Genomic DNA, 56,433 nt, shown 5'->3' with positions numbered 1-56,433 from the left:
GGGCGATGACGATGCCGAGCACGATCGCGACGGCCTGGGACAGCACGGCCAGCACGACGGTGTTGAGCAGGCCGGTCGCCATCACCTTGTAGAAGACGAAGTCCGGGACCTGGTTCCACGCGATCTGCGCGTTGCCGAGGGCAATCCCCAGCAGGACGAGCAGGGCGACGATGATCGCGGCGGCGACCCACCGGCCCCAGTGGCGGAGCCGGACGATCGGGAGCGGCTCAGGACCCGCCATTGATGGCCGCCTTTTCGATGGCGCCCTGCTCGACGCCCCAGGCCTGCAGGATCTTGCCGTAGGTGCCGTCGGCGATCAGGGCCTGCAGGGCCTTCTGCACGGAGTCGCGCAGCGCGGTGTTGGCCTTGTTGACACCGATGCCGTACGGGCCGCCGTCGATCGGCTCCCCGGGGACGACCTCGAAGAACTTGCCGTCCCCCGCGGTGCGCGAGATGTAGACGGCGCTGGGCAGGTCGTTGAGGATCGCCTGGACGCGGCCCGTGCGCAGCTGGTTCTGGTTCTGGTTGTCGCTGTCGGTCGCGGTGACGGTGATCGCGGGCTTGCCGGCCTGCGTGCACTTGGTGCTCTGCCCGGCGGCGAACTTCTGGTGGCTGGTGCCCTGCACGACGGCGACGTTCTTGCCGCACAGGGTGTCCGGGCCGGTGATGCCGTCCGGGTTGCCCTTGCGGATCATGATCGTGATGCCCGAGGTGAAGTAGTCGACGAAGTCGATCTGCGCCTGGCGGGCCTTGGTGTCGTTCATGCCGGCCATGGTCAGGTCGATGCGGCCGGACTGGAGGCTCGTGATCAGCGAGCCGAACGCCATGTCCTGGTGGGTGACGGCGACGCCGAGCTTGGCGGCGATCGCCTTGGCCAGGTCGACCTCGTAGCCGATCGGGGTCTTGCCGTCGGCGGCGTAGAAGTTGTTGGGCGCGGACTGCAGGTTCGAGGCCAGGTGCAGGCCGGCCTGCTTGACGGTGTCCGGCAGGGCGGCGTTGAGCTGGGCGTCCTTCTGCACGGCCTGGACGATCGCGGCGGTGTCCGGGATGCCGGACGCGGGCGCCCCGGCGGCCTGCGACGTCCCGCCCGCGCCGTCCGGACCGCCACCACAAGCCGTCACCAGCGCGGCGAGGCTCGCGAGCAGCACCGCCTGTACGGCACGAGAACGGGACATAACGGACCTCCACTGTTCGGCTGGCCGGAACGCTACAACTCACTGTTGAAGAGGTCAACCAGCCGTTGAAATCTTGTCTTGGTGCTAACTTCGCGGACATGAGCCTGCGGATCGGCATCCTGGGGGCGGCTCGCATCGCACCCACGGCCATGGTCAAGCCCGCCGCGTCGAACTCCTCGGTTTCGGTCACCGCCGTCGCGGCGCGGTCCCTCGAGCGGGCGCAAGCGTTTGCGACCAAGCACGGCATCGGCGCTGCTTACGGGTCCTACGAGGAGTTGCTGGCGGATCCGGAGATCGACGCCGTCTACAACCCGCTGCCGAACGGCCTGCACGGCCGCTGGACGCGGGCGGCGCTGGCGGCGGGCAAGCACGTCCTGTGCGAGAAGCCGTTCACGGCGAACGCGGCGGAGGCCCGGGAGATCGCTTCACTGGCGGAGACGACGGATCGCGTGGTGATGGAGGCGTTCCACTACCGCTACCACCCGCTGGCGCTGCGGGTGGAGGAGATCGTGGCGTCGGGCGAGCTGGGTGAGTTGCAGCGCGTCGAAACGGCGTTGTGCTTTCCGCTGCCGAAGTTCTCGGATATCCGTTACGACTACGACTTGGCGGGCGGGGCCACGATGGACGCGGGCTGCTACGCGGTCCACATGGCACGCGTCTTCGGTGGCGAGACGCCGTCGGTGGTTTCGGCCTCGGCGAAGCTGCAGTCGCCGCGGGTGGACCGCGCGATGACGGCGGAACTGCGGTTCCCCTCGGGCCACACCGGGCGCATCCAGTGCTCGATGTGGTCGTCTTCGCTGCTCAAGATCAGCGCGAAGGTGACGGGGTCTCGCGGGTCGCTGTCGGTGCTCAACCCGTTGGCCCCGCAGGCGTACCACCGGGTTTCGGTCCGCATCGGCGAGTCACACCGCACGGAGAAGTTCCCCCGCCGGGCGTCGTACGAGTACCAGCTGGACGCGTTCGCGGCGGCAGTCCTGCGGGGCGAACCGGTGAAGACCTCGGCGGCCGACGCGGTCGAGACGATGACCGTGATCGACGAGATCTACCGGGCCGCGGGACTGCCGCCGCGCGAGCCGAGCTAAGCGGCCACGTAGTTGCCGCTCAGGATCAGCAGCACCTGGATCGTGATGCCGGTCCCGTAGTAGTCCGTCGAGTCCGGGGACCACGACGAGATCGTCGTCCACAGCTTGTCCAGCCAGGCCTGGCTGCCCGGGTCCGTCATCGCCGCCACCGCGAACGGCGCCGTGAAGCACGGGTGCTGACCGCTTTCGGTCTTCGAACCCGACAGCGAATAGCCGCTCTGGATCTTGGCCGGGTCCCCACCCGTCGCCGACTTGATCCAGGTGTTCATCTTGCGGACCTGCGCGACCGCCGCACTCCCGGAAAACGAGATCGCGTCCGCGCCGAGGCGCCACGGGTCGCGGCAGGCGTTCCAGCTGTACTTGCCGTCGTACGGGCCTTCGAGGAAGTTCGACGGCGCCGGCTTCGGCGTCGAGTTGGTGCCGACCACGAAGTCCGGCAACAGCCCGGTGTTCGGCGCGTACGAAGACTGCAGCTGGCTGACCGCCGTCTCCGAACGGGTGCGGACCGTAGTCCAGAAGCTGTCGCCGGTCGCCGTGGCGAACGCGCGCAGGTGGCCCGGCATCCAGTCCGACGAACGCGAGCTGTTCTTGTACTCCGCGTCGTTGCCCCAGTCGCCGAGGAGCGTGAACTTCGTGGTGCCGTTGACCTCGCTCTTCTTGATCGCGTTGATGATCCGGACGGCTTCGGCCTTGTAGTCGACCGAGCCGCCGCTGCCCCACTTCTTGTCCGCGATCAGCAGGCCGTAGGCGATTTCGAGGTCGCCGTCGGTGGCGGAATCGCTGCCGTTGACGCTCCGGCAGTTCGAGTCCTGCTCGGCCGCGTGCAGGTCCTTGTTGTTGACCGACGGGTGCGCCTTGACGAACTTCAGGATCCCGTCGACGATCGAGCGCGCCTGCGGGTCCTTGTCCGCCATCATCGCCGAGATGGTCATGCCGTACCCCTCGCCCTCGGCGACGAAGGAGTGGTCGGCGTCCTTGGACAGCACGGCGTAGGTGCCGGTGCCGCACTTGGTCGTCAGGAAGTTCTTCTTCCAGAAGTCGTAGTACTTCTGCAGCGCGGCATCCTGCGTGGCCTGCGAGACGGACGGCCGCAGCGTTCCCGGCACGTACGGCGTGCCGGCCGCGGACGCAACCGCCGGCACGCTCACCAGCCCCGCGGCGAGCGCGGCCGAAACCACCGCGGCCCGGACGACTCTCATCATGGCTCCTCCGTAACGACATCGTTGGCTGCGGCGAAGGTGATCGAAGCCTGACAGAAGCTTCAAGACCAGGTCAAGAGGGTTAGGAAACTTTCCTTACTATTACCGTGCGTGGGTCCGCGCACGCCCCGCCCACCCGGACGGACTAGCGTGGACGCCATGAAGATCGACCTCGACGGCCGCGGGCCGGAGTTCCGCACGTTCTGGACCGAGCGCCACTTGGCCACGCTGACCACGGTCCGCCCGGACGGCACCCCGCACGTCGTCGCGGTCGGCGTCACCGTCGACTTCGAAGCCGGCCTCGCCCGCGTGATCACCTTCGCCCCGTCGGTCAAGGCCCGGCTCGTGCGCGCCGCGGGCCCGGACGGGATCCCGGTCGCGGTCTGCCAGCTGGACGGCCCGCGCTGGTCCACTTTGGAGGGACGCGCGGTGCTGCGCGAAGACCCGGAATCGGTGCGGGACGCGGAAAACCGGTACGCCGCCCGCTACCGGCAGCCCAAGCCGAACCCGCAGCGGGTCGTCATCGAGATCGCGGTGACCCGGGTGCTCGGCAACGCCTAGTGCGTTGACCACGAAGGTCGACCGGGCAGGATCCGATGGGGACTTCATTGGCGAGCTGACGAGAGGCCGGCGAGCACAGCACTTGAGTTCGCCCGAATGGACATTCACCCATTCAGTCGCTCGTGCGCGACTGGGATGATGAACCGTTCCACGCGCACGACCACCCCGTCGGTCGACGGCCACGAGCCCGAGCCGGTCCACGGGAGCAAGCGCGAGCACCCTCTGCACACCCTCCAGACCGCAGCGGGCAACGCGGCGGTCGCCCGGCTGGTCGCCTCGGTGCAGCGCGACGACATGGACGACCCGCACCTGGGCCCCAATGCCTTCGGCCGGCCCGACCCGGTCGATCCGCGCCGGGCGGGCGGGAGCGCGATCAAGCCCGACGACATCACCGACGCCGAAGATTGGATCATCGAGCACGAGTCGGGCTGGCAGCCGAGAGCGAAGGCCCCGACCACCAGCGCGTTCGGCCTGGGGCAGTTGCTCAAGAGCAACCGCGTGAAGTACCTGGGCGCCAAGGCCGACTCAACCGACCCGGCTGACCAGATCCGGGCGTTCCGCGCCTACGTGCGCGACGTCTACAAGACCGCCGAGCGCGCCAAGCAGTTCTGGATGGCGACCCAGGCCAAGGACCCGAGCCTGGCCCCGGAGGACCTGCGTGCCCGCGCCGGGAACTGGATCAAGAAAAAGTTCGTCGGCTACTGACCCCTGCCGCTCACACGAGGCGAAGGGACCTGGGAAATCATCGCAGGCTCGGCAAAACCACCTGCCGGCCCGACCAGCCGACGCGCAACTGCGCTGTGGCCGCACCATGCCGGGGAGCGGCGCCGACCACATTCGTGGCAGGGCCGTCGAAGCCCGGCCCCGTCAGCGCCCGGCCGCGCGGGAGTGCACCAGCCGGGTGTACTCCGCGAGCAGCTCGGTCAGCTCGCCGTGCTCGCCGGCCGATGCCAGTTGCTGGTGGCCCACCAGCATCGCCATCCCGAGTGACGTCAGGGTCCGGGCCAGTGCCCGGTCGCCGACGATGCCTTCGACCGCCTTGCCGACCGTCCGCAGCCGGGCGTCGTCGACGCGCTTCTGCGCCGCGCGCACGGTTTCGTCGTTCTTCGCCCACGCGCGGATCGCGGCCTCGGCCTCGTGGGGCAGCCCGATGGTGAGGTCCATCAGCGCGGCGAAGTCGGCCGCCGGGCCGCCGGTGCCGAAGCCGCCCTCGCGCAGGATGCGGACCTGGCGGTTCTCCCAGTGCTCCAGCAGCTGTGCCACGAACCCCGGCCAGCCACCGAAGTGGTGGTAGAACGACCCGCTCGTGACCCCGAGGCCGCGGCACAGCACGCCGACGTTCAGCTCGGTGAACCCGTGCTCCGCCAGCACCTTCAGCGCGGCCTCGAAGTACCCGCGGCGCGTCACCGGCGGCATCAGACGTTCCGGTCCCGGTCCCGCCAGTAAGGCTCGCGCAGCGAACGCTTGAGGATCTTGCCGGTGGCGTTGCGCGGCAACGCCTCTACGACGTCGATACTGCGCGGGCACTTGTAGTGGGCCAGCCGCTCGCGGCAGAACTCCACGATCTTGTCGGCGTCGAGCTGGTCGCCGGCGACGACGGCCTTGACCTGCTCGCCCCACTTCTCGTCCGGGATACCGATCACGGCCACCTCCGCGACGCCGGGGAATTCCGCCACGACGCGCTCGACTTCGGGCGAGTAGACGTTCTCACCGCCGGTGATGATCATGTCCTTGACGCGGTCCTCGAGGAACAGGAACCCACCGTCGTCGAGGCGCCCGACGTCGCCGGTGCGGACCCAGCCGTCCACGATGGTCTCCGCGGTCGCCTCCGGCTTGCCGAGGTAGCCCGCCATCCGCTGCTCGGTGCGCACCCACACTTCCCCGATTTCGGCGTCCTCCGCGGTGACCGGGTCGACGATCCGGAGGTCCACTCCGGACAGTGCGGTGCCCGCCGAGGCCAGCCGCTCCGGGTGCGTGGCGTCCCGGTGCGCCTCCGGGTCGAGGGCGGTGACCGCGCCGGACAGCTCGGTCATGCCGTAGACCTGGGCGAACTTGACGTCCGGCCAGGCGGCGAGCACCGTGCGCAGCAGCGGGAGCGGCATCGGCGAAGCGCCGTAGCAGAGGTACTTCAGCTTGGAGAACGCCTGGAGCGCGGCCTCGCCGGCCTGCGCGATCCCGGCCACGACGGCGGGCACCAGGAAGGCGTGCGTGATCCCGGCCCGCAGCGCCGCGAACAGCGACGCCGCGTCCGGCTCGCGCGTCAGGTAGGACGGTTCCCCGTAGAGGAAGCCGGAAACCGCGTAGCAGCTGCCACCGACGTGGAACAGCGGCATCGCGACCAGGTTGACGTCACCCCGGCCGATCGGGAACGCGGTCCCGGCGGCGAGGCCGTGCGCGAGGACACTGCGGTGGGTGAGCACCGCGCCCTTCGGGAAACCGGTGGTGCCGCTGGTGTACATGACCAGCACGCCGTCGTCGGTGTCGATGCCGGTGCCGACGTGAGGCGCGGCGGAGGTCAGGAAGGCCTCGTACTCGTCGGCGTCCCCGCCGACGACGATCACGCGCTCCACCGCGGGCAGCCGGTCCCGGATCGCGTCAAACGCAGGCCGCAGTTCGGCGCCGACGAAGACCACCTTCGCGCCCGCGTCCTTGAGCACGTACGCGAGCTCCTCGCCGGAAAGGCGCCAGTTCACCACGGCGTTGGCCGCGCCGATCCCGGCCGCCGCGAAGGTCGTCTCCAGGCAGGCGGGATGGTTCTTGTCGACGAACGCGACCCGGTCGCCCCGGGTGACACCGGCGGCCGCGAGAGCCCCGGACAGCCGCCGGACCCGCTCGTCGATCTCCGCCCAGGTCCACACCGAGTCGCCGAAGATCAGCGCGGTGCCGTCCGGGCGCTGCGCCGCCCAGTGCGCCAGGAGCTCGCCGAACAACCGGACCCGGGGGCGGACGTCTTCGGGCATGGGGAGTTCCCTTCGGCCGGCACTGGACCATAGACCGGTCTATGGTGCGCCGCGCCGCTGCGGGCGTCAACACCGGACAACCGGTCGCCAACCGGCCCGCCGGTCGGTGTCTTCGTGACGCCGTCAGCCGTCGAAGCTGCGCCGGGCGGCTTCGATGTCCTCGATGAACCGCTGGGTCCAGCCGCACATGCTGTCGACCGTCGCGCGCAGGCCCTGGCCGGGCTCGGTGAGCGTGTATTCGACGCGCGGCGGGACGGTGGGGTGCACCTTCCGCACGAGCAGCCCGTTGCGCTCCAGCATGCGCAGGTTCTGCGTCAGCATCTTGTGGCTGATGCCCTCGACCTCGTTGCGCAGCTCGCTGAACCGCAGCGTGCGCTCGCCGAGGGTCTCGATGATGAGGAACGCCCACTTGTTGGCGACGTCCGAGAAGATCTCGCGCGCCAGGGAATCCGCGCGGGAAAGGTCCGTGTCCTGCTTGGTCACCATCTGGTTCCCCCGTCACCGAAAAGTGCCTTCTTCCGCATGGTCCAACACTCTCCTATGGTTCCTGGGTAACCACAAGAGAGCACGGAGGAAAAGATGACCGTCACCATGGTGAACCCGCCGGAACTGCCCGAGATCGACGTCTACCACCAGGTCGCCGTCGCCGAGGGGACGAAGCTCGTCTTCGTCGCCGGGCAGGTCGCCTGGGAGACCGAACGCGACCTCGCCGCCCAGGTCGAGCAGGCCTACGTCAACGTCGCCGCCGCACTGGCCGCGGCCGGCGGAACGTTCGACGACGTGGCGAAGCTGACCGTCTACGCCGTCGACTGGACACCGGACAAGATGCCCGCCCTGCTCGACGGCATCGCCCGCGGGAGCGCCAAGATCGGGACCACGGCGAAGCCGCCCGCCACGCTCATCGGCGTCGCGGCGCTGGACGTCCCGGAGCACCTGGTCGAGGTCGAGGTGACCGCCGTCCTCTAGGCGAACAGCGAAAGCAGCCCTTCAGTCGACCGCACCACCACGTGCGCCGCCGCGCGTTCCGCGTGCGGGCGGTCCGGGCGTTCGGCCTCGTGCCGCCAGCGCCGCAACGCGTCCAGCCCGGCGTCGTAGATCTCGTCCGGATCGGCGTCCGGCTCCAGTGCGAGGCGGTCCGCGGGGGTCGTACCCTGGGCGCCCAGCAACCGGACGGCCTCCTCCGCGGGTTCGCCGGACAGCGCCGTCCGGCCGCCGCGGATGTCGGCGATCAGGCGCAGCTCGCGGAAGTCGTGGGCCGCCGCCGCGAATCGCTCCACGCGGGACACCAGGCGGTCCCCGCCCGGACGGGGGTGCGCCGCCAGCAGGGCCTCCAGCCGGATGATCGCCGTCCGCGCCCGCAGTGCCTCGGCCCGCGCCACGAAACACCCGGCCAGCGTGTCCCGCAGTTCGCCCAACCCACTGCGGCGCACCAGTTCCGCCGAGAGCTTGACGCGGTCGTCGCAGCCGGTGCGGATCAGCGTGAGCGCCAGCCGGACGCCGAACATCCCGAACCGCACCACCAGGGACCGCCGCGTCTCGACCGGGATCGGGCCCGGGAACGCCGGATCGGTGAACGAATCCACCGACAGGACATGCCGTTCCAGCTCCTCGCGCGGCACCGCGGCGAACGCCGCCAGGAGGTCGAACTCGTCGTCGCGCAACGACCGGCCGCCGTAGGCGAGCTGCCCGGCGACGGCGATCACGCCCAGGAAACCCGTGCACAGCGGGTCTTCCCGCCACGCGCGGCGCGCCAGCTGCTTCGCGGTGAGCAGCGCGTCGATCCGGCCGGCGCCGACCTCGTCGGCGCGCGAGAGCACCAGCACCGAGTTCACCGCGCTCTGCCGCGCGAACGCCGAGCCGGCCGGCGGGTGGGCCGCCGCGAGCTCGTCCGGCTCGAGGTGGCGGACCAGCCGGACCGTCGCGTCCGGGACGTCGTCGGCCGGGCCGGGGTCGTCGAGCAGCACGAGGTCGCGCAGCGCGCGCGTCGGATATTCGCCCAGCGCGGCGGCGAGCGTCGTCTTCCCCGACGAAGGCGCCCCGGTGAACGCGACGCGCAGCGGCTGCTCCAGGCGGTTGAGGCAGTCGTGCAGCAGCGCCGAAGCCCGCGGGTCGTCCCGGTAGAGCCCGGCCGCGGCGTGCAGCAGGTCGCGGACGTCCTGGGTCACGCCGAAAGCTCCCGCCGCTGCTGCCGTCCGGCGATCGTGCCGAGTTCGCCGGCGCGCTGGTGCAGCGCCGCGAGCCGGTCGATTTCCCGGCGGATGTGCCCGGTCCGCCGCTCCCGCTCGGCGGTGCCGGCCAGGATCGTCTCCCGCTCGTGCGTCAGCTCGTCGGCGAGTTCTTCGGCCAGCCCGGTGAAGTGGTCGCGCAGCCGCCGCTGGACGACGCGGATGGCGTCGCGGCATTCCTTGCTGAAGCGCAGGAAGACGTCGTCGACGTGCCGCTGCGCCGCCTGCTTGGCCACGGCTTGCCGCCGCTGCAGCCGCATCCCGCCTTCGTCCTTGATCGTCTTGGCGGCGAAGGCCGCGCCGGCCCCGATCGAGATCGGGTTGATCAGCGGCAGCCCGGCGAGGCTGGTGACCAGGCCGAACATCAGCACGCCGCCGTACGACCCGCGCAGCCCGGTGAAGGCCTGCTGGCCGATCTTGAACTTCTCGATCTTCGGCCGCCCGACGTCGTCGAGGTACTCCAGACCGGAGCCGTCGAGCCGCAGGTCCGGCAGCGCGCGGTCGTACTGGGCGCCGAAGCACGCCGCGACCGCCTGGGCGATCCACTCCGCCCGGTCGGCCAGCCACGTGTAGTTGACGTCGACGGCTTCGGCCAGCGCGTTGTCCAGCCAGGGCGCGAATTCGTCCCACACCTTCGCCGGGTCGCCTTCGTCGAAGGTCCGGTCGATGGTGTTGACGATCTTGCGGGTCCGCTCGCGCAGGTCGTACTCGGCGTCGGAGAGCAGGTCGGTGATCTCGTCGGAGAGCAGGTTCTGCCACCGGGTGTTCTGCCGGCGCAGGTCGTCGGCGCGGCGCTGGGCCCGCTGCAGCAGCGCGGCCTGGCCGAGCCCGGCGTCCTGCGCGACCGCGTCGACGCGGTCGCGCAGGGATTCCACCAGTTCGGCGGCGGCGGCGCGCACGCCGACGGCGGCGAGCAGCGCGCGGGACTGCTCGGGCGGCCGCGCGGCCTGCTCGGCGATCCAGCCCAGCAGCTCGGGGAAACCCGAGCGGGCATTGAGTTCCGCGTCGCCGGCCTTCGCGGCGGCTTGGCGCACGACGGCCGAAACGGGCAGGACGGGCGCGTCGACCCCGGCCTCGCCGAGCATGGCGCGGTCGCGTTCGGCGACCGCCCGCCAGCCGGGGCAGGCGTCGATCTTCGTGAGCGCCAGCACGACGTGCGGGCACCAGGTGCGCACGTGCCGGGCAAGCGCGAGTTCCGCCGCACTGAGCGGGGCGGTCGCATCGGAGACGAGGATCACCGCGTCGGCTTCGGCGAGCAAGTCGAGCGCCGCGGCCGTGCGCGGTGACCGCGGGTCACCGACCGGCGGGGTGTCGACCAGGACGAGGCCGGCCGAGAGGAGTTCGCGTGGCACGCCGACCTCGACGCGGCTGAGCGTGCCGGCGGGCCGGGCGCCGAGCTCGCCGGTGAGCCGTTCGACCGCGACGGGGATCCGTTCGCGGGACCGGCCGACCAGGGTCGCGGCGGGTTCGGGTGCGTAGGCGATTTCCGTGGGGACGGCGGGGGTCGCGGCGTCACCGACCGCGCACACCGGCGCGTTCAGCACGGCGTTGAGCAGGTAACCCTTGCCCTGTTTGGGAAAGCCGAGCACGCCGAGCCGGATCTGCCCGGTGGGGGCGTCCCGGCGTCTGCGCAGGCGCTCGGCGAGATCGGCGCGGCCGTGCGTGCGGCACGCGTCCAGCGTCTCGTTGAGCACTTCGAGCCAAGCCGGTGCGGTCACGATGGTCGAGTGTCCCCGGTTCACTCCCCGTACGCACACCGGGTGCCCGTCCCGCGGCTGCACCCAGACCGCGGGACGGGCACCGGTGACCGGTTCGGGGATCAGTGCCCGAGGTGGATGTCGTTGCCGGAGGCGATGTCGCCGAGGTGCAGGTTGCCCAGGGCGTTGTGGCTGACGTCGGCGACGTCGGACACCACGTCGTGGACGGCCGTGCCGTTGCCCGAGGCGAGGTCGCCGACGTGGCCGACCGCGTTGTGGTCGACGTTGATGCCGGTGGCCGAGGTCACGGTGCTGGTGACGTCACCGAGGCCGTGGACGGCGCCGGTGACATCGGCGGTGACGTGCTTGACGTCGACGTCGCCCGCACCCTTGAGGATGCCGGAGAAGTCGCCGATGTGGCTGGTCAGGCCGCTCACCGCGTGGCCGGCGCCGAGGCTGCCGGTCACGTCGCCGACGGTGCCGGCCAGGTCGCCGACGTGGCCGTTGACCTCGTGGATCTCCGCGTTGGAGGTGGCGAGGACCTGCTGGACCTCGCCGACGCCCGCCGCCGCGGCGTAGGCCACGTTGCCGGTCACGCCCGACTCCGGCTCGGTCAGGTACGCCGGGGCCGCGGTCAGGTTGGCCAGCGCCTGCGAGTCCAGGCCGTGGGCCAGGTCGCCACCGAGGATGGCGCCGGTGGCGTTGCCGGCCAGCGCGGTCACGTTGGCGGCGTTGGTGACGTCGTTCACGCCCGGCAGCGAGCCGAGGCTGCCGACGGCGGGCAGCTCGCCCACGACCGGGAGCTCGCCGACGCCCAGGTCGCCGACGCCCGGCAGGCCCGAGGTGGCCGGCAGGCCGAGGCCCGCGGTGAGGGCGGTGAGCTGGTCGATCGCGCCCTGGACGCCCGGGGCGTCGGTGCCGACCGGCGACAGGTCGCCGACGACGGGGAGGCCGCCCACGGCCGGGAGGCTGTCGACCGGCACGTAGTCGAGCACCAGCGGGATGACCTCGTGCACGTCGGCGGCGCTCACGTCGCCGAGACCGGCGGCGGCGAGGACGCCCTGCGGGTCCGTCCCGAAGGCCGCCAGCGCGGTCGGGTCGTTGAGCAGGTTCAGGGCGAAGTCGTGCAGGGTCTGCACGGAGTCCATGGGTTTCTCCAGATCCGGTGGTTCGGGGGACGGCACGGGCCGCAGGGACCGGTGCTCCGACATCAAGGTAGGGAGACCGTCCCCCAGCGCACATCGGGGATTACTCCGAGTCGCAGTCCGGTCAGCCGATAGGGGATCGATATGTCATCGTTAGGGAGTTAGGGGCTCATTGGAGACGCGCTCAGTTGGGTTAAATCCCTCCAGACCCTTGCCCGACTAACCCGTTTGGGTGAGGATGCCCCAAGCCCTAGGGGGATTCGCCGCCCCCGATCGGACCCACGACGTGAGGAGTGAAGCGCCGTTGCCGTACGTCCTCGGGATCGATGTGGCCCAAGGCCGGACCCACGCCGCTACCTGTCGCCGGCAAGGCCCCGGCTGGGGCGAACCCGAACCCCTCTGGCTGGGCGAACGCTCCCCCGCCGCGGCGTCCGCGCTGTTCCTCGACGACGAGGGGTACCTGCTCACCGGCGACGCCGCCGCGCAGGCGGGTGCCCAGGTCCCGTCCCGGCTGCTCACCGGCTTCCACCGGCGGATCGGCGACGACGTGCCGATGCTCGTCGAAGGGGAGCCGTTCCCGCCCGAGACGCTCACCACCGTGCTCGTCGAAGGGATCGCCGAGCACGCCGCGAACCTGTTCGGCGGCCCCCCGCAGCACCTGGTGCTGACCCACCCCGGCGACTGGGGCGGCTACCGCCGTGACGTGCTGCGCCGGGCGCTGGCCGACGCCGGGTTCACCGCGGTGACGCTGGTCCCCGGCTCGATCGCGGCGCTCGGCGCGCACCTGCCCGTGCCCGGCCCCGGCGCCCAGGTGGCCGGGGTGTGCGAATACGGCACCGACGGCGTGAACGTGACGCTGGCGACGGCGAGCGGCGCGAGCGGCTGGCAGCTCGGCCATGGCGCGGAAGGCGTGGCCCCGGCGGCCGCGCTGAGCACGCTGTTCGCGCTCGCCGGAGCGGCCTCGACGTCCCCGAAGGGTCTCGCCGGCGTGGTGTTCTGCGGTGACGTCCCGCCGCACGCGCTGCCGGCCCGGCCGCCGTGCCCGGTGTTCGCGGGACCGGTTCCGCCGGCGACCACCGCGCTCGGCGCGGCGGCCCTCGCGGCCCTGCGCGCCGACCACCGGGGGACCCCGCAGGAACCTCCCGCCGTCGAAACCACTTTGCTCCCCAAGGTGGACACGCTCGGTGAGCTCGGCGAGCGGCCGCCCCGGCCGCCGGTCGAGATCACGCCGTTCGAACTGCCCGAGCGCACCGGCCCGATGAACCTGTTCCGCCGCCGGCGTCCCCTCGCCGCCGCGGTCCTGGTGCTCGCCGCGGCCGTTTCGGCCGTCGTGATCACCGTCACCGCCCGCGAAGCCACCGCCGGCCCCGCCGCCGGTACCCCCGTCCCCACCCATTGCGCTCCCTCCGGTGAAGGTCACTGTTGAACACACTGCTCACGCAGGTCCCCCCGCCGCACACGGTTCCCGTGCACCCGGCGGCGCGGCAACTGCTCGACCGCGTCACCGCCGAGCCGGACGCGCCGCTGCGGCTCGCCGTCGTCGCCCCCGGCGGCTACGGCAAGAGCGTGCTGCTCGCCGCGCTCGACCGCCGGTACCGGGCGGCCGGCGTCGACGCCGTGCTGGTCGACGACGCCGACCGGCTCGGCCCCGACCAGCTCGAGGACCTGCTCGCCGGCGCGGACGGCCCGATCGTCGTCGCGCACCGGCCGGCCGCGGTGGCGTCCGGCTGGACGCTGCTGCAGCTCGGCCCGCTCGGCGTCGAAGACGTGGCGCGGCTGATGTCCGCGGTGACCGGTTCGCCCGCCGACCCGGCGGCCGCGGCCGAGCTGCACGCCCGCAGCGGCGGGGTGCCGCGGCTGGCCGAGCGCGCGCTGCTCGGGCGGCTGGAGGAGTTCCGGCCCGAGCTCGACGAGCTCGACGACGACGTGCTCCGCTACCTGATCGCGGCCGAAGCCGGCGCCGGACGCAACCTCGACCTGCTGTGCGCCCTGCTCGACCGCAGCCCAGATCAGCTGCCCGCCATCGTCGAGGGCGCCCGCGCGACCGGCCTGCTCGCCCCCGACGACACGCTGCTCCCGCTGGCCGCGGCCGCCGTCCGCGACTTCGGGCCGCCCGCGCGCCGGCTGACGACGGTGCAGCGGCTGGTCGAACTGCAGCTGGCGAACGGCCTCCCGGTGCTCGACCTGGCCCGGTCCCTGCTCGGCACGGGCAGTTCCGGCGCGTCCGCGGCGGCCGCGTTCGCCGCGGCGGCGGCCGAAGCGCTGCCGTCCGACGCGCGGCTGGCGACGCGGCTGTTCGAAGCCGCCGCCGAAGCGGGCGACCGCTCTGCCGCCGTCACGGCGGGCTGGGCGCGCGCGGCCGCGTTGTCCGGCGACCTCGACACCGCGCTGCGGCTCGGCGACGGGATGCTCGGCGCCGCCGACGCGGAAACCCGCGCGGTGGGCGCGGAGATCGCGGCCACCGTGCTGGCCCACCGCGGCGAGCTGGCCCGCAGCGCCGAGCTGTACCACTGGGCGGGCCGCGCCGACGCGTTCTCGGCGACGGCCCTGGTGGGGACCGGTGACATCGAAGGGGCCCGGCGCCTGCTCGACTCCCCCGCCCCGGGCGTCGCGCCGACGCTGTTCGCCGGCGCGGCCACCCGGATGGCTCGCGGCATCGTGGATTCGGTGTCCGGCTGCGCGACGGAGACGTTGTCGACCCTGCTCGGCGCGGCCACGATGCTGGAGCCGGCCCTGGGCGGCATGCTGCTGCCGGACAGCCCCGCCGCGCTGGCCGCGCTCGTCGCCTTGCACACCGGCGAACTGGCGCTGGCCGAGTCGGTGCTGACCCGGGCGCTGGACGGCGGAGCCGGCGGCGACCTCCTGGCCGTGCGGCACCGGTTGCTGCTGGGCTGGGTCGCGATGACGGCGGGCGACCTGGCGACGGCCGCGGAACACCGTGACGCCGTCGCGGGCCTTTCCTTGGAGGCGCGCGACGAGCTGTTCTTCGCGACGCTGGAGCTCGGCCTGGCCCGGCGGGCCAGCGACCTCGTCGGGCTGCAGCGGTCGTGGAACCGGGCGTACCAGGCGTCGATGCGGCAGCAGACGGACCTGTTCACGTTGCTGCCGCTGGGCGAGCTGGCGATCGCCGCGGCCCGCACCGGCGCGTTCGCCAAGCTTTCCGGCCAGTTCGAACGCGCCCACGGCCTGCTGGCCCGCCTCGGCGAACCTCCACTGTGGACAGTATCGCTGGTCTGGCACGAGCTGCACGCGGCGATCACGCTGGAGGACGCGGACGCGGTCAAGGCCCACTTGGCGACGTTGACCACGCACGCCCACTGCGGCCGCCACCCCCGCGCCCTGGCCACGGCAGCCCAGGGCTGGCTGGCGGTCCTGGGCGGAACATTCGACCCGCAAACGATCACCGCGGCGGCGGCCGAGCTGCACGACCTGGGCCTGCGCTGGGACGCGGCAAGGCTCGCGGGCCAGGCGGCGATCAGGACATCGGACCGCAAGGCGATGGTCCAGCTCCTGGAGGCGGCCCGCCAGTTCCAGGGCACGGCGGCCCGCCGCGACCCGGGGGCTCCCTCGGAACCGGCGGCGGGAACGGGCCTGGCGGCGCTGAGCGAGCGCGAGCTGGAGGTGGCCCGCCTGGTCGTGGAGGGGCTGACGTACAAGCAGGCGGGCAGCAAGCTGTTCATTTCGGGCAAGACGGTGGAGCACCACATGGCCCGCATCCGCGGGAAGCTCGGGGCGGCGGACCGGCGGGAGCTGCTGGCGACGCTGCGAGAGCTGCTTTCCCGCCCGGACGCGAGTTAGCCGGCCTCAGCGCAGCCCCCACCCTCTCCGAGGGGCCGTCCCAGGTCCAGTCCATCGGTGGGGTACGACGAAAAGCCGGGAAAGACGGTGGCCGGGCCTCGTTGTCCACAGTGCGGCCGGCTTGTGGACAACGAGGCCCGGCCAGCTCAGGCAGCCGCCGTTGTGGTGGTGAATGTCGCCGCCGGGCCGGTTCCCGTTGCCGAGACCGCCGCGACCGTGAACGTGTAGGCCGTTGCCGGGCCGAGGCCGTCGATCACCCTGGTCATGCCCTTGACCGTCGGCTGGGTGACCAGGGCGTCGCGGCCCTGTACCGGGATCGTGCGGCCGTCGGACACCGTGATCACGTACCCCAGGACCGGGGTGTCGCCCGCCGCGGCCGGGGGGTTCCAGCGGATCGAAGCCGCCGTTGCGCTCGGCAATGCCCGTGCGCTCGTCGGGACTCCTGGCAGCGCAACGGGTTTCAGGCCGGGGGTGACCGGAGCCGACGGCAGCGACGGCTCGCTCGTGCCGAACGCGTTGCGCGCCGCGACTGTCACCGTGTACGGCGTCCCGTCCGTCAACCCCGGTACTTCGGCGTACGCGCGCTTCGCGAAGTCGGCCGCGGTGATCGTGGCCGACTGCGTGCGCCCGCCGCCCGATGCGGTCACCACGTAGGCCGTGACCGGTGCGTTGTTGAAGGCGAACGTCGGGTTCCAAGTCGCGTACAGCTTCCCCGCGACGGCGAACGTGCCGACCCGTGACGGCGCTTCGGCCGGCCCGCACCCGCCGACCGGTCGGGTGAGCAGCTTGCGGTAGGCCGGTTCCAGGCCCGCGTTCGCGACGATCGCGGGCGGTGCGTCCGCCGGGCGGGCGAGGATCTGGTTGCCGCGGGTGATCGCGCCCTTGTCGACCTTGTCGCGGTCGCCCTGCTCCCAGTAGTTGCCCTCGATCAGCGTCGGGTCGTTGTTGCCGAGGTCGTCGCGGTAGTCGACGTGCACCGTGCCGACGTTGAAGTACGCCGCGCCGTACAGGACGTTGCCGCGGATCGTCTCGTAGGTGTTGCCGTTGTCGGTGTAGACGCTCTTGCCGAGCCCCCACTGGCCGTGGATGACGTTGCCGGTGACCTTCTCGCCGTCGTCCAGGGAGGTGCCGGTGATGCCCTGGGTGTAGACGCCGCCGCCGTCGTCGAGCATCTGCATGTAGTCGAAGATCAGGTTGTCCGAGACGGTGTTGTCGTGCGACAGGTTCGGCGTCGCGGGCCGCTTGATCTTGTCCGGCCAGCCGCCCCAGCCCACCGAGATCGCCGAGTAGCCGACGTGGTCGATCTGGTTGTGCGAGATGGTGTTCTGCACGGTGTAGCCGTTGACGATCGGCACACCGCCGTGGAATTCGCGCGGCAGGCCGTAGAGGTGGTTGTCGGTGACCTGGACGTCCCGCACGACGTCCGCGTCGGTGTCCGTGACGGGTTTGTCGACGCCGCCGACCTGCACGCCGTTGCCGGAGATGTCGGTGAAGACGTCGCCGCGCACCTGGGATTCCTTGGTGCCCTCGATGAGATCGAGCCCGGCCCCGCCGAGGTGGGCGAACACGCTGTCGGCGAATTCGACGCGCCGGCCGTGCGAGACGGAGACGTTGGCGGGTTCCCGCGTCCACGAGGCGTACGGGCAGGTGCCGCCGGCCACGAACTGGCAGAGGCCCTGGACGGCCCAGCCGTTGGCACCCGTGATCGTGTATCCCGCCTGGATTTCCGAGAATCCTTCAGATGACGAAGGCGTCAGCCAGGTGGCGTAGGAGTAGCGCAAGCCGCGGAAGGCGATGTCGTGGATCGGCGCGGCGGCGGTGCCTTTGGCGTCGAGGAGCTTCTCCAGCACCGGCATTTCGACGTCCGCGCGCCGCAGGTCCTGGCCGGGCTTCGGCAGGTAGTAGACGACGCGGGCGGACCGGTCGAGGTACCACTCGCCCGGGGTGTCGAGCAGTTCGAAGGCGTTTTCGGCGTAGCTGGGGTGCCGCCCGTTGGTGAGGTCGGCCGGGCCGACCATGTTGACGCTGCGGCCGGGGATGTCCGGGAACAGCACGCGCTTCGTCGAGTTGTCCCAGCACGGGTTGGCCATGGTGATCGTCGTGCCCTCGGCGGCGGCGAGGGGGCAGCGCGGTTCGGTCCACTGGCCGAGACCGTCGCGCTGGACGTTCCAGAGCGCCTCGCCCGAGGTGTACACGAACTCGATGTCCTTCGGGTTGCGCCAGCGGGCGAGCGTGTCGGCACTGGCGGTGTAGCCGGTGGCGGTCGCCGTGACGGTCACCGGCAGGGGCCCGCGGGCGCGTTGCTCGCGGACGCCGTCGACGTAGAGCTGGCGGGTGTTGTCCAGCCCAGCGGGCGCGGGCGCGGCGAACAGGCCCGGACGCCCCGGTACCGGCCGCCAGCCGGTGACCTGCACGCCGCCGTTCAGCTCGGTGTCGCCGCTGCCCTGCCAGATGACGCGGTGACCGTTGCCGCCGGAGTCTCGCGCGTCGAGCTGCAGGGGTGCAGCCAGCCGGAAGACACCGGGCGCGAGGTGGACGGTGAGATCCCGGGTGAGGTGCGGTGCGCGTTGGCGCACGAGGTCGCGGGCCCGGTCGAGGGTCCGGACGGGGTGGCCGGCGGTCCCGGAGGCCCAGTCGGACCCACCGGGCGAGACGTAGAGGTCCCGGCCGGCGGCATCGGGACCGGCCGCGGCCGCCGGACCGGTCGTGGCGAGCAGCGCGCCCGCACTCAGGAGGACGGTCACCACGGTGCGGCGCCGCGTCGAGCCCCACTTGGTCAGCATGGAGGAAACATAGGATCTCTCGAGCAGGATGTCGACAATTTCCCGCTCAGCGGGGCACCGGATCACCTAATCATCGGATGCCTGTGGAGCATTCAGTCGCGGCTGGGGCCGAAGCGTTCCGTGCGGATCCGGTGCGGGTCGTGGCCCAGGGCGACCAGGATGTCCGCCACCGTTTCCACGAAGCCCGTCGGGCCGCAGACGAAGCACGAGGCGCCGAACTCGGCCGGCCAGCCCGCCGTGTTGATCGTCGCCACGTCGATGCGGCGGGGGATGCCGGGGCGGCCTTCGGGCAGCTCGCGGGTGTACACGTACGTCACGTCCACGCCCGCCGTGGGCGTGCGCAGCTCGTCCGCGTAGTACAGCTCGGCCGGGGTGCGCAGCGAGTAGATCAGCTTGAACGGCGTGCGGACGCCCGCCGCGCGGCGGGCGCGGACCATCGCCATCAGCGGGACGATGCCCGAGCCGCCCGCGATCAGGAGCACCGGGGCCGGGTCCGCCGGGCGCCAGGCGAACCAGCCGCCGATCGGGCCGCGGATCTCGACCGGGTCACCGATCGCGTACGGGCCGGCGAGGTGCTCGGACACCTCGCCGCCGGCGACGCGCTGCACCGTCAGCTCCACGCGGTCGCCGTCCGCCGGCGCGGCGAGGGAGTAGCTGCGCTGCGCGCGATAGCCGTCCGCGGCCGTGAGCCGGACGTCGACGTGCTGGCCCGCCAGGTGGCCCGGCCAGCCGGGCAGGTCGAAGACGAGCGTGCGCGCCGTCGGCGTCTCGTCGCGGAAGCCGGCCAGGCGGGCGACCCGCCAGGCTAGTCGCCCTGATACCGCTGTTCGCGCCATGGATCCCCGTAGTCGTGGTAGCCGGCGTTCTCCCAGAAGCCCGGCTCGTCCCGGGTCTTCAGCTCCAGCCCGCGCACCCACTTGGCGGACTTCCAGAGGTACAGGTGCGGCACGAGCAGGCGCGCCGGGCCGCCGTGCTCGGGAGTCAGCGGCTTGCCGCCGTACTCGTAGGCGATCCAGGCCTGGCCGTCGAGCAGGTCGGCCAGCGGCAGGTTCGTGGTGTACCCGCCGTAGGCGTGCACCATCACGTAATCGGCTTCGGTGTCGAGCCCGCCGATCAGCGTGTCGATCGAAACACCGCGCCACCGGGTGTCCAGTTTGGACCACTGGGTGACGCAGTGGATGTCCACCGTGGGCTTCTCGCTGGGCAGCGCCATCAGCTCGGCCCAGTTCCAGGTGTGCTTCTCCCCCGCCTCGGTGGTGACGGTGAATTCCCACGTTTCGGTGCGCACGCGCGGGGTCGGGCCCGCCGACAGCACGGGGAAGTCCTCGGCCAGGTACTGCCCGGGCGGCAGCCGCGGGTTGCCGCTGCGCGCGCGGCCCTGGAAACCCGGTGTCACGACACCCATGCGGCGCTCCCTTCCCGATCGCGACGAGCCTACGCCCGGACCCGCAGCCCCAGCGACGTGACGAGTACCGCAGCCTGTTCGGGTGACACGATCGCCCCGGCCAGCTCGGCGTTCAGCGGGTCGAGCGCCGAGAGGTCACTGCCCCGCAGCTCGGCTTTCGGCAGCTTGACGGCGTGCAGCATCGCCCCGGACAGGTCAACGTCGGCGAACACCGCGCCGGCGCAGTTCGCTCCGGTGAGGTCGGCTTCCCGCATCCGGACGCCCTGGAAGGTGACCGCGCGCAGGTCGGCGCCCGCCAGGCCGGCGAACGACCAGTCCCCGCCGGTGACCCGCAACGGCCGCAGCTCGCACTCGGTGAACGTGGCGCCCACGAGCTTGCACCCGGTGAATTCGGCGTCGAAGAAGTTGCACCGCTTGAAGGCGCAGCCGGTGAAGGCCGAGTCCGTGTGCCGCGACGCGTTGAAGCGCACGTTGCCGAAGACGCAGCCGGTGAACACCGAGTTCCGCGTGACCGCCTCGGAGAGGTCGGCCTCGTGGAACTCGCACCGCACGTAGTGCCGCCCGGTGATCTCCTCCCCGTACCAGTCGTCGCGGAAGAACCGCTGCTCCTCGACGGGATCTTGCGTGGCCTCGGACATGCGTTGCTCCTATGTCAAGCCGCTGCTGGGTGGTGGGTTGGTCGGGTGGTCGTGTCGGCTTGGAGGGTGTTGTAGACGATGGGTGCGAGGCGTCGTTTGAGGGCGCGGAGTGCTTCCATGGTGGTGTCTCCGGTGCTTCGGCGTCGCTGGGTGTAGTTGCGGCCGGGACCGTCCAGGCGGATCTGGGTGACGGCGATGCGGTGCAGTGCGGCGTTGAGTTGCCGGTTGCCGCCGCGGGCCAGCCGATGCCGGTTGGTCTTGCCCGAGGAGGCGGGGATGGGGGCGACACCTGTGTGCATGGCGAAGCAGGCTTCGGAGCGGAACCGGGTCACGTTGGCGGTCTCGCCGGCGATTTTTGCCGCGGTCAGCGCACCACAGCCGGGCAAGGCGAGCAGGCGGGGCGCGACGTGCGTCATTCGCTGGGCGAGTTCCCGCTCCAGTGCGTTGGCGCGGACGGTGAGGGCCCGGATGTCGGTGACCAGCTCGGCGGCGATGCGCACCACCATGGACGTGGGCTGTTGATGGAGCCAGGCGGCCAGCCGGTCCAGTTCGCACAGCCGATCGAGTCCCCGTGCGGTGGGGTTGAGCTCGGGGTCGAGTTCGTGCAGGTGCCAGCGCAGCCGGTTCTGCATCCGGGTGTGGGTGTTGACCAGATCTTCGCGGTGGTCGACCAGCAGCTTGATCTCCCGCGAGACGCTGTCGTGTGTCGCGGTCGGCAGGTTCGGTTCGCGCAGCGCGGCTCGGGCGATGGCCAGCGCGTCGATCGGGTCGGACTTGCCTCGCGTGCGCGCCGACGAGCGAGCCCCAGCCATCAGCTTCGGCGGCACCCGGACCACGGTCTGCCCCGCGGTGAGCAGCGCCCGTTCCAGCCTGCTCGACACGTGCCGGCAGTCCTCCACCGCGAACACCGATTCGGCATCCGGCCAGTTCCGCAACGCCCAGCGCAGCAGCTGCCGGTGACCGGCATCCGTGGCTCGCACGGTCTTCTCGCCCAGCTTGCGGCCCACCTGGTCCACCACGACCGCTGTGTGGGTGCCCTTGTGGACATCGATACCCAGCACCACCATGGGGATGGTCTCCTTCCAGCTCGAAGGGACGGCTGGGCCGGCCGGCGGACACACCTCAGCGAGGGGCGCTGCCACGCTCCTATCAAGTCACGCCGGTCGGCCCCGACCACCGGCGACCGGCACAACGCATGATCGCCAACCCGCATATCAGGCGGCAGCGAGGCTACGAGCCAGATCACCAGCAGCCAGGATCCCAACCACCGCAACAGCGGCAACACCACCCTGACACTGACGCCAGGCTAGCGGCAGTTCCGACGCCGGAGGGGCCGCGCATGCTCGACGCCGACGATGTCCGGAGGGCCGTCCCGATGCCGGCCGCCGTCGAAGCGGTCCGCGAGGCATTCCTCGACCTCGCCGCCGGCCGTTTCGTGGTGCCGCAACGGCTGTCCTTCGCCGGAGCCACGACGCTCGTGATGACCGCCTGCCACACACCGACGTCGACGACGGTCGTGAAGACGCTCAACCTGGTCCCCGGCCGGGCACCGATGATCCTGGGCACGCTGGTGTGGAACACCGCCGACGGCCAGGTGGTCGCCGACGCCGTCGAGGTCACCACCCTGCGCACCGGCGCGGTGTCCGGCGTCGCCACGGACCTGCTCGCCCCGGCCGAGGCCAGCAGCCTGGCACTCCTCGGCACCGGAGCCCAGGCCGCCGACCAGGTGCGCGCGGTGGCGGCGGTGCGTCCGATGCGCCGCGTAACGGTGTTCGGGCGCGACCTCTCGCGTGCGGAGGCGTTGGCGGGCCGGTTGAGTGCCGAGTTCCCATCGGTGGCGATTCGGGTGGCTTCGAGCGCCCCGGACGCGGTGTCCGACGCGGAGATCGTCTGTTGCGCTACTTCGTCCAGTACTCCTCTCTTCGCTGTCGATGACTTGCCGGACCGGGTTCATGTCAACGCGATCGGGTCGTACCTGCCGTCCATGCGGGAGCTGCCCGCCGAACTGCTCGCCACCGCGGGGTGCGTGGTGGTGGATCAGGTCGACGCCGCTCTTGAGGAGGCTGGCGAGGTGATCCATGCGGTGGAGAGCGGAGTCCTCGACCGTGGTGACCTGATCGAGCTCGGGGCGGCCTTGCGCACGCCTCCGGTGGTCAGTGGGCGGACCGTGTTCAAGTCCGTCGGGCTCGCTGTGCAGGACTGGGCCGTCGCCCGGCTGCTCGGTGACGCGGCGAGTAGGGGCCGATGACACAGCTACTCAGGCGGAGAGCCTGTGCACCGGGGCGGGTCCGTGTGATGTCTAGCCGCGGCGGGCGTGGGGTGCCGTTGTGGGCGTGGCACGGGTTGCAGCGGTGCGGGCGAGTGATGCCTGTGTGAGCGGCCAGGTGCGCGGATGACCTTGTTGTATTGCTGGAGAACGGTTTTCAGGCTGCCGACCGGCCTTGGCGATGCCGTCCGAGCCGCCGCAGCAGGAGTGAGTTTCCACAACGGCCGGGTGGCTGATCTGCGGGCGATGGCGTGCTCGATCGCCGGGTGGATGCCGGAGCAGATGCCCCGGGTGTGGCTGCTGATGGCCTCGCCGCCGGGGATCGTCGAAGCCGACGCGTCGATCTCTAGCCGGCCGGAGTAGCGAACGGCGATGTGCCGCAGTGCGGGCGAACGGGAGCGGCGATGCCCGGCCATGGCCGACTGGTTCACCGCGGCTGGCAGCGTTCCGTGCTGAGTGAGCCTGTCGAACAACGCCCGCAGCCGGGGTTCGTTATTGGGCAGCGGACGAACCTGATGACCACAGCTCCTTGAGCAGAGACGACGAAAAAGGACAAGCGCGCCGACACCGGACCTCAGTCGCTCACCACTTGTGCCGGAGTACTGACGGAGAGCAAGAGAAGCGGCCAAACGGCGCAATCTGGGCCTTGGAGCGTTTGATCCGTCACCTGATCCGGGAATTTTCGCGGCATGTCTCCTTGGCGAACCACCACCAGACGGAACACGGCCGTGCGGGTCATCACGGCGATCGGCGCGATCTTCGCGGGGATCGAAGTTCTTTACATGATCATGGTGCTGGCCGGTGCCAACGCCGGTAACTCCTTCTTCCAGTTCATCAAGTCACTGGCGGTTCCTCTCGCCCTGTTCTGGCCCGGCCTGTTCCCGGTCGGCGACGGCAACCTGCAGGTGATCCTCGACTTCGGCCTGGCCGCGGTGTTCTGGCTGGTCGTGACCGGCATCATCGCCCGCTTCGCGGGACGGTGACCGGAGGCGATCCGCTGGGCCGGCCGGGAACCACCCGCCGTCGCCGCCGCCGGTGTCCGTGGGCGACACTGGGCGGATGAGCGACGGCAGGTGGTTCGACGGCTGGTCACCCTGGCCCGAGCTGGCCGGCTTGGCCGCGGCCGGGCGTTCGCTCCTGCCGAACGTCCCGGTCACGCCGGCCGCCCTGGTGCGCACCGTCACCGAACAGCTCGTCGGCCGGCGGCTGACCGCGCAGGTGGGTGGCCGCGAGGTCGGCCTCACCCTCGCCGAACTCGACTACCCGGCCGACAGCCTGCGGCTGGCCACCGGACGCCTCGGCGACGTCCGGATCGTCGCCGAGGACGTCGATTGGCCAGAGCCCGAAGACGACGGCGAGCCCGGAACCATCCCGCTGCGCCGCGTCACCGTTTTCGCCGAAGACGTCCGCCTCCGCTCGCTGCCCACGCCGGCCGCCAAACCCGCGCGGGTGCAGCTGGCGATCGCCGTCTCCGCCGAGGTGCTGCAGGACCGGGTGGCGAAAGCCCGCCCCGGGATCGTCGCGACTCCGGCCGACGGCGGCCTGCTGCGGATCCACTGGGCCAAGCGACCGCACTGGGGCCACCTGACGCTCCGCCCGCAGGTGGCGGCCGACGGTGTGGTGCTCGTGCCGCAGACCCTCCACATCGGACAGCGGCAGCTGCGGCCGCCCCGCCGCTTCCGGCCCATCGTGCTTCCCCTGCCGGAACTTCCGCCCGGCCTGAACCTGACGAAGGTGGAGCCGCGGCACGACGAGCTCGTGCTGCACACAGTGGCGGAGGAATGGCCGGACCGCCTCTCCCGCATTCCCCTGCCGGACCTGCTGAGCTGGCTGACCACCGCCGCGATGACGCTGACTCTGCCGAACCTCGGTACGCGTTCATGATTTCCCCTTCCCTGTGAGACATCGACCACACTACTCGAACGCGCGTTCGAACGTCGTCACCCACAGGGGTTCAGGTTTCCCGATCCCGCAGATACCGCGTGTGATCGGCCTGCCGGTCGACCTCCGTCGCGTAGAACCGTTCGGCCACCCGGTGCGCCTCCGCCTCGAGCAAACCCAGCTGGGTCACCAATTCCGAGCCCGCACCGGCACGCCGCGCCGCGAACCACCGCGGTAGGTTGAGGTAGGTTTCCAGCGACAGCGGCAAATCCGTGCCCGCGAGCCGGACGACGGCGTGCTGCAGCTCGGGGTCACCCGAGAGCCGCCGAGGCCGGGAAAGCAGGTCGCGAAGCACCTCGGCGATCCGGTGCACAGTGTCCACAGAGGACGGCGGCATCCGGGACGCCTGCGCGGAAACCGTGGCCTCGAGCGCGTCCAGCGACTCCCGCAGCCCGGCGGACGCATCGGGTACCAGCCGCACCTTCTCCCCCGGCGCGAGCAGCGCTCCCGCGGCGTAGAGCGCCACCACGACGAACGGCCAGAACCACCCGACCACCCCGATCAGGTACAGCCCGACGCCGAGCAGGCCGCCGACGCAGCCGGCGAGGTTCTTGGTCGAGCCCAGATAACGCAGCATCATTGGTACCCGCGAATCTCCTGGAACACCCGGGACAGCTGGACGTTGCGCGCGTCGAACACCTTGCCGCCGGTCCGCGTCGCGACCTGGGTCAGCTCGTCGCTGCTGCCTTCCCCGAACAGGACCGTGAACACCGGAACCTGCTTCATCGCGGGCGGCAGCGACGCCAGCGACGTCAGGAAGTCCGGCAGTGACGAGCCGTTCGCGTTCTCGCCGTCGGTCATCAGCACGATGGAGGTGAACCGGTCCGGGTCCGCGGCCATCAGCGGCTCGAGCACCTGGTACGCCCGGGAAAGGCTGTCGTAGATCGCCGTTCCGCCCCGGGCAACCAGTCCTTCGGCGAACGTCTTGATCTGCGCCAGTTCGGCCGCCGGGTTCTCCTCCGGCACGGTGAACGTCCGCGGTGCCCCGGGCCCGGTGTTGAACGGCAGCATCGTCACCTCCTCCCGGCTCCGGAACCGCCGGAACCGGCCGGTCAAGGAGGTGTCCGCGCCGGTCAGCCCGACCAGTGCGGACCGCAGCGAGTCGATCCGCGCGCCCGCCATCGAGCCGGACGTGTCGAGCACGTAAAGCGTCCGCGAGGGACGCCGGAGCTTGTCGAAGTAGGCCGACAGCAACGCGTCGACCGCCTGCTGCGTCGCCGGGAACGGCAGTTCGACGAGGTCTCGCTGCGCGAACTGCGGCCCCAGCGCGACCCCGGGCACGACCGGACGCCGTTGCGTGGTCTCCATGATCCGCTTCTGCACCGCCGGCGTCCGCAGGTGGTCCGCGAGCCGCTGGTGGGCCGAGCGCGCGTCGGAACCGGCGTCCGCCAGCAGGGTGAGCGGGTAGTCGGCGGTGACGACCCCGTCGCTCGGGTAGACCAGGGTGAGCGGCTGGGGCAGCTTCCCGGACGCGTTCGCCGACAGCAGCACGGACTCGTAGTTGATCAGCCCGTCGACCGCGTCCGGCCCGGTCGCGCGCCGGACGTACGCGTCCGACAACCAGCCCGAAGACCCCGCCGAAAGCGTTTGGGCGCTGAAGAACTGCGTCAGCTGCGGAGTGACCGAAGCGATCTGCCGGGCGTCGATCGCGTTGCCCGCGCCCGCCAGCGCCGACGCGACCCCGACCAGCGCCGAGAACCCGGAGTTCGACGCCGACGGGTCCGTCATCCCGTAGCTGAACGCCTTCTTCCCGGCCTGCGCGGCGATCTCACCCCAGCTGACCGGCTTGCCGGCCCAGCCCAGCCGCTGCACCACCGGCGTGGCCAGGCCCAGCACCACCGGCGAGCTCATGATCTTGACCTGGTTGCCGAGCCGTTTCGCCGCTTCGGGAAGGCCGGCGGGATAGCGGTTCGACGAGAACCACACGGCGTCGTACTTGCCGTCGGCGCTGCCGTTCGCCAGCGCTTCGGCGCCTTCCAAGGTGCCGGTGAAGGTGAACTTCACCTTCACCCCGGTGGCTTGCGCGGCTTCGTCGAGCACCGGCTGCATGTCCGCCAGCTCGCTGCCCGCGAGGATCCGCAGCGTCCCCGGTTCGGGCGCGGACTCGCTTTGCGGCGCGGCCGCCGGATCGGAACACCCCGCCAGCAGCAAGGCAGCGAGCGCGAGCCCCCAGAGTTTTCTCATGCTTCCCCCTCGTGCGAGCGTCGCAGGTGGTCTTCGGCGCGGCGGATCTCGCCGGACAGCGACTCGACGGTCGTGGCCATCGTGCGGACGGCGTCGGCGCGGAACCCGTCGATCGCGTCGATCGAGGCGTAGATCCGATCGAAGGACTGCCGGATCGTCTCGGTCGCGACGGCCGGGTCGCTGCTCGCCCGGCGGATCTCCGCGGACTGCAGGTCCAGCAGCTCGGTGTTCGCGCGGATCAGCCCGTCGGTGGTCGCCTGGAGGGCCGCGACCTCGTCGAGGACGTCCCGCTGGCTCGCCAGCGCCCCGCTGACCAGCAACGCGACCCGCAGTGCGGACACGGTCGTCGACACCGCCCGTTCGACACCGCGGATCAGCTCGTCGTTGTTCTTGCGCACCAGGTCCAGCGCGAGGTAGCCCTGCGCGCTGACGGCGAGCTGGGTCAGCAGGTCCTGGTGCCGTTGCCGGATCGGGTACAGCACGTCCGCGCGCAACGCGTTGGCGCGCGCGGGATCCGTCAGGTCGAAGACGCCCGCCTGTGCTTCGATCGCGCCGTCGACGGCCTCGGCAAGGGCGGCCGCCTCGGCGAGCTTCCCCATCACCTTCCACAACCGCTCGCGCTCGCCCTTGATCGAGGCGTTGTCGCGGCGCAGGACGTCCTGGCGGCCGCGCAGGTCGACGACCAGGGCGTTGACCGGCTCGTTCGCCGCGCGGTAGCGATCCAGCGCCCGCTTCGCGCCGGCCGCGACCGGGAACACCCCCAGCAGCTTCCGGCCGGTGAGCGGCAGCTTCGCCGGGTCCAGCTCGGCGACCGTCCGGCGCAGGCTCGCGAGGCTCGTCGTGACGCCGTCCTGGGGGGACGCCGCACTGCGCAACGACCGGTCGAGCATCGTTCCGGCGACCCCGGCCGCCGCGCGCATGTCGGCCTCGCCGACGGTCAGCAGCTCGTCGAGCAGGTCGGTGAACTCCGGCGACCGGACGTCGAGGGCTTCGAGCCGGGACGCGAACTCCGAAGCGCGAACGGAGACTGCCGACCGCGTGTCCTCGCTGAGCGTGATCAGCCCGGCCGCGCGTTCGGAAGGGATCGCGGTGACCGGCTCGGGCGGGGTGAGCGCGAAGTCCATGTCAGTACTGCTTGCCGACGGCGTCGAGCAGCCGCTCGAGCGTTTCGAACGACGGCGGTTCGACGGCGTCCACGAGGTCGGCCGGCGGGTGGGCCGACGCGGCGACCTCGGCGAACAGCTTCGGGTCGGTCGTGCGGAAGCCGAAGGTCGCGGCGAGCCTGCCCAGCTCGGGGTCGGTCGCGAGGAGCTGCCCGACCTTGTCGCCGTCGCCGGTCAACGGCACCAGCGTGTGCTTCGAGTACACCGTCGGCGCGGTGTAGAGCATCCGCATGTCCGGCCGGATCGAGCCGTCGCCGCTCAGCACGCGGCCGACGTACTGCGACTCGTAGATCAGCGCCAGCGGCGTCTTGCCCATGCCGGCCGAGAGGTAGTCCTCGAACGGCCCTTCGGTGCTGTTCTGCGTGTACCCCTGGTCGAGGAACAGCTTCGCCACCGACGGCAGCACCTTCGCCTCCTGGTCGGGCGTGCTGACGACGGCGTTCCCGTTGGCCACGAAGGAAACGATCGACAGGTACATCGCCGCGGAGTTCGACTCGCGCGGGTCGGTCGTGGTGACCAGGACGTTCTTGCGCGCCGGATAGGCGGTGTTGCCCGGCAGCTGGTCCCAGCGCGTCCCGGCCTTCGTCAGGTCCAGGTACTTCGCGATGTCGAGGACATCGTAGTCGCCTGCCCCCTTGTGCACGGTCCCGTTGGCCCGCAACAGGGAAACGATCGGCTCGAACGAGGCGACGGCCATCGGCGACTGGAACGGCGTGTAGACCGTCGTCACCTTGCGGTCGCGCTGGATCTTCTGCGCCGCGGGTGAGGACGAGGGGAACGCGAACGCGTACTTGCCGAGGTCGACGGTCGTCGCGATCTGCCGCGAGCCCGCGGTGTCCACTTCGACCTTCAGGCCGTGGCGCGCGAAGGCGTCGACGACGCGCTGGTCGGTGAAGAAGGCCTGCTTCTCCGAACCGATCACCCCGCGCACCGTCGTCGTGGAGCCCGCGGCACTGTCGTCACCGCGACCCCAGATGATCACCCCCACGACGGCCAGCACCAGCACCACGGCCAGTCCGATCGACACCCGGCGTTTCACTCGGCCACTCCCCTCGACGGGCTTTCGCTCATTGGACGCGGGAGCGAGCCGGTTCGAAGTGAACGGCGGGTGAATGAACGGTCTCAGGTCACCGGGAACCAGGTCCCGGACGCCCATTCCGTGTCGCCCCAGGCTTTCCGCTCGTCGGCGCGTGGATCGAGCACCAGATCGGTGTCTTCCCGGAAAACCAGCACCGGGCGCAGTTCCGGGCCGTAGGGTGGCCATTCGGGACCGTCCGCGTCGGCGACGCCGTCGCGGATGAACCGCACCCAGGCGCGGTGGACGAGCAGCGCCGCCCGCTCGCGCGCCGGGTTCACGGCGGTCCCCTGCGCGGCCAAGGGCAGCGGGACCTTCCACGCCATCGTGGTTTCGGTGCCGTGGCCGCCGTCGAGCTGCTCGGGCACGCCGGGCGCGGCGATGTCGATCCGGTACCGGTAAACGGGAGCGTGCGCGGACTGCGCGTCGGCGAGCCGCTGCGTCGGAATGCCGTAGCGCTCGTCGCCCAGCGCGGCGATCCGAGCGGCCTTCAGGTCGGGAACGCGCCGAAGGTACGTCTCGAGAAGCTGTGACGCCCCTGCGTCGCCGAGGATGTTCGTGAGCACACCGGAAGCCGGCGCCGTGGCGACGTCGTCGCCGAGCATCATCGCGTACGTGCTGCCTTCGTTGCTGTTGCAGCCGACCAGCAGCGGGATCCCCGCCGCGCTCCCCCGCCGGATCGGCCCGATCGGCACCTCGGGCAGCACGCGCGGGTGCAGCGTCGGCCGCCAGAGCCACAGCGCCTGGAAGCCGCTCAGGATCCGTTCTTGCGCTTCGACGAACTCCTTGGCCGGCAGCGACCGCAAGGCGGCGAGGTCCTGGCAGCCGACCTCGTCCAGCAGCCGCCGCGCCAGCGCGGTCCCGGCCTCCGGCGTCGCCACGTGGTCCGCGCCGCCGGAACTGCTGATGGCCTGGTCGAACAACCCCGCGCCCAGCGGGCTGCCCAGCAGGTTCCCGACGCTCTTCGCGCCCGCCGAGACGCCGTAGACGGTGATCCGCTCTGGGTCCCCGCCGAACGCGGAGACGTTGCGGCGCACCCACTTCAAGGCCTCGACCTGGTCGAGGAACCCGCAGACCCCGGCGTCCACTTCGGACTCGCCGAAGATCCCGGCGAGGTGCAGGAAGCCGAGCGAGCCGAGCCGGTAGTTGATGGTGACCACGACGATCCCGGCGCGCGCGAACTCCTCGCCGTCGCCCAGCTGCTCGCCGTGGCCGACGCGGTAGCCGCCGCCGTGCAGCCAGAACAGCACCGGCCACCCGCCCTCGGGCGCGGGTCCCTCCGGCGTGCAGACGTTGAGGTACAGGCAGTCCTCGTCGCACACGGCGGCCGGGTTCATCGGGTCCGGCGACTGCATCGCGTGCGGCCCGTACTCGGTCGCCACGTGCACGCCGCCGGACAGCGACGGCGGCTGCGGGGCCTTCCACCGCAGCTCACCGACCGGCGGACGGGCGTACGGGATCCCGCGCCAGACGCGGACGCCGTCGCCCGCCTGCCCGACCAGCGCCCCGAGTTCGGTCGTGACCGTCGGGACGGAAGCCATCAGAGCGAGGCCTGCTCGACCGTCGGCAGGCAGACCTCGAACCGGGTGTTCCCCGGCTCGGATTCGACGCGCAGGTCGCCCTGGTGCCGTTCGACGACGATCTTCCACGAGATGTCCAGGCCCAGCCCGGTGCCCTCGCCGACCGGCTTGGTCGTGAAGAACGGCTCGAAGATCCGCGGCTTGATGTCCGCGGGGATGCCCGGGCCGGTGTCGCCGATTTCGACGCGGATCTGGTCGTCGACGCGCCACGTCCGCAGCCTCAGCGTGCCCTCGCCCTTCATCGCGCCGAGGGCGTTGTCGATGATGTTCGTCCAGACCTGGTTCAGCTCGGCCGGGTACGCCGGGATCTTCGGCAGGCTGCGGTCGTACTCCTTGACGACGCGGATGCCGCCGCCGATCTTGCCCGACAGCATCACGAGCGTGGAGTCGAGGCCGTCGTGGACGTCGACCCACTGGTGCGGCGCCCGGTCCATCTGCGAGTACTGCTTGGCCTTGCCGACCAGCGCGGAGATCCGGGTCGTGGAGTCCTCGATCTCGCCCATCAGCATCTCGGTTTCGAGCGCGTAGGCGAGCCAGCGAACGGCGCCGTCGATGAAGGTGTCGCCCACCTGCTCCAGGACGTTGTCCAGGTCGGCGGTGGTCAGCCCGGCGCGGACGTAGATGTCGGCGAGGTCCCAGCCGCCGTCGATGCCGCGGTCGTCGAACCAGTCGCCGATCTCGTCCTCGCGGTCGGACTGCTGCATCGCCGTCAGCTTCTCGGCCTGCACGACCTGCTTGACCAGGCGTTCCTGGACGTCGATGAGCTGGTAGAGCAGCTCCGGGTCGATGTCCTTCTTGGCCAGGAAGGCGAGCTTGTGCCGCATCCCGGCGACGCGTTCGCGCAGGGCGGACGTCGCCCGGACGGCGGCCGCGGCCGGGTTGTTCAGCTCGTGCGTCAGGCCGGCCGAGAGCTCGCCGAGCGCCAGCAGGCGACGGCGGGAGCCGATCACCGTGTCGCTGTTGCGCCAGCCGAGGTACATGCCTTCCAGCAGGTGCGTCGCCATCGGGAACCACCTGCGGAACTCGGTGGAGAACTCCTTCGACGGCAGCGCCAGCAGCGTCAGGTCGCTCAGCGCCTGCACCGAAGCGCCGTAGCGGTGCTCGGCGTCCTGGTGCACGAAGAACTGCGTCGCGCCGAAGTAGGCGCCGCGCTGGTCGGACCGGTTGGTCTCGACTTCGGTGCCGCTGACCAGCCGCGTCATCCGGACGGCGCCGTTCAGGATCACGTAGAAGCAGGTCGCCTCGTCGCCCTCGCGGATGACGAACGTGTCGCCTTCGTACTCCTCGATCACGCCGTTGGCGGCGACCCAGTCGAGCTGGGCTTCGGAAAGGTGTTCGAACAGGAAGAGGCCGCGAAGCTCTTCCCGCGGCAGTGCGCTCATTGTTCCTCCAGGTACCGGTGTACCAGCGTCACGGCCATCGCGCCCTCGCCGACCGCGGAGGCCACCCGCTTGACCGACTGCGACCGCACGTCACCGGCCACGAACACGCCCGGGATCGACGACTCGAGGTAGTGCGGATCACGGTCGAGCGGCCAGCCCGCCGGCCGCTGCCCGGCGCTCAGCAGGTCCGGCCCGGTGCACACGAACCCGTGCTCGTCGCGGTGGATGGCGTCGCCGAGCCAGTCGGTGCGCGGGGCGGCGCCGATGAAGATGAACAGGTGCCCGGTGTCGACCGTCTCGGTGACGCCGTTCTCGCACAGCGTGAGCCGCTCGAGGTGGCCGTCGCCGTGCACCTCCTTGACGGTGGTGTGCGTGCGGACGTGGATGTTCTCGATCCCGGCGATCTGCTCGATCAGGTAGTGCGACATCGAGGACTCCAGCGACGCACCGCGCACCAGGATCGTGACGTCGCTGGCGTGGCGGGAGAAGAACACCGCGGCCTGCCCGGCGGAGTTGGCGCCGCCGACGATGTAGACGTGCTCGCCCTTGCACTCGGGCGCCTCGGTCGCGGCCGAGCCGTAGTAGACGCCGCGGCCGCTCAGCTCCTCGATGCCGTCGGCCTCCAGGGCGCGGTAGTTGACGCCGCTGGCCAGGATCACCGAGTGCGCCGCGATCTCACTGCCGTCACCGAAGGTGATCACCCGCTGCGAACCGCGGGCCTGGAGACCGACGACGTCGCGGGCGGTCAGCACCTCGGCGCCGAACTTCTGGGCCTGGCGCCGGGCGCGGTCGGTCAGCTGCGCGCCGGAGACGCCGTCGGGGAAGCCGAGGTAGTTCTCGATGCGCGAGCTGGTGCCGGCCTGGCCGCCGGTGGCCTTCTTCTCGACGAGCACCGTGCGCAGGCCTTCGGAGGCGCCGTACACCGCGGCACCGAGGCCGGCCGGGCCGCCGCCGATGACGACGAGGTCGTAGAACTCCTGCGCCGGCCGGGTCGACAACCCGACCGCGTCGGCGATCTCGCTGCCGGTCGGGTTCTTGAGGACGGTGCCGTCCGGCGTGACGACCACCGGGATGTCCTTGTCGGTCGCCTCGGCGGCCTGCAGGATCCGGCCGCCCTCGTCGTCGTCGACCGAGTACCAGCGGTACGGGACGGCGTTGCGCGCGAGGAAGTCGCGCAGGTGGAACGAGGGCGAGTTGTAGCGGTGGCCGATGAGCTTGACCTCTTCGACCGGCTTGTCGCCGACCGCTTTCCAGGTCTCGACCAGCGCGTCGATCACCGGGTAGAGCTTCTCCTCCGGCGGGTCCCACGGCTTGAGCAGGTAGTGGTCGACGTCGACGACGTTGATCGCCTGGATCGCGGCGTCGGTGTCGGCGTAGGCGGTCAGCAGGGCGCGGCGGGCGTGCGGGAACAGGTCCATCGCCTTCTCGAGGAAGGCGATCCCGTCCATCTGCGGCATCCGGTAGTCGGCGAGGATCGCCGCGACGGCGTCGCCGCGCAGCTTGATCTCGCGCAGCGCGTCGAGGGCGTCCGGGCCGGAGTCGGCGCGGATGACGCGGTAGTCCTTCCCGTAGCGCCGGCGCAGGTCACGGGCGACCGAGCGGGACACGGCGGGATCGTCGTCGACGGTCATCAGGATCGGCTGGCTCACGAGATGCAGCCTACGGCGCTTCTCACGCCGTTGGGAAAGACCGCCGTTTCGGCACCTGGACCCGCTCCAGGTCCTGCGCCACGACGATCTCGCCGTCGAACTCGCCCTTCGCCTCTTCCAGGAAGCGCGCCGGATCGGGGTAGCGCTGCGAGAAGTGCGTCAGGACGAGCTGCCGGACGCCGGACTCGGCGGCGACGCGGGCGGCCTGCTGCGCGGTGAGGTGGCCGAAGTCTTTCGCCAGGGAGGTGTCCTCGGCCAGGAACGTCGACTCGATCACGAGCATGTCGGCGTTTTCGCTGAGGGCGTACACCGCGTCGCACAGCCGGGTGTCCATCACGAACGCGAACCGCTGACCGTGCCTCGGCGTGCTGACGTCCTCGATCGTGGTGGTCCCCAGGCGCCCTTCGCGCTGCAGCCGGCCGACGTCCGGGCCCGCGATGCCGTGCTCGCGCAGCCGCTCGGGGAGCATGGTGCGGCCGTCGGGCTCGGTCAGCCGGTAGCCGAACGCCTCGACGGGATGGCTGAGGCGCCTGGCCTCGAGGGTGAGCTTGCCGGTCGCGATCGGGCCGTCCTCGGCGATCGGGTGTTCCCGCAGGTCGGCCTGCTCGTAGAAGGCCGTCGCGTGCCGCATGCGTTCGAAGTAGTGCGCGCCGGACGCCGGGAAGTGGGCGTCGACCGGGTGGGCGACCTTGTCCAGCGACAGCCGCTGGATCACCCCCGACAGGCCGAGGCTGTGGTCGCCGTGGAAGTGCGTGACGCAGATCCGCGTGATGTCCGTGGCGGCCACGCCGGCCCGCAGCATCTGCCGCTGGGTGCCTTCGCCGGGGTCGAAGAGGATGCCCTCGCCGTCCCAGCGCAGGAGGTAGCCGTTCTGGTTGCGGTGGCGCGTGGGCACCTGGCTCGCGGTGCCCAGCACCACCAGTTCGCGGGTCGACACCCCCGCACGTTACTCAGTTTTGCGCGTCTGCTGTTCCCAGCTTGCGCAGCCGGAAGGCCAGCACCAGCAGCACGATGCCGTAGATGAGGGCGTAGATGCCGACGAGCAGCGCGATGCCGAACGCGCCGGCGATCGGGTTGATCACGATGAGGATGCCCGCGATCAGCGAGATCGCGCCGGCCAGGATGAGGAAGGCCTCGCCCTGGATCTGCTTGCGCAGCCGGATCGCCGCGGCGACCTCGGCGATGCCGGTGATGATCGCCCAGAAGCCGACCAGCAGGGCCAGCAGCAGGACGGTGATGCCGGGCCAGACCAGGACGAGGATCCCGGCGACGATGCCGAGCGCACCGAGGACACCGTAGGCCACCCGGTGCCCGGTGTCGCCCGGGCGGAACGCCTGCATCAGACCGCCGATGCCGTCGACGATCGCGTACACGCCGTACAGGATCGCCAGGACGAGCACGGTGGCGCCGGGCCAGATCAGCGCGAAGAGCCCGAAGAGCACGGCGAACACACCGCGGACGGCCACCAGCGGCCAGGCTTTGCGGGGTTCGACGACGGTGAACGCTGCGAAGGAGGTCATCTGCCGCTCCCGGATCGAGGGATTCAGCTTTGGGAGCACTCAGTATCGCGTGGATTACCCCGTCCGGCTCCCGGAACACCCCGTTCGGGCGTATCCACAAAGGACCGGCGTGCGCCGCGGCCGCCACCACGGCGCACGCCGGTGCTCAGGGGTAACTCACCAGGTTGACGGCCTTGGTCCCGGACGGCGTCACCGGACCGGTGTTGTTGATCACGTGCGTGATCGTGCCCTGGTAGTTGAGGGAGACGGTGACCATGTCGTGGAACCGGACACCCGGCGTGTTCGGCGCCTCGTACGCGTGCGCGCTGGCGACCGACGGGTTGGTGCTGAAGTAGCAGTAGCTGCCCAGCCCCCACGCCTCGTGACTGGTGACGTTCGGGCCGACCTTGTAGGCGGAGAAGCCCGGCGTCGAGCCGTTCATCCAGCTCGCCTGGTCCGGCACGTCGTAGGGCATCTCGTTCTGGAAGAAGTACGTCCGGCCGCCGTTGCCGTTCCAGACCACCTGCGTCTTCTGGTAGTGCTCGACGAAGAGGCCGTACATCGTGACGTCGTTGCCGTTGACGACGAGCCCGGTGTCGGCGGTGTTGGTGCTCCAGCCGACGTATTCGTTGCGCTCGGCGTGGTCGGCGCGCCAGATCCACATGTGGTCGCCGATCACGTTGCTGCTGTTGACGACCAGGCTGGTGGCCGCCTTGCCGACGGCGGCGCCGCCGATCCGGAAGAAGACGTCGTGCAGCGACGTCGGGTTCGCCGCGTGGTTCGCGGCCGAGCCTGCCGGGCCGACCTGCATGAGCGTGGCCGAGCTGGTCGTGCCGGCGTCGATGAGCAGGCCGGCGACCTTGACGCCGTCGACGTCGTCGACGGTCATCGCGGTGAGGCCGTTGTCCGGGGTCAGCGTGGCGATGCCGAGGCCGAGCACGACGGTGTCCGGACGGGTGACGCGCAGCGTCTGGTTCAGGTGGTAGACACCGGGCGTGACCAGCAGGTTCTTGCCCGCGGCGAGCGCGGCGTTCAGGTCGGCGGCGGTGGCGCCGGGCTTGGCGATGTAGAACCGGTCGATCGGGATCGACGTGCCCGGGGCGGTGCCGTTCGCCCAGGTCGTGCCGGCCGCGTTGGTCTTCACACTCGGGACGAACACCTGGTAGTTCCCGGCGCTGTCGAGGTAGAGGAAGGGCTTTTCGCGCACGACCGGCGTCTGGCCGACGGTCGTGTAGGGCGGCGCCGGGAAGGTGTTGGCGGGCGCGCCCTGGACCCCGGCGAAGACCATGTTCCAGTTCGAGCCGTTCCAGCTGCCGAACTGCGAGTTGCGGGAGATCCACTGCTGCTGCGAGCCGGAGCGGACCTGGCCGTCGATCTTCGTGTCGGAGATCCAGCCGCCGCTGGCCCAGCCGCCGTCGTCGAGCTGCAGGTCACCGCGGACGTGCATGCGGCGGTAGGGCGCGGCCTGGCTGACGGCCCAGCGGTCGGCGCCCCCGTTCGGGTTCACGGACAGGTTCTCGGCGCCGCGCCAGAAGTTCTGGGTGGCGTTCTGCGGCGGGAACCAGTCGGCCTCGACGTGCACGGCGCCGTTGATCGTGACGGCGTCGGGGCTCAGGCCGAGGCCCAGTACCTGCGTGTAGAAGCCGACGTTGACGTCGTTGGCGTAGGTGCCGGGCTTGAACATGACGGCGTAGCGCTGGCTGCCGAACTGGTTGCGTTCCTGCTGGGCGAAGATGCTGTCGAGCCGGCTTTGGATGGCCGAGCTCGGCATCGACGGGTCGAAGATCACGACGTTCGGCCCGAAGTCCGGCTGGCCCGGCTGGCTCGTGTTCACGGGGGTCAGCATGAAGGACTGGGCGGCGGTGCCGTTGCAGGTGTACTGCTGGAGCTGCACATCGGCGGTGGAGGCGCCGGGGACGTCGAGGCACTTCCCACTGTTGCGGCTGACGAAGTGGTACCGGTTGCCGCCTTCGTCGACGGCCTGCCACTGCTGGTTGGCGCCGCCTCCGTAGGTCCAGAGCTGGAGCAGGCCACCATCGGCGGTCGAGACGTTCGTGACGTCCCAGGCGGCGGCCGGGTTGGTGCGGGCGTTGATCCGGAAGTAGCCGTCCCCGGTGGACTGGAACTGCCACTGCTGCGAGGCGGTCTGGTTGCAGGTGTACTGCTGGACAACGGTCCCATCGGCTGTCCCGGCGCCCCGGGCATCAACGCACTTCCCACTGTTCCCGGCGGCAACGGTGTACCACCCGTCCGGGGCAACAGCGGCTTCAGCTCTTGTCGTCGTCATGCTTCCGACCAGAACCGACGCTGCCGCGAGCAGCGCCATCACCCGCCGTCTCGTCATCGAAGCCTCCTCTGCCGCGTGCGCGGCGTCATCGAGAGGTGTGCCCGGTTTGAAGACGCGGCGTAACGGGCGGGGACCTCGGCGTCACAACCGCGCAAAATGTAACGGCGGCCACAGTCGGAGGTCAATACATGACTAAAAATAAGGTGTGAAGATGCTGGTGAGCGGGGTGTCGATCGCTTGACGACGTTGCCGGGACCCCCGCGTGGAGGGGGTCTGGGCGGGGTGTAATGTGTGGGCATACGAGATGCGGAGTTCACCTTCGCCTCGGGGCTATGGCGCAGCTGGTAGCGCACCTCACTGGCAGTGAGGGGGTCAGGGGTTCGAGTCCCCTTAGCTCCACAGTGACGAAACACCGCCCACCGGATTTGAAGATCCAGGTAGGGCGGTTTTTTCGTTGTACCGGATCTTGAGTTTCGTCAAGAAGAAGTTCAGCTACCGGCGGGTAGCTGGGGCAAAACTGGGGCACCGCGCCGACGGCGGCGAAATGGGGTCACGAAAAGTGCCCCAGCAGCGTCCCTCGGACAGGTGGACGCCAGAGGTTCTTTGGGCGCACCTTCATGCCATCGGCGGCAGCTCAGCTCCCTCGCCGAATCTCGTCACGAAGCGGTTCGCCGCGCATCACCGCAGTCCTGTCTCCTCCGATGCGGCTGGACGGAGTTAGCAGCGACCACGATCCGTCGCTCACTGCGAGGCAGCCATGCAGACCGACGATGAAGCCCTGCGGCGATCCGCCCCGGTGGCGCTCGAACTACCGCCCGCCGACTCCTCCACCGATGAAGCAGGCCGGCTGCTCCACACGCCGGCAGCCGCGGCTGAGCGGCTGACCGTCGGCGAGTCCTGGCTCCGCCGCAAAGCCGGCCAGCGTCTCATCCCGTGCACCTTCGTCGGCAAGCACCTGCGCTTCACCGAAGACGACCTCCGCGCGATCATCGCCGCAGGCCACCGCGGACCGAGCAACCGTGACCAGACCGGTCGCCCCGGACGCCGACGCCGCACCAGTCACTGAAACCCGTTCCGGTACCACGACGAGGTTCTTCGCCGAACACGCTTCCCCTCTGTCGCCTATGGAGCGGTCCTGGACACGCACCACCACGCGACCCCCTCACCACAGCACAGGAGTTCACCGTGCCCTGGACCGAACCCGCCGGCGACGACACCTGGCGAGTCCGCTACCGCCGCACCGACGGCACCAAAGGCGCCATCTCCGGCTTCCCCACCGCCACCGCCGCCGACGACCACATCAGCACCATGCTCCACGAACAACGTACCGGGACCTGGATCGACCCCGAAGACGGCCGCACCACCATCGCCCAATTCGCCCCCGCCTGGCTCGACTCCCTCGACATCGACCAACGCACCGAAGAGAACTACCGCAGCTTCCTCAAAATCCACATCCTCCCCCGCTGGGGCACCACCACCTTCTCCGAACTCACCAACCTCGGCATCCGCACCTGGGAGAAGAAGCTGCGTGCCTCTGGGCTGGCCAAGACCACGGTCGACAGCATCATCAAATGCTTCTCACTCCTGCTCTCCGACGCCGTACCGGAGAAGCTGATCGCCGCAAACCCCCTCGTCGCCCGCCGCCGCCGCGCCCAGCGCACCCCGTGCAAGATCTGGGGCGAACCCGCCGAAGTCCTCCACGTCGCCGACCAAGTCGCCCTCAAGTACGGACCCTGCGGTGCAGTCCTCATCGTCACTGGCGGCTGGACCGGAGCCCGCTGGGGCGAACTCACCGGCCTCGACCGCGACAACGTCCACCTCTACGACGACGACACCGGCTCCATCTACCTCGACCCCGACATCGGCGCGCTCCACGAGCCTTGCAGCGGCCCGCTCTACCTCAGCCACCTCAAAACCGACGAGTCCGAACGAACCATCAGCCTGCCCCCGTTCCTCGTCCGCCTCCTGCGCTGGCACATGACCACCCACAACCACCGCCAGGTCTTCGTCACCCCCAACCTCGAATGGCACCGACGCAGCAACTTCTCCCGCCGAGCCTTCCGCCCCGCCGCCGACGGCAACCACCACATCCCCAACCCCGCCATCCGCCTCCAACCCGCCAAGCCCGGCCTCACCTTCCACGGCCTACGACACAGCCACAAAACCTGGATGATCGACGACGGCTGGTCAGCCGCCGCAGTCTCGACCTGCCGCGACAAGCTCCTGCCCGCTGAGCTGCCCGGCCTTCTGCAGGCGCTTTTCGAGGACCGTTTCCCGCTCGCTCCCCTGGCACTCGCCGCTTGAGGCCCACCGCGCCTGCGTGGACTCATCGCTGGCCAGGTCGGCGCATGGCGATCCAGGCACGGAACGACTGCGCTACCGGACCGTCCGGCAGTGGAGCCGTCTTCACCGGCAGTTGCCCGCTAGTCCACAAAGGACGAGTCAGAGCAGGCCCTGCCCGCGCGCGTTGGCGATGAGCTGGGCTCGGTTGCGGGCGGCGAGTTTCTGCATCACGGTCCACAGGTAAGTCTTGACGGTGTTGATCGACAGGTTCAGCTCGGTGCCGATCTCGGGGTTGGTGTGCCCGGCCGCGACGAGCCGCAGGACGTCGTACTCGCGGGCGGTGACCGGTGCGGTCGACGAGGCGGGCGTGCCGGTTCGGAAGGCGCCGGTGCGGACGACGCTGCGGATCGCATCACGGATGGCAATGGCGCCGGCATGTTTGACCAGGATGCCGCAGGCGCCGGCGGCCAGGGTCGGTGCCACGGCGACGTGTTCCGGGAACGCGGTGAACAAGAGGATGCGGCTGTCCGGGCTGACCCGGTGCAGTGCGGGCACGACGTCGGCGGCGAGGCAGTCGGGCAGCCGCAGGTCGAGCAGCACGACGTCGGGGTGTTCCGCGGCGCAGACGGTCACCGCCTCCGCGCCGGTGCCCGCGTGGCCGACGACGACCATGTCCGGGTACCGCTGCAGCTGGGCCGCGACGCCGTCGTGGACGACCGGGTGGTCGTCCACGATCACGATCCGGGTCCGCTCACGAGTCAGCACGGCAACCGGGCCCGCCAGATCGTGCCACCGTCCGGATCGGACACGACACGGACCGAACCGCCCAGCCGGCCAAGCGCTTCGGCGCTGCTGGTGAGACCGAGACCCGGCGTGTAGTCCGGGCCGAGTCCCACGCCGTCGTCGTGCACGGCAACGGTGAGCCAGGGATTGCTGTGCTGCACCGACACGGTGACGGCGCTGGCGTGGGCGTGTTTTTCAACGTTCAGCAGGGCTTCGCGGACCGCGGTGAGGAGTGTGTCCGATCGGGACGGTGCGAGTTCGGGCGGGTCTTCGTCGAGGATGACGAGCTCGGCGGGAAGGCCGGTGCGGTCGGCGAAGGCCTCGCAGTCGGCGCGCAAGGCGACCCCGAGCGCGAGCGCGGCCGGCGAGGAGCGCAGCGTGCGCAGCGACTCGCGCAGCGCCGTGGTCGCGTCCACGGCCTGCCGCCGGAGCCCCTCGAGACGAGCACGCAGTTCCGGATCGGCCTGGGTGGACTCGGCGAGATCGGCCATGCCCGAGCCGATGGCGAACAGCAACGCACCGACGCTGTCGTGCAGATCGGCCGCCATCCGCCGGCGCTCCTCGTGAACCGCGATCTCCCGGCTCAGCCGCGCGCGTTCGGCGAGCGAGATCGCCAGCGCGGCCTGGGCCGCGATCGCCGAGGCGTGTTCGATCTCGCGGTCGCCGAACGTTCCGTCCTCCCGCGGGCCGATCGCGAGAACCCCGAGCGTCTCCCCGTCGCGCAGCAGCGGGACAGCCAGCACGCGCCGCACGTTTTCGGTGGCGATGTGGCGATCGAAGTCGTGGGTGATTTCCTGGCTGCCGAAGTAGTCGTCGACCCACTCCGCGCGCCCGGCCCGGAACACCTTGCCGGTCAGCCCCGTGCTGGGCGGCACCCGGAGGGCGCGGAGCACGCCGGTCCGGTCGCCGGTGACCTGGTCGAGCGTCAGCACGCCGTCCGCGTCCGGACGGGCCGTCCACGCGACTTCCGAACCGTCGGCGAGCAATGCCAGGGCGCGACGCAACGCCTCGCCACGGTCGAGCGCCGCGAGCAAGTTCGCGTACTGCTCCTCCAGCTCGAGGAGCGAGTGCACCCGCATGTCCACATCAAACACTTCCCCGGAGGCTGCTGTCACGGTCCCGGCTCAGGACACCGCACCGGCGTTCGTGCCGCTACACCCGTTCGGGTGTGCCGCGGGTCTCGCCGGTCTGTCAGGGTCCGGTCGCTCTCATCGGTGCGAGGAACGAGGCCCCCTGTGCTTGACGTGACGATCGAACACGACGTGCCGGCCACCATGCGCGACGGTGTCGTGCTGCGGGCCGACGTGTACCGGCCGACGGCCGACGGCCCGTGGCCCGTGCTGCTGGCCCGGCTGCCCTACGGCAAGAACCAGCCGATGCTGGCCGGCCTGATGGACCCGGTCGGCCGGGCGCGGCGCGGATTCCTCGTCGTCGTCCAGGACACCCGGGGTCGCTACGCCTCCGACGGCGAATGGGAGCCGTGGACCTACGAGATGGACGACGGCTACGACACCGTCCGCTGGGCCGCGGCGCTCCCGGGTTCGAACGGGTCCGTCGGGATGTTCGGGCCCAGCTACCTGGGCAACACCCAGTGGATGGCCGCGCTCGCCAAGCCGCCGGAGCTGAAGGCGATCTCGCCGATGGTCACTTGGTCCGAGCCGGACGACGGGCTCTTCGCCCGCGGCGGGGCCCAAGAACTCGGGATCACCGTGCCGTGGTCGCTCATGCAGGGCGTGGACACGCTGCTCCGCCGGTACGCCGGCGACCCGATGGCCCAGGGGCAGGCGCTCATGGCCCTGGTCGGCGACACCGACGCGGTCGCGCACACCACCTACTGGGAGCTGCCCGCCGGCCACCATCCCGTCTTCGAACGGCACGGCATCCCCGAGCTCGGCTTCGAACGGTCCCGGCGGGAACCGGAGTGGAGCGACTCCTGCCGCGTCGCCGGCCGGCAGGCAGAGATCGACCTGCCGAGCCTGCACACCGGCGGCTGGTACGACATCTTCAGCCAGGGCACCCTCGACAACTTCACCGCGATGCGCGCGGCCGGCCGCCCCGCGAACCTGATCATGGGCCCGTGGTCGCACACCGGCACCATGGGATACCTGGGCGACGTCAACTTCGGGATGGCCGCCAGCACCGAACTCCTCGGCTTCCGCGGCCGATTCGCCGACCTCGAACTCGGCTGGCTCCGCCGGTGGCTCTCCCCCGGCGACGAACCTTCGCAGCCCGAGCTGCCGCCGGTCCTGCTGTTCGTCATGGGCACCAACCAGTGGCGCGAGGAGCAGGAGTGGCCCCTCGCCCGCGCCGTCGACACCGACCTGTTCCTGCGCGCCGGCAACCGGCTCGCCTTCGACGCCCCGGAAACCGAAGAAGAAACCGGCGCCTTCACCTACGACTCCGCCGACCCGGTGCCGACCACCGGCGGCGCCCTGCTGATGTCCAACGAGTTCCCGCCCGGCCCCCTGGACCAAGCCAAGATCGAAGCCCGGCCCGACGTCTTGCTCTACACGACTGACCCGCTCGCCGACGACCTCGAGGTCACCGGCCGCGTCCGAGCCCACCTCACCGCGGCGACCGACGCGCCGACGACCGACTGGGTCGTCCGGCTCTGCGACGTCGACACCCGCGGCGTCTCCCGGAACGTCGTCGACGGCATCGTCCGCGCGGTGGCGACGCCGGGCGAGTTCACCGAACAGGTCGTCGACCTGTGGTCCACCAGCTACGTGTTCCGCGCGGGGCACCGCATCCGGGTCCACGTCACCTCCAGCAACTTCCCCCGGTGGGACCGCAACCTCAACACCGGCGAACCCCTGGGCACGCAGTCGCGCCCGGCCCGGCAGGTGATCGCCCACGACGCGTCCCGGCTTTCCCGCGTCGTGCTCCCCGTGGTCCCCGCTCCGGCGGAAGGTCGAGCGTGAACGGCAGTTACGCCTCCGGCCCCTCCGAGGTGCCCTTGCTGGGCGACACCATCGGGGACGATTTCGACCGCACCGTCGCCGCGGACCCGGACCGGGAGGCGCTGGTCGAGGTCCCGACGGACCGACGATGGACCTACGCGCAGCTGCGCGACGACGTCGACGCTCTCGCCCTGGGTCTGCTGAAAACCGGCGTGGTGAAGGGCGACCGCGTCGGAATCTGGGCACCGAACATGGCCGAATGGACGCTGCTGCAATACGCGACAGCCAAGATCGGCGCCATCCTCGTGAACATCAACCCGAGCTATCGCACGCACGAACTCGAATACGTGCTGAAGCAGGCCGGGATCTCGGTATTGGTGTCGGCACGGGCGTTCAAGACCTCGGACTACGCCGGGATGATCGAAGAGGTCCGCGGGAACTGTCCCGAGCTTCGTTCGGTGGTGCTGATCGGGTCGGGAGCATGGGACGAACTGCTCGCGGCCGGCCGGTGCGGCGACGCGGCCCGGCTGGCGGCGGCGCAGGCCGCGCTGTCACCCGATGACCCGATCAACATCCAGTACACCTCGGGGACGACGGGCTTCCCCAAGGGCGCGACCCTGTCGCACCACAACATCCTCAACAACGGCTACTTCGTCGGCGCACTCTGCGGCTACACACCGGCGGACCGGGTCTGCATCCCGGTGCCGTTCTACCACTGCTTCGGCATGGTGATGGGCAACCTGGCCTGCACCTCCCACGGTGCCACCATGGTCATCCCCGCCCAGGGCTTCGACCCCGAAGCGACCCTCGAAGCGGTGCAGCGAGAACGGTGCACCTCGCTCTACGGGGTACCGACCATGTTGTTCATCGCCGAACTCAACCACCCGAAATTCGCCGCCTACGACCTCTCCAGCCTGCGCACCGGGATCATGGCCGGATCGCCGTGCCCGGTCGAGGTGATGAAGCAGGTCGTGTCCCGGATGGGCATGGAACAAGTCACCATCTGCTACGGCATGACCGAAACCAGCCCCGTCTCGACCCAGACGCGCATGGACGACTCCCTCGACCTGCGCGTCTCGACCGTCGGGCGGGTCCACCCGCACCTGGAGATCAAACTGGTCGACCCGGCCACCGGCCTGACCGTGCCCCGCGGCGAAGCGGGCGAACTGTGCACCCGCGGCTACTCGGTCATGCTGGGCTACTGGAACGACCCCGGGAAGACCGCCGAGGCGATCGACGCCGCCCGGTGGATGCACACCGGCGACCTCGCGGTGATGGACGCCGACGGCTACGTCAACATCACCGGCCGGATCAAGGACATGGTCATCCGCGGCGGGGAAAACATCTACCCCCGCGAGATCGAAGAATTCCTTTACACTCACCCCGACATCGTCGACGCCCAGGTCATCGGCGTACCCGACGTCAAGTACGGCGAGGAGCTCTGCGCCTGGGTCAAGCTCCGCGATCACGCGGCCGAGGTGACCGCCGAAACCCTGCGGGCCTTCGCCACCGGCAAGCTCGCGCACTACAAAATCCCGCGCTACGTCCTGGTCGTCGACGAGTTCCCGATGACCGTCACCGGCAAGGTCCGCAAGATCGAGATGCGGGAGAAGTCCGTCCGGATCCTCGACCTCGGCGAAGCCGCCGCGATCAGGAACGCCTGACATGGACTACGGAACAACGCCGCTGCACGGGCTGCCGTCCCGGGTGACGATCTGCGAGGTCGGCCCCCGGGACGGGCTGCAGAACGAGCAGGCCGTGCTGCCGGTCGAGGTCAAGGCCGAATTCGTCGCGCGATTGGTCGACGCCGGGCACACTCTCATCGAGACGACCAGCTTCGTGCCCGCGAAGTGGATTCCCCAGCTGGCCGATGCCGAAGAGCTCCTCGACGCGATCACCCTCGCACCAGGAGTGCGGTACCCCGTCCTGGTACCCAACGAGCGCGGCCTGGAGCGCGCGCTCGCGGCCGGCGTGCGCGACATCGCAGTGTTCGGCAGCGTCACCGAAACGTTCGCCAGGCGGAACCTCAACCGCACGGTCGACGAATCCCTGGCGATGTTCACGCCGGTCGTTGCCCGCGCCCGCGAAGCGGGCCTTGGAGTGCGTGGCTACCTGTCCATGTGCTTCGGCGACCCGTGGGAGGGCGAGGTACCTGTCGAGCGCGTGGTCGAGGTCGCCACGAGGATGATGGCGCTCGGTTGCACCCAACTCAGCCTGGGCGACACCATCGGGGTCGCGACACCCGGCCGCGTCGTCGCCGTGCTCGACGCCTTGGCCGCTGCGGGAATCCCGGTCGACGCGATCGCCGTGCACTTCCACGACACCTACGGCCAAGCCCTGGCCAACACCTTCACCGCGCTCGGCCACGGCGTCACGACGATCGACGCCAGCGCCGGCGGCCTGGGCGGCTGCCCCTACGCGGGCAGCGCCACCGGGAACCTCGCCACCGAAGACCTCCTGTGGCACCTGCACGGCCTCGGCATCGAGACGGGTATCGACCTGCAGAAGATGGTCGACACCAGCATCTGGCTCGCCGCAAAACTCGGCCGCCCCAGCCCGTCCCGTGCCGTCACGGCGCTCGGCGACCCGCTACCGCGCTGACTCCCGGAAACGACGGCCAGGAAGCGGCGCGAGCCATGGCAGCCGCCACGTTCGGGCCGGAGAATCCGTCAGCGGCCGGCGCACCGGCAAGCGGTTACCCGCCGGCACGCTGGGCGAGCTGAGGCTTCGCACGGAGTCAGTCGAGCTGAATCGAGCGGATGGAGTTGCCGTAGTGGATGCGTTCGATGGCTGAGGTCGCGGTGCTCAGGTCGGTCGCGGCGCCGAGGGTGAGCAGCAGCGGTACGTAATGGTCGGCGGTGGGGTGAGCGATGTCGGCGCCGGGTGCCTTGGCGCGGTAGTCGGTGAGGGTGTCGACGTCGCCGCGGCTGATGGCGTCGGCGGCCCAGGTGTCGAAGGCGATGGTGTAGTCGACGAGGGCGGGTTTGCGCATGACGGCGAAGTTGTGGGTCATGAACCCGGAGCCGATGACGAGGATGCCTTCCTCGCGCAGCCGGCGCAGCCGCTGGCCCAGTCTGAGCAGGGCTTGGGGGTCGAGGCTGGGCATGGACAGTTGCACGACCGGCACGTCGGCGGCCGGGTACATCGCCATGAGCGGGATGAAGGCGCCATGGTCGAGGCCGCGGTCGGTGAACTGGTGCACAGGTCCGGTGGAGGACATGGTGCTGGCGATGCGGCGGGCTAGGTCGGTGGCGTCCGGGGTGGCGTACTGCAGGGTGTAGTAGCGGGGGTGGAAGCCGCCGAAGTCGTAGAAGAGTGGTGTGCCGGCGGCCGAGCCGGACAGCGCGGCGGGGGCGTTCTCCCAGTGGGCGGAGACGATGACGATCCCGCGGGGCTTGGGCATTGCCTGTCCCCAGGTGAACAGGTCGTCGAGCCATTGCGGGTCGTCGAGGGTGGGCGGGGCGCCGTGGCTGACGAACAGCGACGGCAGCGGCCCGTCGGATGGTTCCCAACGGCGCTGGACACGCGCTTGCGGCAGCACCCGGGTCAGCAGCGCGTCGTAGGCACCGGCCGGGTTGGCCAGGTTGAGCAGGTCGTGGACGCTGCGGTTCGTCATGGTCACGCCTCGGGGTGAGAGAAGGAGCTGCGGTCAGGAGCGAGGCGGCATGAACCGCCGGTAGGCGGGAACGGCCACCGCGGCGACCCCCAGGTGCATGAGCATGAGAGCGACGACGCCGCCGACGGTGGTGCCGGGCTGCGACTTCGAGGACAGCAGCATCAGGTCGGGGATCAGGGACAGCGCCACGACGGCGGGCACGAGCCAGGTCAGCAGGCGGGCGGCGTTGCGGCTGCGGTTGACGATCAGGCGCCAGCCGATCGCGCCGGCCAGCGCGCCGATGATCGTGAGCGGACCGTAGACGGGCAGGGTGAGTTGCCGGAACTCGTCCGGGGCACCGAGCAGGGCTTGACCGGCCCAGGCGATGGCGGCGTTGACGAGCAACCCGCCCACGGCACCGATTCCCGCGGCGGCGAGGGTGGAACTCCAGGCGGCTTTGGTGGCGGGAGCGCTGGTGGTCATGAAGAATCCTTCGGCAAGTCGTGCGGGCGGGATTGGCGACGGGGAGACGGGTAGGGCTCAGCGGGCGAGGAGCCCTACCCGTCTTGCGCTGGTGATCAGTTGTCGAGAGTGACGACGGTCTTACCCTTGGCGTGTCCGGCGGCGATGGTGGCGAGCCCGTCGAGGGCCTGGTCGAGGGTGATGACCGAGCCGACGTCGACCTTGAGGGTGCCGGCGGCGGCCTGCTCGGCGAGCGGTCCGGTGACTTCCCGGACGGCCGCGGCCATGATCGGGGTCACGGTGACGCCCGCGGCGGTACCGGCGTCGGCCTCGGGCACCTGGGTGAGGGCGGATACCTTGCCGCCGCGGCGCACGGCGGCGAGCGGGATGTCATCGGCGCTGTGCCCGAACAGGTTGACCACGGCGTCGACGCCGCCGGGGTAGGCGGCGAGAACCTGCTCGGCGATCGGTCCGGCCGCCCGGTCCACCACCGTGGTCGCGCCGAGACCGGTGAGCCGGCCGGTGTCGCTGCCGGTGGCGATGACGGTGACCCCGCCGGCGGCCAGCAACTGCACGGCGTAGGAGCCGACGCCGCCGGACGCGCCGTTGACCAGAACGGTCTGCCCGGGCTTCGCCTCGATGGCGTCGACAGCCTGCACGGCGGCCGCGGCGGCCAGCGGCAGCGCGGCAGCCTCGACGAACGAGAGGGCGGCGGGCTTGATCGCGACCGCGGCAGCGGGCAGGACGGCGTACTCGGCGAGGGTGCCGGCCTGCACCGGCGGTGCGAGCAGCACGTGGCCGAACACCTCGTCGCCCGGCTTGACGTGCTCGACACCGGCGCCGACGGCCTCCACGACACCGGCGGCGTCACGGCCGAGCACCAGCGGGTACTCGTGCGGCAGCATGCCGGCGAGGTAGCCGGCGGCGATGGCGTTGTCGACCGGGTTCAGCGCAGCGGCCTTGACCCGGATCAGCACGGAGCCGTCGGCAACAGCGGGGACGGGCAGGTCACCGACCTGCGGCTGCTCGCCGGCGGCCGGGACGTGAATTGCGCGCATGAGGTGCTCCTTGAATGTGGCGTTACGGGATGGCCGGATGTGACATGTCAGCTCAGGAGCCGAAGGAGTACGGGCCGAACCGGCCCCAGACGACGACGGCGGCGAGCAGCAGCAGGACCACGTTGATGCCGATGGCCTGGGTCTCCTTGCGACGGGCGTGGGTCACGATCGCGCCGATCATGATCAGGACGAGGCCGAGTGCGGCGAACGGCACCAGGACGGGGGCGATGTCGAGCACGGCGGGCAGGATCAGGCCGATCGCGGCGAGGACCTCCAGGCCGCCGATCAGCTTGACCAGGCCGGGGCTGACGTCCTCGGTCCAGGCCATGCCGGACGCGGCGAGCTTCTCTTTCGGCTGCGTCAGCTTCATCGCACCAGCAGCGGCGAAAGCGGCGGCGAGCAGACCGGCGATGATCCACAAGACGATGTTCACAAGGCCCTCCGGCCACTCGATGACTTAATGCTTTAAGTGACACTAGGCCGCGATGACTTAAAGATGCAAGTCATCTTTGGTCACAGGCGAGTTATCCTCGGGGGCATGAGTGATGTTGCGGAGCCGCGCTGGCTCGACGAAGAGCAGCTGCAGACCTGGCTCACCCTGACCGGGATGCTCGCACGGCTCCCGGTGGCCATCGACGCACAGCTCCAGCGCGACGCGCAGATCAGCCACTTCGAGTACCAGGTACTCGCCGGCCTGTCGATGACACCCGAGCACACGCTGCGGATGAGCGTGCTCGCCGCCTTCGCCGAGGGCTCACTGGCGCGGTTGTCGCAGGTCGTCGCCCGGCTGGAGAAACGCGGCTGGGTCCGCCGCGCCCCCGATCCCACCGACGGGCGCTTCACCCTGGCGATCCTGACCGACACCGGCTGGGACAAAGTCGTCGCCACGGCACCGGGACACGTCGCCGAAGTACGGCGGCTCGTGTTCGACACCCTCACCAACACCCAACAGCGTCAGCTACGCGACATCAGCCGCCGCGTCGTCCGTGCCATCGACCCGAACGATCCCTGCCTCGACGGGGTGCCGTTCGATACCGTCGCCGACCACACCCGGACGTCCACTACGGACAAATGAGGGAACGTCACCCTGAACGCATCGGTCAGCCATTCCGTTCGTCGTGGGTTCGGGCATCCATGCGAAGTCGCGCGCGGATCACGCCCGAGCGGGCCAGGCTGCCCGCCTACGGCGGCAACCGCCGGTCAAAGGCCTGCGTCGCGAAGAGGTAGCTCTACCAGCAGGGGTATCGGTCGACTACTACGTGCGCATGGAGCGCAGCAGCCGCGCCGGCACGCATGGAAGCCGGCCGCAATCGGCAGCGGTGGGCATCTCAGGACGTTCGGCTCCACCGGCACGCAAGCGTGTGCACCAGCCGGTAGTGGGCCGGCTCGACCTGGACGTCGAGTCGATGGAGCTGCCTGCCGACCCCGGCCTGCACCTGACCGTCTACACCGCGCCCGCCGGCACGGCGACCGCGGACGGCCTAAGCCAGCCGGGCGATCTCTTCGGTGGTCAGCCAGGTGGCGTGCACTCCGAACGGCACCCGTTGGGGCAGGTGCAGGCGAGCGAGCTCGATCATCGTCCGAGCGTCGATGATGATCAGTTCGGCTCTCTCGGCGGCCATGAGCAGGTCGAGAAGGTATCCGTCGTCCTCCTCGGTCGAGCCGCTACGCGGAACGAACAGAGCCTCGCCGCCATACATGTCGCCGTAGTCGAGGTAAGCGACTTCCTTCTCGTCGATGAGGTCGTACTTCAGCACGCCTTTCCCCATGTATCCGTCGCCGTGCTCGTCGAGCAGGTAGCAGTAGCGGCTGGGACGGCCGACGTAGTCCAGGTTCAGGCTGGGTCGCTCGTAGCCGTGGTCGAGCAGAAGGCGGTCGTCGACGACCTTGCCGGTGTCGAGATCCAGTACCCAGGTCTTGACCTGAGCCGGGGGCTCCTCGGGGGTGTGGATCGGGATGCCGGCCGGATAGCCGGCGAACACGGGCGAGTGCAGCACGATCTGGGCGTGACCGTCCTCCCCGGTCTGTTCCCAGCCGTTGATGACGTGCCAGATGGTGCCGACGTGGTCCGTCTCGAACCACTGGACGCCCACGTTCTCGTCGATGACGCGGGGAACCACTCCCCAGCGCATCCGGTACTCGCCGTCGTGGTGAAACAGGCTGCCGTCGGGGCCGGTGAGTCCAGTGGGCGCAACTCGGACCGAGATGTCGGGGAACACCAGATGACCGGCCGTGAGGAAGAAGTCGTGCAGCCAGCCCATCGAGCCGGTCTCGGAGGTCTGATGGTGTACCTCGGCCTGGGCGACGAGCTCACCCTCATGGATCTGGCCCGCGATGATCCGGCCGGAACGCTCCACGCTGATGTTGTAGACGTCGTGGCTGTCCGGGTCGATTCGTGGGTGGGCCGAGAACGGGCCTTCCCACTCGCCGTCCCATGTCTCCAGGGTGCCGGTGCCGTCGAGCACGAGCCGGCCATCGGCATCGACCTGAGTGTTGAGCACGAACGCGTAGCCGGTCTCCTGCAGGCAGTAGAGCCGGCCGTGGTGGTAGCGGATCGAGGTGGAGCCGGGGGTGCGTTCGAACGGGTCGAGCGGCGGCACCATGCCGGCTTCGATCTTCTTCTCGACCAGCTCCAACCTCTGCGCACCCGGCCTTCCGGCCACCAGATCGGAGAACTCGGCGTAGACCTCGCGTCCCGCTGCGCGGTCGGCTTCGAACCGCGGCGTGCGAACGTAGAAGTTGGAGTAGGTGGCCGCGCCGTCCCGGATCTGGATTTCATGGATCATGCCGGCGCCGGAGAACGCGTGCAGGCGGACCTTGGAGTCGTCGAACTGCGTGTTGGTGCCGTTGCGGAGGTACGCGCCGTCGAGGTCGGCCGGCAGAGTGCCGCTGATGCGGACCGGTGAGTGCGACAGCTCCCTGCGCACCGGCCGGTACCCGGCAACGTTGTAGGGGCTCTTGGCATTGTGCGCCTCGAGATCCATCTCGGCGTCGATCCGCTGCTCCTCCTCAATGAGGGCACGACGAAGATCGGGCTGCGGCATGACAACGCTCCCTTGCGTGGGTGATGGAACGCTCGAAGGTCAGAGGTCGTGGACGAAACGACCGAAGAGCTCAGCGAATCGGGTGACGTCCTCATCGGACCAGGAGCTGAGGCGCTCCTGGAGGCCATTTCGCTGATGAGCGCGAATATCGAGCAATCGACGTCGACCTTCCGCGGTCAACTCCAACCGCTTGGTGCGGGGTTGGTCGGTGTTCGCGGACCGTCGCAGCAGGCCCGCGGCCTCCAACTCGGACAGCTGACGACTGACCGTGGACTTCTCCAGGTGGTAGGAGTCAGCCAGGCCCGATGCGGTGGCATCCCGACGTCCTCCGACATAGGACAGCACCGAGTACGCGACGAAGGACATCCCGTCGTACATCTGGTTCGCCCGCACCCGCGTGTTGCGGGAGAACAAGATGATCGCCTCGTGCAGCGCGTCGACGAGTTGGTTCCGAGCGGCCATGTCACCAGTATTGAGTTGTAGTCTACAACTGTCAACCCTGGCTCTTCATGATGTGCAGCCGAGCCGCCACCCAAGGAGCGATGCTCCCAGGCTCGACAGTGGCCATGGCCTCGAGCGGCGGCCGGCGCGCATCCCGGCGGACCACGCTCAGCGACAACTCAGCCTGCGCGCGGGCCGTACACCTGACGCCGCTTGGCTGCGGGCTCCGGCTACTCGACTCAGCCGGGTCCGACGTTGCTCGCCTGGATCCAGGCATGACTCGTCTGTCGGCCGCACTGGATGTCCGGACGAGCGCGGCCATTCCTCTCACCAATTTTCGCTGGGACGCAGCTGGGGCAAACCCCCTGTCACAACCGCACTCAACAACACACCGTTGCAAGCAACGGCGGTCAAGCCCATCATTTCACTAGGCGATTCTCTATCACCGCAGGTCAGGACGATGATCGACCCTCACTGGCAATGAGGGGGTCAGGGGTTCGAGTCCCCTTACTTCGCGCACTGACGAACCACACGACCGGTTCGTCAGTTCATTGCCTCTTGTCTGAAGATGCGTTTGCCGCGTGTTTCAGCCGGGCGTCGATCTCCGCGGTCTGTGGGGCACCGAGTTCCTCGCAGATCTCAAGTGCCTGACGCCAGCATTCAACCGCCGTGTCGAGGTTGCCGAGGATCTTCGCTATGTCACCGATCGCCGTGAGGCTCCTCGCTTCGCTCCAGCGGTCGCCGACCTCACGCCACATCCCGAGCGCCTGCCGGTAATGCTCTTCGGCCTTGTCGAGTTCGTCGAGGTCCCGGTAGGTGTCCCCGAGGCTTTTGAGGATCTGGGATTCACCGCCCGGGTCGCCGCTCCCCCGTCGCAAGTGCAGTGCCTGTTGGAGATAGTCAATCGCCTCGACGTACCGTCCGAGACCGCGGCAGGCGTCGCCGAAGCAGTGCAGGGCCTGGCTCTCGCCGTACGGGCTGTCCACTGTGCGAAACAAGGTGAGAGCCTCCTGGGAACGGGCCAAGGCATCGGCGAACCTCTCCAGCTCCCACAGGGCGATGCTCAGACTTCCCAGGGTCCACGCCTCGGCGTAACGGTCGCCCAGTTCGCGCCAGACATCGAGTGCGCGCTCGAAGCTGTCGATCGCATCGTCGTACCGGCGGAGGTTGCGGTACGCGATTCCCAGACCCGCGAGCAGCCAAGCGTATCCGCTCCGGTCGGCCTGCTGCTCGGCCGCGGCGAGCCCGATACGGTAGGCGCTGATCCAGTCGACCCAGGGAGTCCGCAGGGTGAAATAGCCCCACAACGCGGTCGGGAGTTGCCAAGCGATGTCCAGGTGCGCCTCGGCCGAGGCCTGTCGAGTCGCGGCGACGAGGTTGAGGCGTTCCGCCTCGCACCATTGCCAAGCGCGCCCCTGGGTTTCGAAGGTCAGAGGACGGCAGCCGACGGGTGGTTCGCCGAGCGGGGCATGTCGCCGACGTGGTGCGAGTTGACGGTCGGCGGCGTCGGCGGAATGCAGGTACCAGGTCAGCAGACGCAGTTTGGCGTCACTGCGGTCGGCTTCGGTTTCGTCCTCGCCGGCGCGTTCCGCAGCGTACAACCGAAGCAGGTCGTGGAGACGGTAGCGGTTGTGGTCGACCTCCTCCACGAGATGCACGCTGGCGAGAGCGTCGAGATTGCGCTGAGTTTGCTCGATGGTGAGGTTGGTCAGCGCCGCGGCAGCCGGGAGCGAGATGTCCGGGCCGGAGTGCAAGCCGAGCAAGCGGAACACGTGGGAAACGGCCGGCGGCAGCGCCCGATAGGACCAGGAGAACACGACGCGCACCGCCGTGCTCTCGTCGTCGTCCGCGGCCAACAGGTCGAGCCGGTCGCGTTCGCCGGACAGCTGGCGAGCGAGTTCGGCAAGGGTGAGTCTGGGGTGCGCGGCGACGCGTTCGGCGGCGATGCGCAGCGCGAGCGGAAGGTATGCGCATGCGCGCGTGATCTCGGCAGCCGCGGCACCCTCGACCGCGACCCGGTCTTCACCGACGATCTGCCCGAGGAGGGAGTACGCCTCCGTCGGGTGGAGCGGATCGAGGGTCAACCGGGCGGCGCCCTCTCGGGCGACCAGACCGGACATCCGGTGGCGACTGGTGATGAGCACCCGGCACGTGGCCGATCCGGGGAGCAACGGGCGGACTTGCTCTGGTGTGGCGGCGTTGTCGAGAACGATCAGGACACGCCGGTCGGCCAGCAGTGAGCGGTAGAGCGCCGTCTGTCCCTCGAGGTCCGCCGGCATGTTCCGGGTGGTGACACCCAGCGCTCTGAGCACCCGTTCCAGGATCTGCTCGAGCGGTGTGGGCGCGACCGGGTCGTAGCCGTGCAGATCGATGTAGATGTCGCCGTCGGTGAATTGGCTTCTCACCGCGTGTGCCCAGTGAACGGCCAGCGCGGTCTTACCCATACCGGCAGCGCCGACGATCAGGAATATCGTGGTCTCGCCGGGCCCGCTCGCCCCGGGCTCGACAAGCAACGAGTCGAGCTTGGCGATGTCGGGGAGGCGGCCGGTGTAATGGGCGGTGCTCGCCGGGAGATGCCGGGGTATAGGGAGCACAGGGCGTTCGGCGCCTGCTGCGGGACTCGGTTGTCTCGCTGGGTCGACGATGTCGCTGTAGGGGTTGTCGGGCAGGGCGATCCACGCCGAAGTGACGGTCTCTTTGGCTGAGACAGTCACATTTCGGTAAGTGCCTGGCCTGGCGGCGATGCTGTGCCGCACCACCTCGTCGAAGAACCAGTTCGACGTGATGAGGGCGAGTATGCCCCGCGACCCTGCCAGCGCGGCCTTCAACTCGGACGAGTTCGCGAGGCGAAACGTCAGGTTCACCGACGCGGCTGTGACGCCGTGGTCGTCGTAGTTGATTTCTCCTGCGTGCACCGCGAGCCGCAACCTGATGCGGGCTTCGGGCCCGTGCAGGTGGTTGTGCTCCGCGAGTGCGTCCACCACCCGGGCGGGAAGTGACTCCACGAAGAGACTTTTCGGCACTTCCGGCGGCGCGAGGACGAAGACGCCGTCACCGCGGTCTTCCGTTTCACAGGATTCCCAAGGGATGCCGGCTCGGTCGAAGGAGGTCCGCAGGCAGCTGTAGAGCCCGCGCCGGACCGCGAGCTGGTGGTGATTCGTCCGTTGCCACGCGCCGAACCCCTCGACGTCGACCACGACGATCGTACGGTGAACCGCTGCCGTCGATTTCGTCATCACCCTGCCCCCGCCGGTTTCGCCGGTCCCACATCAGATCACCGTTCGGACAATGATTCACACTCCAATGGGCTGTTCTCACTCGAATGGCCGCTTCCCACCGGACAAGGACAGGCCCGCTGCGCAAATCGGGCGGTCGAGTACTCCCGGTCACAAAGTCTCGAACAACGGCATGGCCCGATTGTGCCTCAACAGTGCCTCACCCTCTCGGCCGACGCGCGCTCATGCTGCTGAGCGGATGTCGGCGTCGCCGTCGGTCGGTAACGACCACACGGTGGCGGCTTCAGTTCGATCCACACCTGCCGATGCTGATCGGACTCCACATCACCGGCCTACGCCTCCTCGCTCCCACGACGGCGGCACGACCCCGCTCCCTGATCTCGGTGGCCCCGGCCCGCTACTGCGGGCGTGCGGGAAGGTCGGCGAGGAACGTCGCGGGCACAGCACGCGGACGGCGGGGACCCCAGCCCCCGCCGGCGAACAGGACGACGCACGAGCGGCCCGTGCCACCGACCCACCCAGGCTGCGCGCGATCGAACGCCAACAGCGGAGGGCGGTGCCACAAGCTGGCTCCACCCCGCAGCCGAGCACCTTCGCCGTCGCGGTACCGGACGACGTAGTCGAGCTTCCGCTCGGGATCCACCGATGGCCCGGGGACCGCGGCGAGAGCGACGGCGAGGCACCCTGCCGGTTCGCTCACGATCACCGCCTGGACCGTCACGGCTCGCCAGCCGGTGCGCCGGACCGACTCGTAGCGCATCCACCACAGCACCGCCCCCGGCGTGAAGCACACCGACGCCGCGATCACTGCAAACGCAACGGACGACACGATGTCGCTGCCGCTGGGGTACGAGATCAGGAGTGAGGTTCACCCCGGGTAGTGGACACCGAGTTAGCAGGACCAGGGGTTCTGCTGGAAGGATGTCCTCATGCCTCC

General features: G+C 70.1%; 50 protein-coding genes, 2 tRNA genes and 1 pseudogene (1 of these 53 only partly in view). 19 read left to right on the top strand and 34 right to left on the bottom strand.

Annotation, left to right across the window (positions count from 1 at the left end; all coding sequences use genetic code 11):
* A protein-coding gene (locus ISP_RS08120; protein WP_013223400.1) for an amino acid ABC transporter permease crosses the window boundary here: on the bottom strand, positions 1 to 241 show its 5' portion. The gene continues 638 nt to the left of window position 1, outside the view; the window shows 241 of its 879 coding nt (coding positions 1-241); the start codon lies at positions 239 to 241; its stop codon lies off the left edge, out of view.
* Positions 228 to 1,175: an ABC transporter substrate-binding protein gene (locus tag ISP_RS08115; RefSeq protein ID WP_013223399.1), complete on the bottom strand. Its 948-nt coding sequence runs from the start codon at positions 1,173 to 1,175 to the stop codon at positions 228 to 230. The genes ISP_RS08120 and ISP_RS08115 overlap by 14 nt, the downstream gene beginning before the upstream one ends.
* 98 nt (positions 1,176 to 1,273) lie before the next feature.
* On the opposite strand from ISP_RS08115, the gene ISP_RS08110 reads away from it, so the two are divergent.
* Positions 1,274 to 2,257 (top strand): Gfo/Idh/MocA family protein, encoded by a 984-nt coding sequence (locus tag ISP_RS08110; RefSeq protein WP_013223398.1) that lies wholly within the window; start codon positions 1,274 to 1,276, stop codon positions 2,255 to 2,257.
* Here the strand turns inward: ISP_RS08110 and ISP_RS08105 are convergent.
* Complete coding sequence (locus ISP_RS08105) at positions 2,254 to 3,459, bottom strand: glycosyl hydrolase family 8 (protein ID WP_013223397.1); 1,206 nt, start codon at positions 3,457 to 3,459, stop codon at positions 2,254 to 2,256. The two genes, ISP_RS08110 and ISP_RS08105, sit on opposite strands and share 4 nt — an antisense overlap.
* 156 nt (positions 3,460 to 3,615) lie before the next feature.
* Between ISP_RS08105 and ISP_RS08100 the strand changes: the two genes are divergently transcribed.
* Positions 3,616 to 4,017 (top strand): TIGR03618 family F420-dependent PPOX class oxidoreductase, encoded by a 402-nt coding sequence (locus ISP_RS08100; RefSeq protein ID WP_034284874.1) that lies wholly within the window; start codon positions 3,616 to 3,618, stop codon positions 4,015 to 4,017.
* Between the two features lie 138 nt (positions 4,018 to 4,155).
* Positions 4,156 to 4,722 carry an aggregation-promoting factor C-terminal-like domain-containing protein gene (locus tag ISP_RS08095; protein WP_230468738.1) on the top strand — a complete coding sequence of 189 codons (567 nt, stop codon included), beginning with the start codon at positions 4,156 to 4,158 and terminating at the stop codon, positions 4,720 to 4,722.
* A gap of 162 nt (positions 4,723 to 4,884) precedes the next feature.
* On the opposite strand, the gene ISP_RS08090 is transcribed toward ISP_RS08095, so the two are convergent.
* The 3 genes from ISP_RS08090 to ISP_RS08080 all read right to left on the bottom strand — a co-directional run bounded on the left by ISP_RS08090 (position 4,885) and on the right by ISP_RS08080 (position 7,463).
* The gene (locus ISP_RS08090) at positions 4,885 to 5,433 is read right to left on the bottom strand and encodes a TetR/AcrR family transcriptional regulator (protein ID WP_013223394.1); all 549 of its coding nucleotides are present in this window, start codon (positions 5,431 to 5,433) and stop codon (positions 4,885 to 4,887) included.
* Positions 5,433 to 6,977 (bottom strand): acyl-CoA synthetase, encoded by a 1,545-nt coding sequence (locus tag ISP_RS08085; RefSeq protein WP_013223393.1) that lies wholly within the window; start codon positions 6,975 to 6,977, stop codon positions 5,433 to 5,435. Before ISP_RS08085 ends, ISP_RS08090 begins: the two co-directional genes overlap by 1 nt.
* A gap of 123 nt (positions 6,978 to 7,100) precedes the next feature.
* A complete protein-coding gene (locus ISP_RS08080) occupies positions 7,101 to 7,463 on the bottom strand; it encodes a winged helix-turn-helix transcriptional regulator (protein WP_013223392.1) in 363 nt (120 codons plus the stop codon).
* A gap of 93 nt (positions 7,464 to 7,556) precedes the next feature.
* On the opposite strand from ISP_RS08080, the gene ISP_RS08075 reads away from it, so the two are divergent.
* Positions 7,557 to 7,943: a RidA family protein gene (locus ISP_RS08075; protein WP_013223391.1), complete on the top strand. Its 387-nt coding sequence runs from the start codon at positions 7,557 to 7,559 to the stop codon at positions 7,941 to 7,943.
* Here ISP_RS08075 and ISP_RS08070 read toward each other — a convergent pair.
* The 3 genes from ISP_RS08070 to ISP_RS08060 form a co-directional block, all read right to left on the bottom strand.
* Positions 7,940 to 9,142, bottom strand: coding sequence for a GTPase (locus ISP_RS08070; protein WP_013223390.1), 1,203 nt, complete (start codon positions 9,140 to 9,142; stop codon positions 7,940 to 7,942). The genes ISP_RS08075 and ISP_RS08070 overlap by 4 nt on opposite strands.
* Positions 9,139 to 10,920, bottom strand: a complete 1,782-nt coding sequence (locus tag ISP_RS08065; RefSeq protein ID WP_193353532.1) for a P-loop NTPase family protein — start codon at positions 10,918 to 10,920, stop codon at positions 9,139 to 9,141. The genes ISP_RS08070 and ISP_RS08065 overlap by 4 nt, the downstream gene beginning before the upstream one ends.
* Positions 10,921 to 11,021: 101 nt before the next feature.
* Positions 11,022 to 12,047 (bottom strand): IniB N-terminal domain-containing protein, encoded by a 1,026-nt coding sequence (locus ISP_RS08060; RefSeq protein ID WP_013223388.1) that lies wholly within the window; start codon positions 12,045 to 12,047, stop codon positions 11,022 to 11,024.
* 301 nt (positions 12,048 to 12,348) lie between these two features.
* On the opposite strand from ISP_RS08060, the gene ISP_RS08055 reads away from it, so the two are divergent.
* Positions 12,349 to 13,470 carry an Hsp70 family protein gene (locus ISP_RS08055; RefSeq protein ID WP_013223387.1) on the top strand — a complete coding sequence of 374 codons (1,122 nt, stop codon included), beginning with the start codon at positions 12,349 to 12,351 and terminating at the stop codon, positions 13,468 to 13,470.
* Positions 13,467 to 15,842: a helix-turn-helix transcriptional regulator gene (locus ISP_RS08050; RefSeq protein ID WP_013223386.1), complete on the top strand. Its 2,376-nt coding sequence runs from the start codon at positions 13,467 to 13,469 to the stop codon at positions 15,840 to 15,842. The genes ISP_RS08055 and ISP_RS08050 overlap by 4 nt, the downstream gene beginning before the upstream one ends.
* A gap of 146 nt (positions 15,843 to 15,988) precedes the next feature.
* Here the strand turns inward: ISP_RS08050 and ISP_RS08045 are convergent, their stop codons facing one another.
* From ISP_RS08045 to ISP_RS08025, 5 genes are all read right to left on the bottom strand, one after another.
* On the bottom strand, positions 15,989 to 18,625 hold the full coding sequence (locus ISP_RS08045; RefSeq protein ID WP_013223385.1) for a right-handed parallel beta-helix repeat-containing protein: 2,637 nt from the start codon (positions 18,623 to 18,625) through the stop codon (positions 15,989 to 15,991).
* Between the two features lie 92 nt (positions 18,626 to 18,717).
* Positions 18,718 to 19,461, bottom strand: a complete 744-nt coding sequence (locus ISP_RS08040; protein WP_013223384.1) for a ferredoxin reductase — start codon at positions 19,459 to 19,461, stop codon at positions 18,718 to 18,720.
* On the bottom strand, positions 19,431 to 20,030 hold the full coding sequence (locus ISP_RS08035) for a sulfite oxidase-like oxidoreductase (protein ID WP_013223383.1): 600 nt from the start codon (positions 20,028 to 20,030) through the stop codon (positions 19,431 to 19,433). Before ISP_RS08035 ends, ISP_RS08040 begins: the two co-directional genes overlap by 31 nt.
* 29 nt (positions 20,031 to 20,059) lie before the next feature.
* Positions 20,060 to 20,668: a pentapeptide repeat-containing protein gene (locus tag ISP_RS08030; RefSeq protein WP_013223382.1), complete on the bottom strand. Its 609-nt coding sequence runs from the start codon at positions 20,666 to 20,668 to the stop codon at positions 20,060 to 20,062.
* Between the two features lie 14 nt (positions 20,669 to 20,682).
* Positions 20,683 to 21,735 carry an IS110 family RNA-guided transposase gene (locus ISP_RS08025; protein ID WP_013223381.1) on the bottom strand — a complete coding sequence of 351 codons (1,053 nt, stop codon included), beginning with the start codon at positions 21,733 to 21,735 and terminating at the stop codon, positions 20,683 to 20,685.
* 272 nt (positions 21,736 to 22,007) lie between these two features.
* Between ISP_RS08025 and ISP_RS08020 the strand changes: the two genes are divergently transcribed.
* The 4 genes from ISP_RS08020 to ISP_RS08005 all read left to right on the top strand — a co-directional run bounded on the left by ISP_RS08020 (position 22,008) and on the right by ISP_RS08005 (position 24,818).
* Positions 22,008 to 22,916 (top strand): ornithine cyclodeaminase family protein, encoded by a 909-nt coding sequence (locus tag ISP_RS08020; protein WP_013223380.1) that lies wholly within the window; start codon positions 22,008 to 22,010, stop codon positions 22,914 to 22,916.
* A 246-nt stretch (positions 22,917 to 23,162) separates the two neighbouring features.
* Positions 23,163 to 23,297, top strand: a complete 135-nt coding sequence (locus ISP_RS08015; protein WP_014466679.1) for a hypothetical protein — start codon at positions 23,163 to 23,165, stop codon at positions 23,295 to 23,297.
* A 365-nt stretch (positions 23,298 to 23,662) separates the two neighbouring features.
* Positions 23,663 to 23,917, top strand: a complete 255-nt coding sequence (locus ISP_RS08010; RefSeq protein ID WP_013223379.1) for a hypothetical protein — start codon at positions 23,663 to 23,665, stop codon at positions 23,915 to 23,917.
* Positions 23,918 to 23,993: 76 nt separating this feature from the next.
* Entirely contained in the window at positions 23,994 to 24,818 is an 825-nt protein-coding gene (locus ISP_RS08005; protein WP_013223378.1) for a hypothetical protein, read from the top strand.
* A gap of 70 nt (positions 24,819 to 24,888) precedes the next feature.
* Here the strand turns inward: ISP_RS08005 and ISP_RS08000 are convergent, their stop codons facing one another.
* The 10 genes from ISP_RS08000 to ISP_RS07955 all read right to left on the bottom strand — a co-directional run bounded on the left by ISP_RS08000 (position 24,889) and on the right by ISP_RS07955 (position 37,751).
* Positions 24,889 to 25,455: a hypothetical protein gene (locus ISP_RS08000; protein ID WP_013223377.1), complete on the bottom strand. Its 567-nt coding sequence runs from the start codon at positions 25,453 to 25,455 to the stop codon at positions 24,889 to 24,891.
* On the bottom strand, positions 25,452 to 27,059 hold the full coding sequence (locus ISP_RS07995) for a substrate-binding domain-containing protein (RefSeq protein ID WP_013223376.1): 1,608 nt from the start codon (positions 27,057 to 27,059) through the stop codon (positions 25,452 to 25,454). The genes ISP_RS08000 and ISP_RS07995 overlap by 4 nt, the downstream gene beginning before the upstream one ends.
* Entirely contained in the window at positions 27,056 to 28,183 is a 1,128-nt protein-coding gene (locus ISP_RS07990) for a toxic anion resistance protein (protein ID WP_013223375.1), read from the bottom strand. The genes ISP_RS07995 and ISP_RS07990 overlap by 4 nt, the downstream gene beginning before the upstream one ends.
* A gap of 1 nt (position 28,184) precedes the next feature.
* A complete protein-coding gene (locus tag ISP_RS07985) occupies positions 28,185 to 29,261 on the bottom strand; it encodes a hypothetical protein (RefSeq protein WP_013223374.1) in 1,077 nt (358 codons plus the stop codon).
* A gap of 83 nt (positions 29,262 to 29,344) precedes the next feature.
* A complete protein-coding gene (locus ISP_RS07980) occupies positions 29,345 to 30,838 on the bottom strand; it encodes a carboxylesterase/lipase family protein (protein WP_013223373.1) in 1,494 nt (497 codons plus the stop codon).
* Entirely contained in the window at positions 30,838 to 32,259 is a 1,422-nt protein-coding gene (locus ISP_RS07975) for an ATP-binding protein (RefSeq protein ID WP_013223372.1), read from the bottom strand. The genes ISP_RS07980 and ISP_RS07975 overlap by 1 nt, the downstream gene beginning before the upstream one ends.
* Entirely contained in the window at positions 32,256 to 33,908 is a 1,653-nt protein-coding gene (locus ISP_RS07970; RefSeq protein ID WP_013223371.1) for a response regulator, read from the bottom strand. The genes ISP_RS07975 and ISP_RS07970 overlap by 4 nt, the downstream gene beginning before the upstream one ends.
* 22 nt (positions 33,909 to 33,930) lie before the next feature.
* Positions 33,931 to 34,845: a ribonuclease Z gene (locus tag ISP_RS07965; RefSeq protein ID WP_013223370.1), complete on the bottom strand. Its 915-nt coding sequence runs from the start codon at positions 34,843 to 34,845 to the stop codon at positions 33,931 to 33,933.
* 13 nt (positions 34,846 to 34,858) lie between these two features.
* On the bottom strand, positions 34,859 to 35,428 hold the full coding sequence (locus tag ISP_RS07960) for an HdeD family acid-resistance protein (RefSeq protein WP_013223369.1): 570 nt from the start codon (positions 35,426 to 35,428) through the stop codon (positions 34,859 to 34,861).
* A gap of 145 nt (positions 35,429 to 35,573) precedes the next feature.
* Positions 35,574 to 37,751 (bottom strand): RICIN domain-containing protein, encoded by a 2,178-nt coding sequence (locus ISP_RS07955; protein WP_176742222.1) that lies wholly within the window; start codon positions 37,749 to 37,751, stop codon positions 35,574 to 35,576.
* A 269-nt stretch (positions 37,752 to 38,020) separates the two neighbouring features.
* Here ISP_RS07955 and ISP_RS07950 point away from each other — a divergent pair.
* The 3 genes from ISP_RS07950 (at position 38,021) to ISP_RS07940 (ending at position 39,998) form a co-directional block, all read left to right on the top strand.
* Positions 38,021 to 38,093: transfer RNA gene (locus tag ISP_RS07950), tRNA-Ala, on the top strand.
* Positions 38,094 to 38,451: 358 nt separating this feature from the next.
* Positions 38,452 to 38,760 (top strand): helix-turn-helix domain-containing protein, encoded by a 309-nt coding sequence (locus tag ISP_RS07945; RefSeq protein ID WP_013223367.1) that lies wholly within the window; start codon positions 38,452 to 38,454, stop codon positions 38,758 to 38,760.
* Between the two features lie 119 nt (positions 38,761 to 38,879).
* Positions 38,880 to 39,998 carry a tyrosine-type recombinase/integrase gene (locus ISP_RS07940; RefSeq protein ID WP_013223366.1) on the top strand — a complete coding sequence of 373 codons (1,119 nt, stop codon included), beginning with the start codon at positions 38,880 to 38,882 and terminating at the stop codon, positions 39,996 to 39,998.
* Between the two features lie 138 nt (positions 39,999 to 40,136).
* Here ISP_RS07940 and ISP_RS07935 read toward each other — a convergent pair whose 3' ends face one another.
* Both ISP_RS07935 and ISP_RS07930 read right to left on the bottom strand, forming a co-directional pair.
* Positions 40,137 to 40,715: a response regulator transcription factor gene (locus ISP_RS07935; protein WP_230468736.1), complete on the bottom strand. Its 579-nt coding sequence runs from the start codon at positions 40,713 to 40,715 to the stop codon at positions 40,137 to 40,139.
* A 20-nt stretch (positions 40,716 to 40,735) separates the two neighbouring features.
* The gene (locus tag ISP_RS07930) at positions 40,736 to 41,839 is read right to left on the bottom strand and encodes a GAF domain-containing sensor histidine kinase (protein ID WP_230468735.1); all 1,104 of its coding nucleotides are present in this window, start codon (positions 41,837 to 41,839) and stop codon (positions 40,736 to 40,738) included.
* A 165-nt stretch (positions 41,840 to 42,004) separates the two neighbouring features.
* On the opposite strand from ISP_RS07930, the gene ISP_RS07925 reads away from it, so the two are divergent.
* The 3 genes from ISP_RS07925 to ISP_RS07915 are packed head-to-tail and all read left to right on the top strand — an operon-like array spanning position 42,005 to position 46,261.
* On the top strand, positions 42,005 to 43,681 hold the full coding sequence (locus tag ISP_RS07925) for a CocE/NonD family hydrolase (RefSeq protein WP_014466678.1): 1,677 nt from the start codon (positions 42,005 to 42,007) through the stop codon (positions 43,679 to 43,681).
* Positions 43,678 to 45,324 (top strand): AMP-binding protein, encoded by a 1,647-nt coding sequence (locus tag ISP_RS07920; protein ID WP_013223362.1) that lies wholly within the window; start codon positions 43,678 to 43,680, stop codon positions 45,322 to 45,324. Before ISP_RS07925 ends, ISP_RS07920 begins: the two co-directional genes overlap by 4 nt.
* 1 nt (position 45,325) lies before the next feature.
* Positions 45,326 to 46,261: a hydroxymethylglutaryl-CoA lyase gene (locus ISP_RS07915; RefSeq protein ID WP_013223361.1), complete on the top strand. Its 936-nt coding sequence runs from the start codon at positions 45,326 to 45,328 to the stop codon at positions 46,259 to 46,261.
* A 136-nt stretch (positions 46,262 to 46,397) separates the two neighbouring features.
* On the opposite strand, the gene ISP_RS07910 is transcribed toward ISP_RS07915, so the two are convergent.
* From ISP_RS07910 to ISP_RS07895, 4 genes are all read right to left on the bottom strand, one after another.
* Positions 46,398 to 47,276, bottom strand: coding sequence for a dioxygenase family protein (locus tag ISP_RS07910; RefSeq protein WP_014466677.1), 879 nt, complete (start codon positions 47,274 to 47,276; stop codon positions 46,398 to 46,400).
* A gap of 33 nt (positions 47,277 to 47,309) precedes the next feature.
* Positions 47,310 to 47,738: a DUF6069 family protein gene (locus tag ISP_RS07905; protein WP_013223359.1), complete on the bottom strand. Its 429-nt coding sequence runs from the start codon at positions 47,736 to 47,738 to the stop codon at positions 47,310 to 47,312.
* A gap of 95 nt (positions 47,739 to 47,833) precedes the next feature.
* The gene (locus ISP_RS07900) at positions 47,834 to 48,775 is read right to left on the bottom strand and encodes an NADP-dependent oxidoreductase (protein ID WP_013223358.1); all 942 of its coding nucleotides are present in this window, start codon (positions 48,773 to 48,775) and stop codon (positions 47,834 to 47,836) included.
* Positions 48,776 to 48,827: 52 nt separating this feature from the next.
* The gene (locus tag ISP_RS07895) at positions 48,828 to 49,208 is read right to left on the bottom strand and encodes a DoxX family protein (protein WP_013223357.1); all 381 of its coding nucleotides are present in this window, start codon (positions 49,206 to 49,208) and stop codon (positions 48,828 to 48,830) included.
* A 105-nt stretch (positions 49,209 to 49,313) separates the two neighbouring features.
* Between ISP_RS07895 and ISP_RS07890 the strand changes: the two genes are divergently transcribed.
* On the top strand, positions 49,314 to 49,850 hold the full coding sequence (locus ISP_RS07890; RefSeq protein WP_013223356.1) for a MarR family winged helix-turn-helix transcriptional regulator: 537 nt from the start codon (positions 49,314 to 49,316) through the stop codon (positions 49,848 to 49,850).
* 59 nt (positions 49,851 to 49,909) lie between these two features.
* Positions 49,910 to 50,262 (top strand): annotated as a pseudogene (locus ISP_RS07885) (MmyB family transcriptional regulator); the annotation flags it as partial.
* Here the strand turns inward: ISP_RS07885 and ISP_RS07880 are convergent.
* A complete protein-coding gene (locus tag ISP_RS07880) occupies positions 50,257 to 51,819 on the bottom strand; it encodes a carotenoid oxygenase family protein (RefSeq protein WP_013223355.1) in 1,563 nt (520 codons plus the stop codon). The pseudogene ISP_RS07885 and the gene ISP_RS07880 sit on opposite strands and share 6 nt — an antisense overlap.
* 39 nt (positions 51,820 to 51,858) lie before the next feature.
* Complete coding sequence (locus tag ISP_RS07875) at positions 51,859 to 52,281, bottom strand: MarR family winged helix-turn-helix transcriptional regulator (RefSeq protein ID WP_013223354.1); 423 nt, start codon at positions 52,279 to 52,281, stop codon at positions 51,859 to 51,861.
* Positions 52,282 to 52,691: 410 nt separating this feature from the next.
* Between ISP_RS07875 and ISP_RS07870 the strand changes: the two genes are divergently transcribed.
* Positions 52,692 to 52,777: transfer RNA gene (locus ISP_RS07870), tRNA-Ala, on the top strand.
* Positions 52,778 to 52,808: 31 nt separating this feature from the next.
* Here ISP_RS07870 and ISP_RS07865 read toward each other — a convergent pair.
* Entirely contained in the window at positions 52,809 to 55,496 is a 2,688-nt protein-coding gene (locus ISP_RS07865; RefSeq protein ID WP_014466675.1) for an ATP-binding protein, read from the bottom strand.
* Between the two features lie 397 nt (positions 55,497 to 55,893).
* Positions 55,894 to 56,325, bottom strand: coding sequence for a hypothetical protein (locus tag ISP_RS07860; RefSeq protein WP_141748528.1), 432 nt, complete (start codon positions 56,323 to 56,325; stop codon positions 55,894 to 55,896).
* Positions 56,326 to 56,433: the final 108 nt, after the last annotated feature.

Origin of the sequence: Amycolatopsis mediterranei, assembly GCF_026017845.1 — a bacterium.
GTDB classification, from domain to species: domain Bacteria; phylum Actinomycetota; class Actinomycetes; order Mycobacteriales; family Pseudonocardiaceae; genus Amycolatopsis; species Amycolatopsis mediterranei.
Note: the sequence above shows the minus strand (reverse complement) of the source record. Positions and strands in the feature narration are given on the sequence as shown.

Excerpts from the sequence above, each read along its gene's own strand:
- ISP_RS08115 (WP_013223399.1), bottom strand. The coding sequence starts at position 1,175 with ATGTCCCGTTCTCGTGCCGTACAGGCGGTGCTGCTCGCGAGCCTCGCC.
- ISP_RS08110 (WP_013223398.1), top strand. The coding sequence starts at position 1,274 with ATGAGCCTGCGGATCGGCATCCTGGGGGCGGCTCGCATCGCACCCACG.
- ISP_RS08105 (WP_013223397.1), bottom strand. The coding sequence starts at position 3,459 with ATGATGAGAGTCGTCCGGGCCGCGGTGGTTTCGGCCGCGCTCGCCGCG.
- ISP_RS08100 (WP_034284874.1), top strand. The coding sequence starts at position 3,616 with ATGAAGATCGACCTCGACGGCCGCGGGCCGGAGTTCCGCACGTTCTGG.
- ISP_RS08095 (WP_230468738.1), top strand. The coding sequence starts at position 4,156 with ATGAACCGTTCCACGCGCACGACCACCCCGTCGGTCGACGGCCACGAG.
- ISP_RS08090 (WP_013223394.1), bottom strand. The coding sequence starts at position 5,433 with ATGCCGCCGGTGACGCGCCGCGGGTACTTCGAGGCCGCGCTGAAGGTG.
- ISP_RS08085 (WP_013223393.1), bottom strand. The coding sequence starts at position 6,977 with ATGCCCGAAGACGTCCGCCCCCGGGTCCGGTTGTTCGGCGAGCTCCTG.
- ISP_RS08080 (WP_013223392.1), bottom strand. The coding sequence starts at position 7,463 with ATGGTGACCAAGCAGGACACGGACCTTTCCCGCGCGGATTCCCTGGCG.
- ISP_RS08075 (WP_013223391.1), top strand. The coding sequence starts at position 7,557 with ATGACCGTCACCATGGTGAACCCGCCGGAACTGCCCGAGATCGACGTC.
- ISP_RS08060 (WP_013223388.1), bottom strand. The coding sequence starts at position 12,047 with ATGGACTCCGTGCAGACCCTGCACGACTTCGCCCTGAACCTGCTCAAC.
- ISP_RS08045 (WP_013223385.1), bottom strand. The coding sequence starts at position 18,625 with ATGCTGACCAAGTGGGGCTCGACGCGGCGCCGCACCGTGGTGACCGTC.
- ISP_RS08040 (WP_013223384.1), bottom strand. The coding sequence starts at position 19,461 with ATGGCGCGAACAGCGGTATCAGGGCGACTAGCCTGGCGGGTCGCCCGC.
- ISP_RS08035 (WP_013223383.1), bottom strand. The coding sequence starts at position 20,030 with ATGGGTGTCGTGACACCGGGTTTCCAGGGCCGCGCGCGCAGCGGCAAC.
- ISP_RS08030 (WP_013223382.1), bottom strand. The coding sequence starts at position 20,668 with ATGTCCGAGGCCACGCAAGATCCCGTCGAGGAGCAGCGGTTCTTCCGC.
- ISP_RS08025 (WP_013223381.1), bottom strand. The coding sequence starts at position 21,735 with ATGGTGGTGCTGGGTATCGATGTCCACAAGGGCACCCACACAGCGGTC.
- ISP_RS08020 (WP_013223380.1), top strand. The coding sequence starts at position 22,008 with ATGCTCGACGCCGACGATGTCCGGAGGGCCGTCCCGATGCCGGCCGCC.
- ISP_RS08005 (WP_013223378.1), top strand. The coding sequence starts at position 23,994 with ATGAGCGACGGCAGGTGGTTCGACGGCTGGTCACCCTGGCCCGAGCTG.
- ISP_RS08000 (WP_013223377.1), bottom strand. The coding sequence starts at position 25,455 with ATGATGCTGCGTTATCTGGGCTCGACCAAGAACCTCGCCGGCTGCGTC.
- ISP_RS07995 (WP_013223376.1), bottom strand. The coding sequence starts at position 27,059 with ATGAGAAAACTCTGGGGGCTCGCGCTCGCTGCCTTGCTGCTGGCGGGG.
- ISP_RS07990 (WP_013223375.1), bottom strand. The coding sequence starts at position 28,183 with ATGGACTTCGCGCTCACCCCGCCCGAGCCGGTCACCGCGATCCCTTCC.
- ISP_RS07980 (WP_013223373.1), bottom strand. The coding sequence starts at position 30,838 with ATGGCTTCCGTCCCGACGGTCACGACCGAACTCGGGGCGCTGGTCGGG.
- ISP_RS07975 (WP_013223372.1), bottom strand. The coding sequence starts at position 32,259 with ATGAGCGCACTGCCGCGGGAAGAGCTTCGCGGCCTCTTCCTGTTCGAA.
- ISP_RS07960 (WP_013223369.1), bottom strand. The coding sequence starts at position 35,428 with ATGACCTCCTTCGCAGCGTTCACCGTCGTCGAACCCCGCAAAGCCTGG.
- ISP_RS07955 (WP_176742222.1), bottom strand. The coding sequence starts at position 37,751 with ATGACGAGACGGCGGGTGATGGCGCTGCTCGCGGCAGCGTCGGTTCTG.
- ISP_RS07945 (WP_013223367.1), top strand. The coding sequence starts at position 38,452 with ATGCAGACCGACGATGAAGCCCTGCGGCGATCCGCCCCGGTGGCGCTC.
- ISP_RS07930 (WP_230468735.1), bottom strand. The coding sequence starts at position 41,839 with ATGCGGGTGCACTCGCTCCTCGAGCTGGAGGAGCAGTACGCGAACTTG.
- ISP_RS07915 (WP_013223361.1), top strand. The coding sequence starts at position 45,326 with ATGGACTACGGAACAACGCCGCTGCACGGGCTGCCGTCCCGGGTGACG.
- ISP_RS07910 (WP_014466677.1), bottom strand. The coding sequence starts at position 47,276 with ATGACGAACCGCAGCGTCCACGACCTGCTCAACCTGGCCAACCCGGCC.
- ISP_RS07905 (WP_013223359.1), bottom strand. The coding sequence starts at position 47,738 with ATGACCACCAGCGCTCCCGCCACCAAAGCCGCCTGGAGTTCCACCCTC.
- ISP_RS07900 (WP_013223358.1), bottom strand. The coding sequence starts at position 48,775 with ATGCGCGCAATTCACGTCCCGGCCGCCGGCGAGCAGCCGCAGGTCGGT.
- ISP_RS07890 (WP_013223356.1), top strand. The coding sequence starts at position 49,314 with ATGAGTGATGTTGCGGAGCCGCGCTGGCTCGACGAAGAGCAGCTGCAG.
- ISP_RS07880 (WP_013223355.1), bottom strand. The coding sequence starts at position 51,819 with ATGCCGCAGCCCGATCTTCGTCGTGCCCTCATTGAGGAGGAGCAGCGG.
- ISP_RS07875 (WP_013223354.1), bottom strand. The coding sequence starts at position 52,281 with ATGGCCGCTCGGAACCAACTCGTCGACGCGCTGCACGAGGCGATCATC.
- ISP_RS07865 (WP_014466675.1), bottom strand. The coding sequence starts at position 55,496 with ATGACGAAATCGACGGCAGCGGTTCACCGTACGATCGTCGTGGTCGAC.